Source organism: Mycolicibacter sinensis, assembly GCF_001667375.1.
GTDB lineage: Bacteria > Actinomycetota > Actinomycetes > Mycobacteriales > Mycobacteriaceae > Mycobacterium > Mycobacterium sinense_A.
Map to the genome: position 1 here is coordinate 57,486 of NZ_LZIN01000005.1, position 57,671 is coordinate 115,156.

General features: G+C 68.5%; 49 protein-coding genes, 3 tRNA genes and 1 pseudogene (2 of these 53 cut by a window edge). 24 read left to right on the forward strand and 29 right to left on the reverse strand.

Annotation, left to right across the window (positions count from 1 at the left end; all coding sequences use genetic code 11):
- Positions 1-166, reverse strand: the 5' portion of a protein-coding gene (locus A5771_RS01310; protein WP_064853391.1) for an MFS transporter. Its footprint begins 1,148 nt before the window's first position; 166 of the gene's 1,314 nt are visible here — the first part of the coding sequence; the start codon lies at positions 164-166; the stop codon falls past the left edge of the window.
- 23 nt (positions 167-189) lie between these two features.
- Between A5771_RS01310 and cmrA the strand changes: the two genes are divergently transcribed.
- The gene (gene cmrA / locus A5771_RS01315) at positions 190-996 is read left to right on the forward strand and encodes a mycolate reductase (RefSeq protein WP_064853392.1); all 807 of its coding nucleotides are present in this window, start codon (positions 190-192) and stop codon (positions 994-996) included.
- Here the strand turns inward: cmrA and A5771_RS01320 are convergent, their stop codons facing one another.
- The gene (locus A5771_RS01320; RefSeq protein WP_064853393.1) at positions 997-2,565 is read right to left on the reverse strand and encodes a helicase HerA-like domain-containing protein; all 1,569 of its coding nucleotides are present in this window, start codon (positions 2,563-2,565) and stop codon (positions 997-999) included.
- Between the two features lie 75 nt (positions 2,566-2,640).
- On the opposite strand from A5771_RS01320, the gene orn reads away from it, so the two are divergent.
- From orn to A5771_RS01335, 3 genes are all read left to right on the forward strand, one after another.
- Entirely contained in the window at positions 2,641-3,297 is a 657-nt protein-coding gene (gene orn / locus A5771_RS01325) for an oligoribonuclease (RefSeq protein WP_082946989.1), read from the forward strand.
- Between the two features lie 35 nt (positions 3,298-3,332).
- A tRNA-His gene (locus A5771_RS01330) sits at positions 3,333-3,405 on the forward strand.
- A 361-nt stretch (positions 3,406-3,766) separates the two neighbouring features.
- On the forward strand, positions 3,767-4,456 hold the full coding sequence (locus A5771_RS01335; protein WP_234782889.1) for a hypothetical protein: 690 nt from the start codon (positions 3,767-3,769) through the stop codon (positions 4,454-4,456).
- A 21-nt stretch (positions 4,457-4,477) separates the two neighbouring features.
- Here A5771_RS01335 and A5771_RS01340 read toward each other — a convergent pair whose 3' ends face one another.
- Complete coding sequence (locus A5771_RS01340; protein ID WP_064853396.1) at positions 4,478-5,707, reverse strand: L,D-transpeptidase; 1,230 nt, start codon at positions 5,705-5,707, stop codon at positions 4,478-4,480.
- Between the two features lie 154 nt (positions 5,708-5,861).
- Between A5771_RS01340 and A5771_RS01345 the strand changes: the two genes are divergently transcribed.
- A tRNA-Lys gene (locus A5771_RS01345) sits at positions 5,862-5,934 on the forward strand.
- A gap of 75 nt (positions 5,935-6,009) precedes the next feature.
- Here A5771_RS01345 and A5771_RS01350 read toward each other — a convergent pair.
- The gene (locus A5771_RS01350; protein ID WP_019736299.1) at positions 6,010-6,237 is read right to left on the reverse strand and encodes a DUF3618 domain-containing protein; all 228 of its coding nucleotides are present in this window, start codon (positions 6,235-6,237) and stop codon (positions 6,010-6,012) included.
- A 96-nt stretch (positions 6,238-6,333) separates the two neighbouring features.
- Here A5771_RS01350 and bcp point away from each other — a divergent pair, with 96 nt between their 5' ends.
- Together bcp and A5771_RS01360 are read left to right on the forward strand one after the other, a co-directional pair.
- Positions 6,334-6,807, forward strand: a complete 474-nt coding sequence (gene bcp / locus A5771_RS01355) for a thioredoxin-dependent thiol peroxidase (RefSeq protein WP_064853397.1) — start codon at positions 6,334-6,336, stop codon at positions 6,805-6,807.
- Between the two features lie 23 nt (positions 6,808-6,830).
- The gene (locus A5771_RS01360; RefSeq protein ID WP_064853398.1) at positions 6,831-7,304 is read left to right on the forward strand and encodes a VOC family protein; all 474 of its coding nucleotides are present in this window, start codon (positions 6,831-6,833) and stop codon (positions 7,302-7,304) included.
- A gap of 1 nt (position 7,305) precedes the next feature.
- Here the strand turns inward: A5771_RS01360 and A5771_RS01365 are convergent, their stop codons facing one another.
- The 4 genes from A5771_RS01365 to A5771_RS01380 all read right to left on the reverse strand — a co-directional run bounded on the left by A5771_RS01365 (position 7,306) and on the right by A5771_RS01380 (position 19,485).
- On the reverse strand, positions 7,306-8,646 hold the full coding sequence (locus A5771_RS01365) for a dipeptidase (protein ID WP_064853399.1): 1,341 nt from the start codon (positions 8,644-8,646) through the stop codon (positions 7,306-7,308).
- Between the two features lie 84 nt (positions 8,647-8,730).
- A complete protein-coding gene (gene acpS / locus A5771_RS01370; RefSeq protein WP_064853400.1) occupies positions 8,731-9,120 on the reverse strand; it encodes a holo-ACP synthase AcpS in 390 nt (129 codons plus the stop codon).
- 11 nt (positions 9,121-9,131) lie between these two features.
- Entirely contained in the window at positions 9,132-18,362 is a 9,231-nt protein-coding gene (locus tag A5771_RS01375; RefSeq protein ID WP_064853401.1) for a type I polyketide synthase, read from the reverse strand.
- Between the two features lie 400 nt (positions 18,363-18,762).
- On the reverse strand, positions 18,763-19,485 hold the full coding sequence (locus tag A5771_RS01380; RefSeq protein ID WP_064853402.1) for a DUF1906 domain-containing protein: 723 nt from the start codon (positions 19,483-19,485) through the stop codon (positions 18,763-18,765).
- 96 nt (positions 19,486-19,581) lie between these two features.
- Between A5771_RS01380 and A5771_RS01385 the strand changes: the two genes are divergently transcribed.
- Entirely contained in the window at positions 19,582-20,838 is a 1,257-nt protein-coding gene (locus tag A5771_RS01385; protein ID WP_234782890.1) for an MFS transporter, read from the forward strand.
- 4 nt (positions 20,839-20,842) lie between these two features.
- Here the strand turns inward: A5771_RS01385 and A5771_RS01390 are convergent, their stop codons facing one another.
- Positions 20,843-21,214, reverse strand: coding sequence for a DUF732 domain-containing protein (locus A5771_RS01390; protein WP_064853403.1), 372 nt, complete (start codon positions 21,212-21,214; stop codon positions 20,843-20,845).
- Between the two features lie 363 nt (positions 21,215-21,577).
- Between A5771_RS01390 and A5771_RS01395 the strand changes: the two genes are divergently transcribed.
- On the forward strand, positions 21,578-23,110 hold the full coding sequence (locus A5771_RS01395) for a hypothetical protein (protein ID WP_131808877.1): 1,533 nt from the start codon (positions 21,578-21,580) through the stop codon (positions 23,108-23,110).
- A gap of 34 nt (positions 23,111-23,144) precedes the next feature.
- Here the strand turns inward: A5771_RS01395 and A5771_RS01400 are convergent.
- A tRNA-Leu gene (locus tag A5771_RS01400) sits at positions 23,145-23,228 on the reverse strand.
- A gap of 89 nt (positions 23,229-23,317) precedes the next feature.
- Between A5771_RS01400 and A5771_RS01405 the strand changes: the two genes are divergently transcribed.
- From A5771_RS01405 to A5771_RS01415, 3 genes are read left to right on the forward strand one after another with little or no spacing between them, the layout of a single operon-like run.
- Positions 23,318-24,052, forward strand: a complete 735-nt coding sequence (locus tag A5771_RS01405) for an LAGLIDADG family homing endonuclease (protein ID WP_064853440.1) — start codon at positions 23,318-23,320, stop codon at positions 24,050-24,052.
- Between the two features lie 34 nt (positions 24,053-24,086).
- On the forward strand, positions 24,087-24,461 hold the full coding sequence (locus A5771_RS01410; protein WP_207545369.1) for a hypothetical protein: 375 nt from the start codon (positions 24,087-24,089) through the stop codon (positions 24,459-24,461).
- The gene (locus A5771_RS01415) at positions 24,458-24,799 is read left to right on the forward strand and encodes a DUF3817 domain-containing protein (RefSeq protein WP_064853406.1); all 342 of its coding nucleotides are present in this window, start codon (positions 24,458-24,460) and stop codon (positions 24,797-24,799) included. The genes A5771_RS01410 and A5771_RS01415 overlap by 4 nt, the downstream gene beginning before the upstream one ends.
- 10 nt (positions 24,800-24,809) lie before the next feature.
- On the opposite strand, the gene A5771_RS01420 is transcribed toward A5771_RS01415, so the two are convergent.
- From A5771_RS01420 to clpS, 9 genes are all read right to left on the reverse strand, one after another.
- Positions 24,810-26,057 carry a protein kinase domain-containing protein gene (locus A5771_RS01420; protein WP_064853407.1) on the reverse strand — a complete coding sequence of 416 codons (1,248 nt, stop codon included), beginning with the start codon at positions 26,055-26,057 and terminating at the stop codon, positions 24,810-24,812.
- A 3-nt stretch (positions 26,058-26,060) separates the two neighbouring features.
- On the reverse strand, positions 26,061-26,672 hold the full coding sequence (locus A5771_RS01425) for a non-canonical purine NTP pyrophosphatase (protein WP_064853441.1): 612 nt from the start codon (positions 26,670-26,672) through the stop codon (positions 26,061-26,063).
- Entirely contained in the window at positions 26,665-27,447 is a 783-nt protein-coding gene (gene rph, locus A5771_RS01430; protein WP_064853408.1) for a ribonuclease PH, read from the reverse strand. The genes A5771_RS01425 and rph overlap by 8 nt, the downstream gene beginning before the upstream one ends.
- Before the next feature lie 28 nt (positions 27,448-27,475).
- Entirely contained in the window at positions 27,476-28,252 is a 777-nt protein-coding gene (locus tag A5771_RS01435) for a cyclic nucleotide-degrading phosphodiesterase (RefSeq protein WP_064853409.1), read from the reverse strand.
- An 84-nt stretch (positions 28,253-28,336) separates the two neighbouring features.
- On the reverse strand, positions 28,337-29,137 hold the full coding sequence (gene murI, locus A5771_RS01440; RefSeq protein WP_064853410.1) for a glutamate racemase: 801 nt from the start codon (positions 29,135-29,137) through the stop codon (positions 28,337-28,339).
- The gene (locus A5771_RS01445) at positions 29,134-29,790 is read right to left on the reverse strand and encodes a rhomboid family intramembrane serine protease (RefSeq protein WP_428844373.1); all 657 of its coding nucleotides are present in this window, start codon (positions 29,788-29,790) and stop codon (positions 29,134-29,136) included. Before A5771_RS01445 ends, murI begins: the two co-directional genes overlap by 4 nt.
- Position 29,791: 1 nt before the next feature.
- Entirely contained in the window at positions 29,792-30,853 is a 1,062-nt protein-coding gene (locus tag A5771_RS01450) for a P1 family peptidase (protein ID WP_064853443.1), read from the reverse strand.
- 5 nt (positions 30,854-30,858) lie between these two features.
- The gene (locus A5771_RS01455; protein WP_064853411.1) at positions 30,859-31,458 is read right to left on the reverse strand and encodes a DUF2017 domain-containing protein; all 600 of its coding nucleotides are present in this window, start codon (positions 31,456-31,458) and stop codon (positions 30,859-30,861) included.
- Positions 31,459-31,488: 30 nt separating this feature from the next.
- Complete coding sequence (gene clpS / locus A5771_RS01460; protein WP_064853412.1) at positions 31,489-31,803, reverse strand: ATP-dependent Clp protease adapter ClpS; 315 nt, start codon at positions 31,801-31,803, stop codon at positions 31,489-31,491.
- A gap of 55 nt (positions 31,804-31,858) precedes the next feature.
- On the opposite strand from clpS, the gene A5771_RS01465 reads away from it, so the two are divergent.
- Positions 31,859-33,157, forward strand: coding sequence for a nicotinate phosphoribosyltransferase (locus A5771_RS01465; protein WP_082946990.1), 1,299 nt, complete (start codon positions 31,859-31,861; stop codon positions 33,155-33,157).
- Positions 33,158-33,165: 8 nt separating this feature from the next.
- Here A5771_RS01465 and A5771_RS01470 read toward each other — a convergent pair whose 3' ends face one another.
- Positions 33,166-33,432 carry a YdeI/OmpD-associated family protein gene (locus A5771_RS01470; protein ID WP_064853413.1) on the reverse strand — a complete coding sequence of 89 codons (267 nt, stop codon included), beginning with the start codon at positions 33,430-33,432 and terminating at the stop codon, positions 33,166-33,168.
- A gap of 125 nt (positions 33,433-33,557) precedes the next feature.
- On the opposite strand from A5771_RS01470, the gene A5771_RS01475 reads away from it, so the two are divergent.
- Positions 33,558-35,537 (forward strand): ATP-dependent DNA helicase, encoded by a 1,980-nt coding sequence (locus tag A5771_RS01475; RefSeq protein WP_064853445.1) that lies wholly within the window; start codon positions 33,558-33,560, stop codon positions 35,535-35,537.
- A 20-nt stretch (positions 35,538-35,557) separates the two neighbouring features.
- Positions 35,558-37,005: pseudogene (locus A5771_RS01480) on the forward strand (neutral zinc metallopeptidase).
- A gap of 91 nt (positions 37,006-37,096) precedes the next feature.
- On the opposite strand, the gene glgP reads toward A5771_RS01480, so the two are convergent.
- Positions 37,097-39,676, reverse strand: a complete 2,580-nt coding sequence (glgP, locus tag A5771_RS01485) for an alpha-glucan family phosphorylase (protein WP_064853414.1) — start codon at positions 39,674-39,676, stop codon at positions 37,097-37,099.
- 190 nt (positions 39,677-39,866) lie between these two features.
- Between glgP and A5771_RS01490 the strand changes: the two genes are divergently transcribed.
- Both A5771_RS01490 and glgB read left to right on the forward strand, forming a co-directional pair.
- On the forward strand, positions 39,867-41,912 hold the full coding sequence (locus A5771_RS01490; protein WP_064853415.1) for an alpha-1,4-glucan--maltose-1-phosphate maltosyltransferase: 2,046 nt from the start codon (positions 39,867-39,869) through the stop codon (positions 41,910-41,912).
- Between the two features lie 5 nt (positions 41,913-41,917).
- The gene (gene glgB, locus A5771_RS01495; protein WP_064853446.1) at positions 41,918-44,125 is read left to right on the forward strand and encodes a 1,4-alpha-glucan branching protein GlgB; all 2,208 of its coding nucleotides are present in this window, start codon (positions 41,918-41,920) and stop codon (positions 44,123-44,125) included.
- Here glgB and A5771_RS01500 read toward each other — a convergent pair.
- A complete protein-coding gene (locus A5771_RS01500) occupies positions 44,122-45,021 on the reverse strand; it encodes a thioredoxin family protein (protein ID WP_064853416.1) in 900 nt (299 codons plus the stop codon). The genes glgB and A5771_RS01500 overlap by 4 nt on opposite strands.
- 157 nt (positions 45,022-45,178) lie before the next feature.
- Positions 45,179-46,360 (reverse strand): acetyl-CoA C-acetyltransferase, encoded by a 1,182-nt coding sequence (locus tag A5771_RS01505; protein ID WP_064853417.1) that lies wholly within the window; start codon positions 46,358-46,360, stop codon positions 45,179-45,181.
- A gap of 82 nt (positions 46,361-46,442) precedes the next feature.
- On the opposite strand from A5771_RS01505, the gene mce reads away from it, so the two are divergent.
- Complete coding sequence (gene mce, locus A5771_RS01510; RefSeq protein ID WP_064853418.1) at positions 46,443-46,943, forward strand: methylmalonyl-CoA epimerase; 501 nt, start codon at positions 46,443-46,445, stop codon at positions 46,941-46,943.
- Between the two features lie 4 nt (positions 46,944-46,947).
- Here mce and A5771_RS01515 read toward each other — a convergent pair whose 3' ends face one another.
- Genes A5771_RS01515 through nucS form a run of 3 tightly spaced genes read right to left on the reverse strand, consistent with a single transcriptional unit; the run spans position 46,948 to position 49,115 of the window.
- Complete coding sequence (locus A5771_RS01515; RefSeq protein ID WP_064853419.1) at positions 46,948-47,286, reverse strand: hypothetical protein; 339 nt, start codon at positions 47,284-47,286, stop codon at positions 46,948-46,950.
- Positions 47,287-47,291: 5 nt separating this feature from the next.
- Positions 47,292-48,398 carry an NADH:flavin oxidoreductase gene (locus tag A5771_RS01520; protein ID WP_064853420.1) on the reverse strand — a complete coding sequence of 369 codons (1,107 nt, stop codon included), beginning with the start codon at positions 48,396-48,398 and terminating at the stop codon, positions 47,292-47,294.
- Between the two features lie 45 nt (positions 48,399-48,443).
- The gene (gene nucS, locus A5771_RS01525; RefSeq protein WP_064853421.1) at positions 48,444-49,115 is read right to left on the reverse strand and encodes an endonuclease NucS; all 672 of its coding nucleotides are present in this window, start codon (positions 49,113-49,115) and stop codon (positions 48,444-48,446) included.
- 46 nt (positions 49,116-49,161) lie between these two features.
- Here nucS and A5771_RS01530 point away from each other — a divergent pair, with 46 nt between their 5' ends.
- Positions 49,162-50,766, forward strand: coding sequence for an adenylate/guanylate cyclase domain-containing protein (locus A5771_RS01530; protein WP_064853422.1), 1,605 nt, complete (start codon positions 49,162-49,164; stop codon positions 50,764-50,766).
- 5 nt (positions 50,767-50,771) lie between these two features.
- Here the strand turns inward: A5771_RS01530 and glsA are convergent, their stop codons facing one another.
- Positions 50,772-52,046 (reverse strand): glutaminase A, encoded by a 1,275-nt coding sequence (gene glsA / locus A5771_RS01535; RefSeq protein ID WP_064853447.1) that lies wholly within the window; start codon positions 52,044-52,046, stop codon positions 50,772-50,774.
- A 93-nt stretch (positions 52,047-52,139) separates the two neighbouring features.
- Here glsA and A5771_RS01540 point away from each other — a divergent pair, with 93 nt between their 5' ends.
- A complete protein-coding gene (locus A5771_RS01540; protein WP_064853423.1) occupies positions 52,140-53,645 on the forward strand; it encodes a DNA-3-methyladenine glycosylase 2 family protein in 1,506 nt (501 codons plus the stop codon).
- Positions 53,642-54,133 (forward strand): methylated-DNA--[protein]-cysteine S-methyltransferase, encoded by a 492-nt coding sequence (locus tag A5771_RS01545; RefSeq protein WP_064853424.1) that lies wholly within the window; start codon positions 53,642-53,644, stop codon positions 54,131-54,133. Before A5771_RS01540 ends, A5771_RS01545 begins: the two co-directional genes overlap by 4 nt.
- A 123-nt stretch (positions 54,134-54,256) precedes the next feature.
- Here A5771_RS01545 and A5771_RS23690 read toward each other — a convergent pair whose 3' ends face one another.
- A complete protein-coding gene (locus tag A5771_RS23690) occupies positions 54,257-54,397 on the reverse strand; it encodes a hypothetical protein (protein ID WP_234782891.1) in 141 nt (46 codons plus the stop codon).
- Positions 54,398-54,465: 68 nt separating this feature from the next.
- Between A5771_RS23690 and A5771_RS23695 the strand changes: the two genes are divergently transcribed.
- From A5771_RS23695 to A5771_RS01560, 3 genes are read left to right on the forward strand one after another with little or no spacing between them, the layout of a single operon-like run.
- Positions 54,466-55,656, forward strand: coding sequence for a hypothetical protein (locus A5771_RS23695; protein WP_234782892.1), 1,191 nt, complete (start codon positions 54,466-54,468; stop codon positions 55,654-55,656).
- A gap of 10 nt (positions 55,657-55,666) precedes the next feature.
- Positions 55,667-56,230, forward strand: a complete 564-nt coding sequence (locus tag A5771_RS23700) for a hypothetical protein (protein ID WP_234782893.1) — start codon at positions 55,667-55,669, stop codon at positions 56,228-56,230.
- Positions 56,230-56,952 (forward strand): hypothetical protein, encoded by a 723-nt coding sequence (locus tag A5771_RS01560; RefSeq protein ID WP_064853425.1) that lies wholly within the window; start codon positions 56,230-56,232, stop codon positions 56,950-56,952. Before A5771_RS23700 ends, A5771_RS01560 begins: the two co-directional genes overlap by 1 nt.
- Here A5771_RS01560 and A5771_RS01565 read toward each other — a convergent pair.
- A protein-coding gene (locus A5771_RS01565) for a PE-PPE domain-containing protein (RefSeq protein ID WP_234782894.1) crosses the window boundary here: on the reverse strand, positions 56,949-57,671 show its 3' portion. 447 nt of this gene lie beyond the right edge of the window; the window shows 723 of its 1,170 coding nt (coding positions 448-1,170); its start codon lies beyond the right edge, outside the window; its stop codon occupies positions 56,949-56,951. The genes A5771_RS01560 and A5771_RS01565 overlap by 4 nt on opposite strands.

Here is a 57,671-nt window from a genome sequence, read left to right on the forward strand (position 1 = left end):
TGGCCGGCGACACCGCGCCGGGCAGGTCCGCGCCGACGCTGCTGGTCAGATAGACCGAGAACACGAACGTCACCGCGATCGCGCCCACGGCCGCCGACCCGGTGTCCCACAGCGCCCAGGCCACGATCCGCGATCGCCCGGACTTGACCACCCCCGGGGCATCCATGCCTGGCACTCTACGATTGGCCCATGCCAGTGCCTGCTCCCAGCCCGGATGCCCGCGCCGTCGTCACCGGGGCGTCCCAGGGGATCGGCGAAGCGCTCGCCACCGAGCTGGCCGGTCGCGGCCACGGGCTGATCATCACCGCCCGGCGCGAGGACGTGCTCAACGACGTGGCGGCGCGGCTGCGCGACAAGTACCGGGTGGCCGTCGAGGTGCGGGCGGTCGACCTGGCCGATCCGCCGGCCCGCGACCAGTTCTGCGCGGAGCTGGCCGAGCGGGAGATCTCGGTGTTGTGTGCCAACGCCGGCACCGCGACGTTCGGGCCGATCTCCGGTTTGGACCCGGCGGCGGAGAAGGCGCAGGTGCAGCTGAACGCGATCGCGGTGCACGACCTGGTGTTGGCGGTGCTGCCGGGCATGCTGGCGCGCCGCGCCGGCGGGATCCTGATCTCGGGTTCGGCGGCCGGCAACTCCCCGATCCCCAACAATGCCACCTACGCCGCGACCAAGGCCTTCGCCAACACCTTCAGCGAGTCGCTGCGCGGCGAGCTGCTCAAATCCGGGGTGCACGTGACGCTGCTGGCGCCCGGGCCGGTGCGCGCCGAAATGCCCGACGCCACCGAAGCTTCGCTGGTCGACAAACTGATCCCGGATTTTCTGTGGATCTCCACCCAGCACACCGCCAAGCTGTCGCTGGATGCCTTGGAGCGCAACAAGATGCGCGTCGTACCGGGGATCACCTCGAAGGCCATGTCGATGGCCAGCGGGTACGCCCCGCGCGCCATCGTCACGCCGATCGTCGGCTTCGTCTATAAGAAGCTCGGCGGGGGTTAGCTAGCGCCGGCGGCGGCCGGTACCCATTGCGCCGCGGGTGATCTGACCGACCACCACGGTGGTGACAGCACGTGTCACCTGCTTGCCTTCCCGGGTGGAGAGGAAGTGGGCGAGCCAGCGACCGAACCGCGTCCACCAGTGCACTTTCGGTGGCTCCGGCAGCTCGTCGTACTCGCGGGCGTCGGATGGCGGCGCACTGCCCTCCCCCGCTGCGAGCTTGCGGGACAAGATCTCATAGGCCGACTCGCGATCCACCGTCTCGCTGTAGACGGCGTGCAGGGGACTCGCCGTGGCCGCCGCGGTGATCGCCGCGTCGCCGACGGACGCCATCAGCGATCGCGGTGCCCGCAGCCGCGTCCAAGCGACCGGAGTCGGGGCGCCCCTCTCCGACAAGACGGTGACAATCGCCTCGCCGATCCCCAGCGACGTCAGCGCCGACTCCAGGTCATACACCTTGGTTTTGGGGTAGGTGCGCACCGTCTTGCTCAGCGCCTTCTGGTCATCGGGCGTGAACGCACGCAGCGCATGCTGGATCCGGGCGCCCAGCTGGGACAGCACGTTGTTGGGCACATCGGTGGGTAACTGGGTGCAGAAGAACACCCCGACGCCCTTGGAGCGGATCAGCTTCACGGTCTGTTCGACCTGCTGCAGGAACGCCTTGGAGGCGTCGGTGAACAGCAGGTGCGCCTCGTCGAAGAAGAACACCAACTTGGGCTTGTCAACGTCGCCGACCTCGGGAAGCAGCGTGAACAGGTCGGCGAGCACCCACATCAAGAAGGTGGAGAACAACACCGGGCGGGCAGCCTGATCACCCAGTTCCAGCAGCGAGATGATGCCGCGGCCCTGACTGTCGGTGCGCAGCAAGTCTTCCGGCTTGAGCTCCGGCTCGCCGAAGAAGGTGTCGCCGCCTTCGGCTTCCAGGTTGACCAGCGCACGCAAGATCACCCCCGCGGTCTGAGCCGACACCCCGCCAAGGTTCTTCAGTTGGGGCTTGCCGGCATCACTGGTCAAAAACGTGATCACCGAACGCAAATCCTTCAAATCCAGCAGCAGGTAACCGTTCTGGTCGGCCCAGTGGAAAATCAGCCCCAGCGTCGACTCCTGAGTGGCGTTGAGCCCCAACACCTTCGACAACAGAATCGGCCCGAAGCTGGAAATGGTGGCGCGCACCGGGATTCCGAGGCCGCCGGTGCCCAGCGACAGGAACTCCACCGGGAACGCCGTCGCCGCCCAGTCGTCGCCGGTCTCGGTGGCGCGGGCGGTGAGCTTGTCGCCCGCCTCCCCGGGCCGCAACAGCCCCGACAGGTCACCCTTGACGTCGGCCATCAGCACCGGAACGCCCGCCGCGGACAGCTGTTCGGCGATCACCTGCAGCGTCTTGGTCTTGCCGGTGCCGGTGGCGCCGGCCACCAGCCCGTGGCGGTTGATCGTGGCCAAGGGGATCCGGACCTGCGCCGACGGGTCGGCGGTCCCGTCGATGACCACCGTCCCCAGTTCGAGGGCCTGACCCTCGGCGCTGTAGCCGGCCGCGATCTGCTGTGCGGCGTTCGCCGCCGAATCGGGACTCACAGGCCACGACATTACTTGGCCGGTCAGCACCGCTATGCGACTACGGCGCCGCCGAGCGGCTAACGTGTGCCTACTGTGAGCGCTGCACGAGATGAACTCGTCTGGATCGACTGCGAGATGACCGGGCTGGACCTGGCCTCGGACAAGCTGATCGAGATTGCCGCCCTGGTCACCGACGGTGAGCTGAACATCCTCGGCGACGGTATCGACGTGGTGATCCACGCCGACGACGCGACCCTGGCCGCGATGAGCGACGTCGTGACCGACATGCACACCCGGTCAGGGCTGATCGAGGAGGTCAGAGCGTCGAGCATCGACCTGGCCACCGCCGAGCAGATGGTGCTCGACTACATCCGCAGCCACGTCAAACAGGCCCGCACCGCGCCGCTGGCGGGCAACTCGATCGGCACCGACCGCGCCTTCCTGGCCCGCGACATGGGCACGCTCAACGAATACCTGCACTACCGGATGGTCGACGTCAGCTCGATCAAGGAGTTGTGCCGGCGCTGGTACCCGCGGATCTACTTCGGTCAGCCCGAGAAGGGCCTGGCGCACCGCGCGCTGGCCGACATCCACGAGTCCATCCGGGAGCTCAAGTACTACCGGCGCACCGCGTTCGTGGCCCCTCCCGGGCCGCCTACCAGCGACATCGCTGCGGTAGCCGCAGAGCTGGGACCGCCTTCGGACGCGCACGAGGTGATCGATTCGGTCGCTGAGCGTCCGAGCGGCTAGTATCGACGACGCTGCCTGCTCGGCGGGCAGCGATGGTGGCTGTAGTTCAGTTGGTAGAGCACCAGGTTGTGATCCTGGGTGTCGCGGGTTCGAGTCCCGTCAGCCACCCCGATAGGTCGGAGGGCTTTGGCCCTCCGACCTTTTTTCTTTGGCTGGGTCCCGACCGGAATCGTTGATGCAGCGGCGAGGGCATAGCTCGTCGTCCCTGATTACGTACCGTCTAAACCCGCCCGCCAACGAGATCTGCGCCACACTCCGCATCCGCCTGAGCGCAGACCCGGCGGCGCAGTTGGTCTGCAGCCGCCGAATGGTGTAATTGCCCAGGTCAGAACGACTTTTTGCTGCCGTTGACACCGGCTGGAGCGCGGTGAGTCCAGTCGCCAAAACGTGTCACCGCAGTACGTTTTTGTAACGTAATCAGGGCGCGGCGGTTTGGCCCAAAGATCACGTTTTGGTTACGGTGCCCTGCGTGCTCACGCAAGGACTGATTGATCTGCGCATGAAATCCTCGGTTCTGGCGGCGACGGCTGTGTTGCCGGCCGCCGTTTTTATGACCGGCAACGCCGGTGCCGACCCGGGAAACAACGACGAACCCGCGGCCATCGCCGAAGCCCCGCCCCCTGAGGACGCGCCACCGCCGCCCCCGGAAGACGGGCCACCGCCGCCGCCCGAGGATCTGCCGCCGCCACCGGAAGACGCGCCACCGCCCGAGGTCTTTCCGGTGGGAGCCAATTGGGGCATGCCGGCGCCGCACGCGCTGCCGCCCGGCATTGCCAACGAGCGCGGGATGCAGGTCAAGACGATCCTCGTCTCGCGCAGCATCAGCGAGGTGTTCCCACAGGTCCACGACATGATCGGGGTGCGTCCGGACGGGCAGCGCTGGCACCCCTCAGGCCTGGCGATCGACATCATGATCCCCAACGCGGGCAGCCCCGAGGGCATCGCGCTCGGTGACCAGATCGTGGCGTACGCCCTGCGCAACGCCGGCCGGTTCGCCCTGCAAGACGCGATCTGGCGCGGCACCTACTACACGCCGGCTGGGCCCAGCGGCCGTGGCAACGGCCACTACGACCACGTGCACATCACCACGTTCGGCGGTGGCTATCCCAATGGCGGCGAAGAGTACCTGCACGAGGAGAGCGAGCCGGCCCCCGTCTGAGCCGCGCCCACCCGCCCGGTGCTACCGCGTCGGTCCGACGGCGTTGCCGGCTTCCCACTCCGACCACGGCACGTTCCAGTCGCCGAGGCCTTCGGTGCCGGGCAGCAGCGGCCCGCTGGTGTTGCGGATCTGCACCACGTCGCCCCGCTTGACGTGGTCGTAGAACCACAGCGCGTTGCTGGGGCTGACGTTGATGCAGCCGTGGCTGGCGTTGGAGTACCCCTGCGCGCCCACCGACCACGGCGCCGAGTGCACGAAGATCCCGCTGTAGGAGATCTGGGTGGCCCAGTCCACATCGGTGCGATACCCGTTGGGTGAGTTGACCGGCACCCCGTAGGTCGACGAGTCCATCACGATGTGCGGGAAGCGTTCGCCGACGATGTAGGTGCCGTTGTTCGTCGGTGTGCTGTCCTTGCCCATCGACACCGGCATGGTCTTGGCGATCTCACCGTTGACCCGCACCACCATCGACTTGGTGTTGTCATCGATGGACGCGATGACCTCGTCGCCGATGACGAAGTGACTCGATGCGTCGTCCTGGCCGAACACGCCGTTGCCCAGATCCACGCCGTAGGTGTTGACCGCCACGTCGATCTTGGTGCCGGGCTTCCAGAAAGACTGTGGCCGCCACCGCACTTCGCGATTGTTCAACCAGTAGAACGCACCCGCCACCGGCGGGTCGGTAGTGATCTTGATCGCCTTCTCGGCCGCCGCCCGGTCAGCGATGTTCTCGTCGAACCGGATCGCCACCGGCTGGCCGACGCCGACGACCTCGCCGTCGCGGGGCATCACGTAGGGCATGGTCAGGTTCTGCGGCGAGTGGGTCTGAAACGTCATCTGCCGGCTGGTGACCCCGCCCAGCCCCAGCGACTTGGCGTTCACCGTGTAGCGCTTGTTGTAGCCGAGTGGCTCGGTCGTCGACCAGGTCAGCCCGTCGGGACTGAGTCGACCGTCGACCACCGAACCGTATTCGTTGACCATGGTGACCGAGTCGAGCACGCCGTCTTCGGCGGTCACCGTCACGGGCACGTCCACCGCCACGCCGACAGCTTTGTCGGTGACCGACGCGGTGAGCTTGGGCACCAGCAGGTCGGCGAACGGGGTGCCCTTGTCGGCGATGATCTTCGTCGCCTCCGCGTCGGCATTGCCGCCGCAGGCGCTCAGTCCCAACACCGCTACCGGCACCATCAGCACTGCCGCCAGCCGGGACCTATACCCCCGGCAGCGGCGCGTCGAACCAACCTGCCCCATGCTCTTTTCCCACCTGCCCCAGCTCAAACTGCTCGCACGCAGTCTAGTGGGTAATCGGGGGTACTGCTGATCCTGCGATCGCCGCCCGGCACCAGGGGATTTCGCCTGGCGGTGCCGCGCCTGTTATTGTCTTCCTCGCGGTATTGACCGCCCAGCGCCGTTAGCTCAGTTGGTAGAGCAGCTGACTCTTAATCAGCGGGTCCGGGGTTCGAAACCCTGACGGCGCACAGCTCGGACCGGGTTTATCTACAGGACTGACGGAGCCCCCAGCCTTTCGGCCGGGGGCGCTTCCCGTAGATGCCTTAGCGGTTGCGAATTCGCCGGATCGCCAACACCACGAGCAGGCCGCCGGCCCCAGCCAGCGAAACCATCACCACCGGCTGGGTGACGAAGCCGACAATCCGGGTCTTGGCCCGCTCAGCGAGGTGACGGGGGTTGGCCCGGTCCGCGAGAATGTCCACCGTCGACGCCAACTGCTCGCGTGCCTGGTCGATGTCCTTCTTGATCCGCTCGGGATCGCGTTCCGCCACTGTCGTCCTCCCTGTCCACCCGATGCTGCCCCTGCCGAACTACCCTAGAGCAGCCGGGCCTGGTCTCATGCTCCGGCGAGCAGAAAGGGGTAGTTGGTGACCGACACCGCACGCCTGGCGCCCGGCGATGAAGCCCCGGCGTTCAGCCTTCCCGACGCCGACGGCAACACCGTGTCACTGGCCGACTACCGGGGACGACGGGTGGTCGTCTACTTCTATCCGGCGGCGTCCACGCCCGGTTGCACCAAGCAGGCCTGCGACTTCCGGGACAACCTGGCTGAGTTCAACGGCGCCGGGCTCGACGTCGTCGGCATCTCCCCCGATAAACCGGCCAAGCTGGCCAAGTTCCGCGACGCCGAAGGGCTGACGTTCCCGCTGCTGTCCGACCCGGACCGCAGCGTGCTGGCCGCCTGGGGCGCATTCGGGGAGAAGAAGATGTACGGCAAGACGGTGCAGGGCGTCATCCGTTCGACGTTCGTCGTCGACGAGAACGGCAAGATCGCCGAGGCCCAGTACAACGTGCGCGCCACCGGGCACGTGGCCAAACTGCGGCGGGATTTGTCGGTCTAGCCGCGCACCGTTAAGGAGCAGCCATGCCGGCCATCCGGACAAGCCTGTGGTTCGACACCCTGGCGTTGGACGCAGCCGAGTACTACGTGTCGATCTTTCCCAATTCCAAGATCACCGATGTCTCCTATTGGGGCGCAGAAAATCCCGAGCGCGCCGGCAGCGCGCTGGAGGTGCTGTTCGAGCTGGACGGCCGACAGTTCTCCGCGATCAACGGCGGCCCGAATTTCACCTTCGACGAAGCTGTTTCGCTCCAGATCTACTGCGCCGACCAGGCCGAGGTCGACCACTACTGGAACGCGCTGAGCGAGGGCGGCAAGGAAGTCCGGTGCGGTTGGCTCACCGACCGTTACGGCCTGTCCTGGCAGGTCATTCCGCAACGGATGTCGCAGTTGATGACCGATCCCGATCCCGAGCGAGTGCAACGGGTGAAGCAGGCGATGTACACGATGGTCAAACTCGACATCGCCGCCCTGGAAGCGGCAGCCGACGGGAGCTGAGCTATCCGCTGGCCTGCTCACCGAGTTTCGCCAGTAGCAACGCCTCGGCGGTGGCAGCGCGCTCCAGCACGCCCAGGTGCAGACTCTCGTTGACGCTGTGCGCCTGAGTCGCTGGATCTTCCACTCCGGTGACCAAAATCGCGGCCTGCGGGTAGGCGGCGGCGAATTCCGCGATGAACGGGATCGAACCGCCCATGCCCATATCCACCGGTTCGGCACCCCAGGCCTGGCGGAACGCGGCCCTGGCCGCCTCGTAGACCGGGCCGGTGGCGTCGATGGCGTACGGCTGGCCGACGTCGCCGGGGGTGACGGTCAGCTGCGCTCCCCACGGGACATGCTGTTCCAGATGCGTTTTCAGCGCTTCCAGGTGCTCGGCCGCGTCACCGCCGGGGGCCACCCGCAGGCTGATCTTGGCGCGTGCCCGCGGGATCAGGGTGTTCGAGGACGCCGCAACGCTGGTGGTGTCGATGCCGATGACGGTGATCGCCGGTTTGGCCCACAACCGCTGCGGCACCGAACCGGTGCCGATCTCGGCGACCCCCGCCAGCAGGCCGGTGTCGGCGCGCACCCGCTCCGGTGGGTAATCGACTGGTGCAGAGGTGCTTTCGTGCACGCCGGCGACGGCGACGTTGCCGTCGTTGTCGTGCAGGCTGGCCAGCAACCGCACCAGCACGCTGAGCGCATCAGGTACCACCCCGCCCCACAGCCCGGAGTGCAGGCCGTGGTCGAGGGTGGCGACCTCGACCACACAGTCGGCCAGCCCGCGCAGTGACACCGTCAGTGCGGGGATCTCGGTGCTCCAATTGTCGGAGTCGGCGATGACGATCACGTCGGCGCGCAGCGCTTCGGCGTGCGCGGACAGCAGCGGCCCCAGCGACGGTGAGCCGGATTCTTCCTCGCCTTCGACGAAGACCGTCACCCCGACCGGCGGACGGCCGCCGTGCGCCCGAAATGCCGCCAAATGCGTTGCGATGCCCGCCTTGTCATCGGCGCTGCCCCGGCCGTAAAGTCGCCCGTCGCGTTCGGTCGGCTCGAACGGCGGCGACGCCCACTGGGTCGCGTCGCCCTCGGGCTGCACATCGTGATGAGCGTAGAGCAGCACGGTCGGGGCGCCGTCGGGTGCCGGATAGCGGGCGATGACCGCCGGAGCCCCGCCCTCGGCGACGATCTGCACGTCGGGAAATCCCGCCTGGCTCAGCAGGTCTGCGGTAAGTTGCGCGCTGCGCTGCACCTCGGGGCGCCGTGCCGGGTCGGCCCACACCGATTCGATGCGCACCAGGTCCTCCAGGTCGCGCCGCACCGACGGCAGCACCTCGCGAACCCGTTGGATCAGATCACTCATGCGTCACCCCTTCGACCGCGAGCGTGCGCAAAACCGGCAATCAGCCCGGCGTGGCGGCCGGGGACACGCACGCTCGCGCCAAGGTTAGGCCTCCAGGATGGCGACGGCGGCGGCGGTGTCGGCCTCGTGAGTGAGCGACACGTGGATCGTCACGTCCGCCAGATGCCGGGCGATCTCGCCGGAGAGCCGCACCTTCGGGCGGCCCCACATGTCGGTAACCACCTCGATATCACGATGAATCGCCTCCGGCAGCACAGGTTTCTGGGCGAACCGCGACCCCGACCACGCTTTGATCACCGCCTCCTTGGCCGCCCACCGGGCCGCCAGATGCCGCGCCGCCGACGAACTCTTGTCCGAGGCGTCGCGGCGCTCACCGGGGGTGAACGTCTCGGCGAACACCGTGCCCGGCTGGTCCACCTGCTCGGCGAAGTCGGGGATCGAAACGAGGTCGATCCCGACACCAACGATTCCCACGGCAGCTAACGCTAGCCGATGTAGACGTCGCCGTCGCCGAGCCGGGCCGCCGGGTTGAGCAGCATCGCCGACTCCTGGCGCTTCTCCGGCCGGTCGTGGTCGAACCGTCGGTCCGCGGGCCGCTCGTACATCGGCGTACCGCCGGCGATCGCCGAGGCGAGCCGGCGCTGGCCGGCCAGCACACGGGCGGAGGCCTGCTCCAGGTAGGCCTCGCGCTGGCCCGGGTCCAATGCCGCCAGGAATGCCTGCGGGTGCACCAGCGCGACCAGACCGGACACGTGGCCGAACCCGAGGCTGGTGACCAACCCGGCCTTGAGCGGGAACTTCTCCCCGAGGTGCAGCGGCTCACGCACCCACACGAAGTGCCCGGCGGTGGCCAGCTCGTCGTCGACGCAGTCCAGGCTGCGGTTGGGTGGGATGACCCCGTCGCGCAGCACCTGGCACAGCCCCATCAGCTGGAAGACCGCCGCACCGCCCTTGGCGTGCCCGGTGAGGCTCTTCTGGCTGATCACGAACAGCGGCGCGCCATCCGAGCGGCCCAGCGAGTCGGCCAGCCGCTCGTGCAGCTCGGTCTCGTTGGGGTCGTTGGCCAGCGTCGAGGTGTCGTGCTTGGAGACCACCGCGATGTCGTCGGCACCGACGCCCAGCTTGGCCAGCGAACGGGCCAGCATCGAGTCCTTGCCGCCCCGGCCGGCACCCAGCGCACCCAGGCCGGGGGCCGGGATGGAGGTGTGCACGCCGTCGGCGAAGCTCTGCGCGTAGGCCACCACCGCCTGCACCGGCAGGCCCATCTTGGCCGCCAGGTCGCCGCGGGCCAGCAGGATGGTGCCACCACCCTGGGCCTCGACGAAGCCCAGTCGGCGCCGGTCGTTGGCACGGGAGAACTTCGAGTCGCTGATGCCCTTGGCCCGCATCATCTCGGTGTCGGCGGTGGCCGCCATGTCACCGAAGCCGATGATCGCTTCCAGGGTCAGGTCGTCGTAGCCGCCGGTGACCACCAGCTCGGCCTTGCCCAACCGGATCTTGTCGACACCCTCTTCCACCGACACCGCCGCGGTGGCACACGCGGCCACCGGGTGGATCATCGCGCCGTAGGATCCGACGTAGCTCTGAACCACGTGCGCGGCAACCACATTCGGCAGGACCTCCTGCAGGATGTCGTTCGGCTTGGACCGGCCCAGCAGGTTGCCGTGGTACATGGTCTGCATCGAGGTCATACCGCCCATGCCGGTGCCCTGGGTACTGGCCACCAGCGACGGGTGCACCCAGCGCATCAGCTCGGTCGGGGTGAAGCCCGCCGACAGGAACGCGTCCACGGTCGCGACGATGTTCCACAGCGCCACCCGGTCGATGGAGGTAGCCATGTCCTGGCTGATCCCCCACACCGTCGGGTCGAACCCGGTCGGGATCTGAGCGCCTACCGTGCGTGACAGCTTGCTCTTGCGCGGCACTCGAATCTCGGTGCCCGCCTTGCGGGTCACCTGCCAGTCCGACGAGTCCGGCACCGGGCGCACCACGGTGTGCTCGGGGTCGAACTCGACGAACGCCCGGGCGTCGGCCTCGCTGGACACCACGAACGAGAAGTCCTTGTCCAGGAACACACTGACCAGCAGCGGCGAGGCGTGGTCGGGGTCGATCGCGCCGTCGTCGACGAACTCGCGGACGCCGACCCGCTCCACGACGGCGTCGTGGTAACGCTCGACCAGTTCGGATTCGTCGATGAGCTCACCGGTTTCGGTGTCATACCAGCCTGGGGTCGGGTCGTCTTCCCACTTGACCAGTCCGGTGGTCCAGGCCAGCTCGAGCACCCCGGCGGCCGACAGCTCGCCGGAGACCTCCATCTCGAAGCGGGTGCGCGACGAGCCCAGCGGGCCCAGTTCGGCGCCGCCGACGATGACCACCAGGTCGGCCGGGTCGACGTCGAGGTCGTCCCAGACCGGTGGGGGCGCCGGGGTGTAACCGCGCGGCGGCGACGGGAGTGCGGCGATGGTTCCCTCCGCCGGCTCGTCGTCGTGCGCGGCCTCCGAGGTCATCTCCTCGCGGGCCTTGGCGGCCAGCTCGGCCATGTCCAGGTTCGCCTCGGCCAGGCCACCGGTCAGGTCGGCCTCGATCGGCGCGTTGGCCGCGGCCACCTTGGACTCGATGTCGCACAGGCTCAGCAGCATGGCCGCCATCTGCTCGGTCGAGTAGGTGGTGACGCCGGCCTCCTCGACAGCGTCGACGATGACGTCATTGTGGCCCATCAGGCCCGTGCCGCGGGTCCAGCCGATCAGGGCGTGCGCGAGGCTGACCCGAGACGCCCAGGACGACTCAGCCTTCCAGCGCGACACCAGCGCGTCCAGTGAGGCTTTGGCCTCGCCGTAGGCACCGTCACCGCCGAACATGCCGCGGTTGGGCGAGCCGGGCAGCACCACGTGCAGCCGGGAGGCGATGTCGCGTTCGGCGCCGATCTTCGACAGGCCACCGATCAGGCGCTGCACCGCCCACAGCAGCACCTTCATCTCCATCTCGGCCCGCGCCCCGGCCTCCGACAGGTCACCGGTGACCCGCGGTGCCGCGAAGGGGAACAGCAGCGTCGGCGTCTGCGCGTCCTTGAGGTGAATCGACTGCGGACCAAGGTTTTCGGACTGCTCGCTACCCACCCATTCGACGAGCGCGTCGATGTCGGCGTAGGAGGCCATGTTGGCCGGCACCACCCACAGCGCCGCGCCGAACCGGGCGTGGTCGCGGTAGAGGTTGCGGTAGAAGCCCAGCCGGTCGTCGTCGAGCTTGGAGGTGGTCGCGATGACGGTCGCACCGCCGTCGAGCAGCTGACCGACCACCGACGCGGCGATCGAGCCCTTCGATGCGCCGGTCACCACCGCGACCTCATCGCAGTAGCGGCCCCGGCCCGGGTTCTCCGCGCCGGCGGCGATCCGGGCGAACAGCGATGCATGGATCTGCTGGCCGGCCGCCAGAGCCCGGCCCTGCCACCAGGTCGCCTGGGTGGCGACCACGTGGCCGGCGCCCTCGAAGCGCTCGGCCAGCCGAGGCCAGTCGGCGTCGATGTCGCCTTCGTCGGTCAGCCACAGCTTGACCAGGTCTTCGCGGGCGCTGGCCCAGCGGTCGTCGAACAGCACCGCCTTGCGCCCGTCGAACGCCGGCGCCACCAGGCGCGGCCAGTCCGACCCCAGCTCGGCGGTGACCAGGTCGATGAGCTCGCTGTCAGTGGCGCCGGCCGAAACGGTCGCCGGCTCGTCGAACCCGAGCTGGCCCAGCACCATTCGGGCCGCCGAGGCGAGCACGCCGTCGCGGCCGGTGATCTGCTCGGTGAACTCGCCCAGTGCGGCGGCGTCCACCGTCGCGCCACCGCCCCCACCGGCCGACGGCAGGCTGACGGCCACGCCACGGCGGGCCGCGACGGCCGCGACGGCCGCATCAATCACCTTGTCGACCGCGGCGGCGTCGGCCAGCGCACCCTCATGCAGGCCGCCCAGGGCGCCGCCCCGGACGCTGGTGCCTTCGCGGGTGCCCAGCGCCACCTCGACGGTGACGTGCTTGGCCCAGCCGTCGCCGAGCTCCCAGGTCTTCTTCACCCGTTCGGCGATGGCGGCGGGCCGCTTGCCCGACGGTCCCAGGACGGTGCGCAGCTGATCGTTGATCGCGTCGGTCAGCACCGGGCCGTACGGCTTGTAGGTGCGCGCCAGCTTGGTGACCTGCGCCTTCAGCCCGGATAGGTCGGCTTCGGCGGCGCCGTCGATGGCGCCGAGGTTCAACTCCGAACCCAGGTCGACCAGCAGCTGGTTGCGCCGCGACGACGCGCCGTCGGTGATCGACTCGATGGAGTCCAGCGCCTCGATCTGGTCGATGCGCATCTTGGCGCTCAACGCGATCAGCGCCAGGGTGGCGTCGGCGGCGTCGAACCCGATGTCGTCGGGGCGCGGGCCCCCCGACGGCGCGGCGGGCGCGGCGGCGGGCGCCGGGGCAGCCGCCACAGCAACCTCGGCCGGCGCGCCAGCGTCGGAATCCTCGGCAACCGGCTCATCTTCCGGCTCGGGGTCGGTGTCGGTGGCGAACAGCACTGCCGCGTCCCGCTCGGCATTGAGCACTTCCACTGTGCTGTGGGCGTATTCGGGCAATTTGAGTGTGTTGGTGGCCAGTCCGGCAACCGTCGGAGCGGTCTTCACCCCGATCTCGACGAACCGCTCGACACCCAGGCCACCGGCGGCTTCCTCGATGAACAGCAGATCCTGGGTCTCGATCCAGCGCACCGGGCTGGCGAACTGCCAGGCCAGCAGCTCGATGACGACCTTGCGGCACAGCTCGGACGGCTTCTCGTTACGCCAGGTGTCGTAGTCGGCCAGGACCTCGTCGAGTGCGGTGGCCGGCACCACGTCGCGGATCTCCTGGATGAACTCCCGGTCCAGCGTGAACGGCTTGGGCACCAGGTTGGGGATGTAGCGCCCGACAATCAGAGCCGGGTCCTGGCCGTGCGGCATCACCCGTTCCAACGAACGCCGGAAGTCGTCGACGCCGATGCGCAGCACACTCGAGTGGAACGGCACGTCGATCCCGGGAACCAGAATGAACGACCGCTTACCGCCGGAGATCTCCCGGCGCCGCTCGACCTCGGCCTCCAGAGCCTCCAGGCCGGCTACCGTGCCGGCGATCGCGTACTGCGAACCGCGCAGGTTGAAGTTCACGATCTCCAGGAACTCCCCGGTGCGCTCGGAGATCTCGGCGACGAACGCGGTGACGTCGGCGTCGTCGAGGTCGATCTGCGACGGCCGGATGGCGGCCAGCCGGTAGTTGGACCGCCCCATGGCGTCCCGCGGCACGATGTCGTGCATGTTCGATCCGCGCTGGAATACGGCCTCCAGCAACGCTTCCAGTTCGAAGACACCGCTGACGCACGCCAGTGCGGTGTACTCACCGACCGAGTGCCCGCAGGTGATGGCGCCCTCCACGAAGGCACCTTGCTCGCGCATCTCGGCGACCTGTGCGGCCGCCGTTGTCGCCATGGCGACCTGGGTGAACTGCGTCAGGTACAGCACACCCTCGGGGTGGTGGTAATGCACGCCGGCGGCGATCAGCGAAGTCGGGTTGTCACGCACCACGTGTAGTACCGAGAAGCCCAGGGTGTCGCGGGTAAATTTGTCCGCGGAGTCCCAGACCTTGCGCGCCGCCTTGGAGCGGGCGCGGACGTCCATGCCCATGCCCTTGTGCTGGATGCCCTGACCCGGGAACGCGTAGACGGTCTTCGGCGCGGTCAGGCGGGCGGTCGCCGACATCACCAGGTCCGACCCGATGCGTGCGGACACCTCCAAAACCTCTGCGCCGAGGTCGATTCCGACCCGGTCCACCCGGAAGTCGACGTCGTCGCCGGGCTTGACCATGCCCAGGAAGCGAGCGGTCCAGCCGAGCAGCCGCGCGGGCGGGCGGGCTTGGCCGTCGGTGGCGGTCACCACGTGCTGCGCCGCAGCCGAGAGCCACATGCCGTGCACGATGGGCGATTCCAGGCCGGCCAGCAGTGCGGCGGCCCGGTCGGTGTGGATGGGGTTGTGGTCTCCGGAGACCACCGCGAACGGCCGCATATCGACCGGTGCGGTGATGGTGACGTCGCGCCGGCGGCGGCGCGGGGTGTCGGTGGCGTTGTCGGAGACGGCGCCGCCCGCCCGGACCGGGTCGGTCAGCTCCGCCGCGCCGGTGCGCCCGCGGATCGCGAAGCGCTCCTCCAAGGTGGCCAGCACGGTTCCATCGGCCGCGGAGACCGTGACCGAGACCGGAACGACGCGTCCGACTTCGGTGTCAGTAGCCGCCGAAGCCGTTGCGGTGACGGTCAATTCGGCCGGGTCCGCCGGTAGCGCGGCATGCAGGCGCGCCGCGTGGTCCAGGTGCACCAGCGACAGCAGGCCTTCGACAACCGGGAATCCGGCGTCGGTGGTGGCCGAGCCGATGGCGGCGAATACCGCGGGCCAGCAACGACCGACCAGCGCGTCGGGCACCGTTGAGAGTCCCGGCGCCAGTGGCGCGCCGAACGTGGCGGTCACCCCGGTGTGGTCGGCGACCTGCTCGGGGTTCCACGCCACCGTCACGGTGGCCGCGCCGTCGCGCACCGGCGGAAGTGCCTCGGGGCCGTCGACGCCGGCGGCGATGGCCAGCACCGAACGCATCGCTGCGGCGGCGTCCTCGGTGGAGACCAGCGGGGTGGCGCCATCGACGACGGATGCCGGCACGGTGAAGCGAATGTCGATCCAGACGCCGGACAGCGGCACGCTGAGCACGACGGCCGACTCCGAGACGACCTCCAGTCGCGCCCCCGTCGTCGGGTGGGTGGCGGTGCGGTTCTCGTGCACCTGCCACTGGTCGGCACCGGCGATCCGGTGCACCGGGTTGGTGGCGGTGCGACCGGCCCACAACACATCGGGGGCGTCGAGCAGCACAGCCAGCGGGCCGGTCACGTCGGTGCGGCCCTGGCGGCGCGCTGTCACCGGCGTGGGCTGCGCACCCTTGGCCAGCACCTGGTCGATCGCCGCCTGCTCGAAGCGGTCCAGCAGCTCGCCGACCGGCTCGTCGACCCGGGTGATACCGGCGACGGCGGTGATGCCGGGAATGATGCAGACCTGGTCGGCGGCGTAGCGGGCGTCGTGCGCCTGCCACAGCGAGTCACTGCGCCACCAGCGACGCACGTCCTTGTCGATCACCGGCACGAAGTTGACCGGCTTGCCCGGCGTCTTGCACAGCTGGGTGAAGAACGGTGCGTCGGCCGGGTGCAGCACGACGGTCTCGGCGTCGGGGTAACGCGCCACCAGCGCCGCGATGGCGGCGGCCGGGCGCTCCAGAATCGCCTGTCCCTCTTCGGTATCGGCGAACAGTGTCTCGATGGGGCCGGACTCGACCTCGTTGAGCCGGGCTTCGGCGCGCTGCAGCATCGAGCCGAACCGCTCCCGCCAGGTGTCGGCCAGCCAGGGGCTGTCCGGTGATGCGGTGTCGGCGGTCGAGTCGCCGTCACCGATGGCCAATTCCACGTAGCGGCGCAGCCACTGGGCGTAGGTCATCTCGGTGACGTCGCCGAAGTACGGCTTGGCGGTGTCGGCCAGTGCGGCGATGATCTCGTCGCGGCGGGCCGCGACCGCATCGCCGTCGCCGGCGACCTCGTCGAGCAACCGGCCGCACCGCGACGCGGTGTTGTCGATCTCGTGGATGTCGGCACCGAGCTGGCTGCGCGAAGAAGCCATGCCGCCCTGGGCTTTTCCGGCGCCGATCCAGTGGTCGGTGCCCTTGGTGTCGACCAGCATCTGCTTCACCGCCGGCGACGTGGTGGCCTCCTTGGTGGCCATCGCCGCGGTGCCGACGAGGATGCCGTCGACGGGCATCAGCGGGAAGCCGTGCTCCTGCGACCACTGCCCGGACAGGTATTCGGCGGCCCGCTCGGGGGTGCCGATGCCGCCGCCGACACACAGTGTGATGTTGGGCTGCGAGCGCAGCTCCGAGTAGGTCGCCAGCAGCAGGTCGTCCAGGTCTTCCCAGGAGTGGTGACCGCCGGCGCGGCCGCCCTCGACGTGCGCGATCACCGGGGTGGTGGGCACCTCGGCGGCAATGCGGATCACCGACCGGATCTGCTCGACGGTGCCCGGCTTGAACACCACGTGGCTGATGCCGGCCTCGTTGAGCTCGGCGATCAGCTCGACGGCTTCCTCGAGGTCGGGGATGCCGGCGCTGATCACCAGTCCGTCGAACGGGGCACCGGACTGACGGGCCTTCTGCACCAAGCGCTTTCCACCCACCTGCAACTTCCACAGGTAGGGGTCCAGGAACAACGAGTTGAACTGGACGGTGCGACCCGGCTCCAGCAGGGTGGTCAGCTCGGCTATCCGGTCGTTGAAGATCTCCTCGGTGACCTGCCCGCCGCCGGCCAGCTCGGACCAGTGTCCGGCGTTGGCGGCCGCGGCGACGATCTTGGCGTCGACGGTGGTCGGCGTCATGCCGGCCAGCAGGATCGGCGACCGGCCGGTCAGGCGGGTGAACTTGGTGTCGAGCTTGATCCGGCCGTCGGGCAGCTGCACCACCGACGGGGCGTAGCTCGTCCACGGCCGGGCCACCTCCGGCACGGCGCCGATGGTGAACAGGTTGCGCTGTCCGCCGCGGGTGGCCACCGGCACGATCCCGATGCCCAGGCCGCGGATCACCGGTGCGGTCAGCCGGGTCAGGATGTCTCCGGGACCCAGGTCCAGAATCCAGCGGGCGCCCGCGTCATGCAAAGCGGTGATCTCGTCGACCCAGTCCACCTGGCTCACCAGGATCGCCTCGGCCATCGCGCGGGCCAGCTCCACGTCAAGGCCCGCCTGGGCCGCCCACTGGCCGACGATCTCGATGCCATCGGACAGCCGCGGCGAGTGGAATCCGACCTCGACCTGCACCGGCTCGAAGACCGGGGCGAAGACCGCACCGCCGCGCAGCTTGTTCTTGCGCTCGGCGGCCTCCTTGTCGGCGATCTGCTCGCAGTAGAGCTCGAAGCGGGACAGCTGCTCGGGGGTGCCGGTGATGACGACCGCACGCCGGCCGTTGCGGATGGACAGCACCGGCGGCAGCACGGTGCGCACGTCGGTGGCGAACTCCTCCAGCAGTTGCTGGATCCGCTCCGGGTCGGCGCCTGCGACGGACACCATCGGCGGGCGGTCGCCCAGGATCGAGATGCCGCGGCGGCGGGCCACCAGGGTTCCGGCGGCGCCGACCAGCTGGGCGATCGCCAGCAGCTGCACGTCGGTGGCACCACCGGCTTTCAGCGACTCGACGGCCAGGACGCCCTGCGAGTGCCCCGCGACGGCGACCGGCGGGGTGGCCGACAGGTCCAGGCCCTGACGGTGCAGCGCCCGTACCGCTGCGATCTGCGTCAACAGGACGCCCGGGACCGACACTGCGGCCGAGGTCAGCTGCTTGGCCGACGGGATCGGGTCCTCGGCCGCCAGAGCGCGCACCCATTGCAGCGGCTCGAAGCCGATGGGCCGGACCACGACGAGTTCCTTGGCGACCGGCTCCAACAGCAGCTCGGACTCTCCGGCCAGCGTGGCCAGCTCGGTCTCGATCCCGGCCGAGGACACCAGCTCCTCGAGCGATTCCAGCCAGGCGCTGCCCTGACCGCCGAAGGCGACTGCGTACGGCTCGCCGGCCGTCAGACGATCCACCAGAGCGGACGAGGCGTTGGCGAACGGCCCCGAGCCGGCGCCGTCGGCGGACACCCGGTCATGTTCGTGGATCGTCACGTTAAATTTTCTCCCCTGCTCTGGCATATCGCGTCTTGATTCGTCGTCGGCCGGCATCACCGGCTGGTCCCCTGGGTGGGAGGCGGGCACTCGCGTCGTCGCGGCCGCGCTACAGCAGTAAGAGTGTCATAAGAACCTGTGCCGTTTCTGCAGCTAATGGGTTACTCACGAGTTCTACGCTTGGGTAACCCACCTGCGAATATCACGCGCTCCGACGGCGCCTCGGATCATCGGGACCAAACGTCCTGCGTGCGTGGGGTTACGGTCGAGTAGCTACAACAGCGCTGATCAAGGCCACATTGTTATCTAATCGTTATGTTCGCGTCCGGCGAAACAATGTCGCCGTGGACAGCCGATGTCGCAGTGTCCACCGTGCGCGGTGATCCCCGCCACTCGCGGGTCAGGCCCACTGGCCGAACTGGGGTGTGCGGACCTCGTTGACATCCACCCCGACGTTGCCGACCTTGCGCTTGTCGATCTCGACCTGATGCAGGTTGGCTGCCGGGTGCGCGATACCGCCGGGCGAGCCCCAGTTGTGTTGCCAGAACCACGAACCCAGGCCGTCTTGCACCGCCCACTCGATCGTCCTGGAGTTGGCGTACACACCCGTGCGTTCATGCCCGATCACCGACTCCCAGCCGCGCAGGTAAGGGGCCACCTGCGCCTGGTACTGCTCGTAGGAGGGGTTGTCGTCGATCGAGGCGTAGATCGGAGCGCTGTCCGGGCCGCCCGCCGCGGCATGCAGCTGCAATCCCCGCCGGGCGTGCTCGACGCCGGCCGCCTGGCCGCCTAGCCAGTCGGCGGTCGCCTGTTTGCCGTACTGGTAGCAGGAGACGATCTTGAGGCCGTTCTGGTTCAGGTCGTGCGCTTCGGCCGGCTGCATCGGCTTGCCGAGCATCCAGTCGGCGCCGGGCCGGCGGTCGGAGACGTAGCGGATGGCGCCGATCGCACCGGCCGCCCGGATCTCCTCGGCGGACAGCACCCCGGCCGCGTAGTCCAGCAGGATGCCCAGCGGAGCCGCCTCGGCGGTCGCGGCCGCCAGCGCCGACGCCGCAGCGCCGAGACCGACCGCAGCCGGGGCGGTTGCGGCAAATTTGAGCACGTCGCGCCGGGAAATCAACACGCGCCAAAGGATACGGGAGATACCGCCGCGCACGGGCGGCTGAGCACCGCAGGGCAGGATGGGCGGGTGGCACAGGCGCGGAGGTCGGGTCGCTGGATGCGTCCCTGGATCGTGTGGGGCACCGGCCTGTTGTCCTATGTGGTCGCGGTGCTGGACCGCACCACCTTCGGGGTGTCCGGGTTGGACGCTGCCGACCGGTTCAGCACCGGGCCGGGCGCGCTGTCGTCGTTCGTGATCCTGCAGCTCATCGTTTACGCCGCCATGCAGATTCCGGCCGGAGTGCTGCTGGACCGCTTCGGCCCCAAGGCGATGATCGCCAGCGGCGTCGCGGTGCTCTCCGCCGCACAGTTGACGCTGTCGCTGACCCATTCGCTGCCCGTCGCGGTCGGCGCATACGGCGTCGTCGGCCTGGGCGATGCGTTCGTGTTCATCTCGGTCATCCGGTTGCTGCCCAATTGGTTTGCACCCGAGCGCGTTCCGTTGCTGACCCAACTGACCGGGATCTGCGGCCAGTTCGGGCAGCTGCTTTCGGCGGTGCCGTTCCTGGCGATTCTGCTGCACGGCGGCTGGACGGCGGCTTACCTCTCGGCAGCCGCCCTGGGTGTGCTGGCCGTCGCACTGACCCTCGCCCTGTGCCGGGACGCCCCGGCCGGGACGCCGGTTGCCGTACAGCCGAGAACGTTTCGTGCGGTATTCGGTGACGTCAAGACCGTCTGGTCCCGGCCCGGCACCAAATTGGGGTTCTTCACCCACCTGGGCACGCCGTTCTCGGCGAACGTCTTCGCGCTGATGTGGGGCGTGCCCTACCTGACCACCGCCCAGGGGCTTTCGCGCGGCGTGGCCGGTGCGTTGCTGACGCTGTCGGTGGCAACCTTCGTCGTGGTCGGGCTGCTGACCGGAACCTTGTCGGCGCGCCGGCCTCAACACCGGACAGGCCTCGTGCTGGCGATGATCGCGCTGACCGCCGCGATCTGGGGGGTGCTGCTGACGTTGCCCTCCCCCGCGCCGCGCTGGCTGCTGGTGGTGCTGATCGTGGTGATCTCGGCGGGCCAGCCGGTGTCGATTTTGGCCTTCGACTTTGCCCGCACCTACAACCCGCCCGCCGCGTTGGGCACCGCGCAGGGCATGGTTAACACCGGCGGTTTCATCGCCACGCTGCTGATCATGCAGGCGATGGGGATCGTCATCGCGATGGCCGGCGGTTATTCGTTCTCGGCCTTCCGGCTGGCCTGGACCGTCCAATACGTGATCTGGGCGGTCGCCGCCGTGGGCGTGGTGGTCAACTCGCGCAAAACACAGCACTCCGAGACGCTGGGTGAGGCGCCCACCCCGGTGGTCGCTGCCGAGCGCTGACCGCTCAGACGGTCGATCGATACGGGTCCGGCGACTGCGGACAATAGGCCTGTCGAGCCGCATTGATGATGGCGTGCGCTTTATCAGGCGACACTTCCAGATTCGCGATCACCGAAATCGGCACCAGCCTGGGGGAACTGCCCAGCGCCGAACAGACCGCATGACCCTCCTGGACCAGCAGATCCCGCAGCGAGGAGCACTTGATGGAGCCGCAGACCTGCTTGTCGTAGTCAGGGTGCAGCCCCTCTTGCTCCAGGTCGTTGAAGAACACCTGGTCGTCATTGCTGAGTGGGTCGCCGAATGCCGCGGGAGCAGGTGCTAGGGCAAAGCCGGCCAGTACCGCGCCGAGCGCCGTTGCGAAGAGTTGTTTTTTCATCACACCGCGCCAATCCGAGAAGGACTAATACACCCCATTCTGGCACCAGCGGCCGTCCGGGGCGGGGGAAAGTCGAGCAGTCGGCCGCCGGTTATCGTCGCCCGATCCGGCGGGCAGCGGCGTGTTAGCTGGCGAAGCGTTGGAAGTGCGTGCTCGCGCGCCGCCGGCGACTGCACAAAACTGCTGGTCGGACGCAGTCCTGAAACTTGACGCGGAAGTAAATATCAAGCCTCCGCATTTATTAGCTAGCTGGCATGGCACTATCAGCAACCCCGGCTATCGTCCGTTTCGCGCTTTTCAGCTCGGTGGGTCCCTCGACGATGCGGCCACGCCACCGGGTGTGGTGTGCCAATGGGGGAAGACATGGCAGTTGCTGTACACCGTCGCCGGTATCCGCAGGCCGGCTTGATAGTCGTTGCGACCAGCGCCGTGGTCGTCGCTCAGGCCGCAGCGGTCCAGCCGTGGCCAGCGGGAACGTCGATTCTCGACCGAGCCGTGCGCCTGGTAGCCGGCGACTCCATCCTCAACGTGCCTTTCAACTTGTTCCAAGACCTCTTCAACATTCCGGCGAACGAGGTCGCCGCCACCAATGTGCTGGCGGATTCCTTCTTCTCGACCGGCACCTGGTGGACGCCGAGCGCCACGAACCTGTGGGGCGAGGACCCCGGCGACCCGGGGCACTTCATGGCCATCTTCGACTTCCTGTTTCCGTTCGCCCCGCAGGTCTCCGGCCTGGACCAGCCCGAGATCGATCCGGCCTTGCTGGCGAACGGGACCGCGGGTCTGGGGCAGCAGTTCGCCATGCTGGCGGCGGCCGAACTTCCGGTCAGCGCATCGTGCGACGCGGTGCAATGCGCGCCGCTGGTGCCGACGGACCCGATCACCGGTCTTACCGCGCTCGACAGGCTGATCGACTTCGAGAAGGTGTTCACGAACTTTCCCAACGCCGACAACCAATTAGGACTCTTCAGCCACTGGTTGAAGGTGCCGTTGCAGCAGCTGCTCACCGGATACCAGTTTCCGTCCACCCCCGCCGACACCGCCAACCCGACAGCGGCCGGAATCGCGGACCCCTCGGCTGGCGTCGGCCCGGGCGGTTCGGTTCCGGGCGCCCCACTGGATGCGGTACCCGGCAGCGAGGCTCAGCCCGGCTTCGGTTTCCCGGGCACCACCACCGGGCCCGACGGTGCGAACTTGATGCCCTGGGCAGGAACCGACGTCCAGCTCAATCCGCTCGGGCCGTTCGAGCAGTGGTTCCAGAGCCTGGAGGCACCGGTCAACCTGAACGGCTTCCAGCTCGTCGGCCCGGACGACGTGGGCCAGGCGCTGAAGGCGCTGGCCGCCGGGATGGTGGTGGACTTCAACCCGTTCACCCCGGGCAGTCCGCTGTGCCCGGAGCTCTGCGACCAGCCCCCGTTCGCCCCGCCCTTCGGGCTGACCACAGCGGACCTGGTTCAGTCGATCCAAAACGTCGGGCCGCCCAATCCGCTCATCAGCGAGTGGCTGAGCCTCAACAGCTCAGGACTGGCGAACGCGCCGACACCGGAGCAGATCGACGCCACCGTGGCCGGTCTGCAGACCGGCTGGTTCACCTTGAACCCGGACACCGAAAATCAGATCGTTGATTACCTCGACGACATCAACCCCAACTTGGCAAAGCTCCTGGTCAACTCGGGACTGATGACCGACCCGGCTTACCTGGGGCCGTGGGCCGGGACCGGAGGCCCGGATAGCGGCGTCGACGTTCCCGCGGTGCCGAGCGAGCTGGGCGGGCTGGACCAGACGCAGATCTGGCCCGACCTGCTCGGCGTCGTCGACCCCACGGGGAGTCTGTCTAATGACCTCTCCGATTTCTGGGCTTCGCTGTCGAGCATCTGGGACGGGTTCGGTCTCTAAGCGGCTAGCCCACGCCAGTCGGTTCACATTTTTGTGCGGGCGGAGGGACTCGAACCCTCACGCTCTTTCGAGCAATGGCACCTAAAGCCATCATGTCTGCCAATTCCATCACGCCCGCGGACGTACGAATCCTACCGGGCTAGCCGATCGAAAAATCTGTCGGTGTTCCGAACTACGTTGGGGTACAACGCGCGGAAAGGCAGTGTCATGCGATCCAGCGAGGAGTTCGAGGCCGTACAGCTACTTATCGCGGCGGGCCTCAACGACTGCGCTATCGCACGACAGACCTCCATTCCTCGACGCACCGTGCGGGACTGGAGATGCCGGCCACAGGTTTTGTCCCGACAATCCTCAACTTCCCCGCATTGCGTCCACGACTTCGCCAGCCTGGCGCCGAACGATTACAGCTACCTGCTCGGTCTTTACCTGGGTGACGGCTGCATCTCCCGGTACCGCCGAGTATGGCGTCTCAGGGTCACGCTCGATGCCAAGTACCCGGACATCATCGAGCGGTGCATGAAAACGATCGACATAATTATGCCAGGGCAGCGGGCGGCAACGTTTTACCGTTCCGATAATTGCGCCGAGGTTTACTTGTACTCCAAACACTGGCCCTGCCTCTTCCCGCAGCACGCTTTCGGCAAGAAGCACGATCGGCCGATCCGGCTCAAGCCCTGGCAGCAAGAACTCGTAAAGCAGGCAACCGAGGAATTCATCCGCGGCCTGATCGACAGCGATGGCTGCCGGGTGGTGGCGAACGACGGCGGTGTGCGCAGTGTGCGCTACCACTTCTCCAACCGCTCCGCGGACATTCGCGGTCTGTTCTGCACGGCACTGGATCGCCTCGGAATCCCATGGACGCAGAACAGCGAGTATCAGATCGCCGTCTACCGGAAAGCCGCCACGGCACGGCTCGACGAGTTCGTCGGCCCGAAGACCTGACAGGGCGCCCGCGACGGCGCGGTACCGTCAAGGGGTGTCCACTACACGGCGTCGGAGACCGGCACTGATCGTGCTAGTAATCGTCGCTGCCTGCGCGTGCTTGGCGCTGGGCTGGTGGCAGTGGACCCGATTCCAGGAGGTCAACGGCACCTTTCAGAACCTCGGCTACGCCCTGCAGTGGCCGCTGTTCGCCTGGTTCTGCCTCTACGCCTACCGCAAATTCGTCCGCTATGAAGAAGCACCGCCCGAACCACACCCGGCCGACGCGGTGACTGAGATACCGGCCGAGCTGCTGCCCGAGCGGCCCGCGCCCGCCGCCGCGCCCACCGACGACCCCGCACTCCGGGAGTACAACGCCTACCTGGCCGAGCTCACCGAGAACGAACGAAAGAACAGGAACCCCGCATGACCGAGACACCCGCCCAGGCCGCTCCCGCGGAGAAGATCCGCAGCGCACTGCTGCCCTACCGGGTCATGGCGTGGGCGACCGGTGTCTGGCTGATCGCGCTGTGCTACGAGGTGTTCGTGCGCTACGTGGTCAAGGTGGACAACCCGCCCACCTGGATCGGCGTGGTGCACGGCTGGGTGTACTTCGTCTACCTGCTGGCCACGTTCAATTTGGCGGTCAAGGTGCGCTGGCCGCTGCCCAAGACCATCGGGATCCTGCTGGCCGGCACCATTCCCCTGCTGGGCATCATCGTCGAGCACTTCCAGAGCCGAAACATCAAGACGCAGTTCAACCTATAAAGCCGCGGACTCACGTCGGCGGCGGGTTCACCCAACGCTGCACCCCGCCGTGGTTGGAGCAGGCACCGCGGCGCTGCTTACTGAACGAGTAGCTGCCGTCGCGGCAGATCGCGCTGACGCCGGCCGGCGGCGAGGCCGGCTCGATCGATGTCACCGGTGGCGGCACGAACGTCTGGGTCGGCGCCGGCACGGGCGGGGACATCAGCGGCGCCGGCGGCTCTGCCGACTCCGTCACCGTGACGGTCACCCGATGCGTCGCAGGCACCTTGCTGGTCGGTGCGGCCGGCACGACGTCGTCGCGCACGTCGCCGCGATCGGCCACCCCCGGCGCACCGGCCACCGCCGCCAGCAGCGCGGCGACACCTACCAACCACGGCCAGCGGCGCCGGGCGGTACCGGCCGTGACCACCGTCGGCTCCGAGACGGCGGCCCCGCCCAGCGCCTGGGCGAAGGCACGGCAGCTGCCGAACCGCTCGGCGGGCTCTTTGGCCAGGCCGGTGGCCAGCACCTCGTCGAGATGAGCCAATTCCGGTCGCCGCTCGCTCAGCCGCGGCGGTGCGGCGGTCAGGTGCCGGCTGATGACCGTCACCGGGTTGTCATCGCGGAATGGCGGAACCCCGGCGAGCAGATGAAATGCCGTGGCGGCCAGCGCGTATTGGTCGGCCCGGCTATCGAGGTCATCGCCGCGCAGCTGTTCTGGTGCGGCATAGCACAAGGTGCCGACAGTGAAGTTGGTGGCGGTCAATCCGTTCGTGGCACCCAGTTGCCGACCGATTCCGAAGTCGGCCAACAGAATCCGCTGGGATTCGCCTTCGGGATCGGCGATCAGTATGTTTGCCGGCTTGACGTCGCGGTGCAGCAGTCCGCGCTGATGCGCGTGGTCCAGCGCCTCGGCGATCGCGCCGACGATCCGCAGAGCGTCTGCCTCGGGCATGCCGTCCGGATACTGCTCGGCGAGGAAACGTGCCGCGTCGGTGCCCGGCACGTAGTCCATGGCGATCCACAGCTGCCCCTCGAACTCGCCGCGGTCATGGACGCCGACGATGTTGGGATGGAACAGCGTCGCCGCCAGGTCGGCCTCCAGCTGGAACCGTTGGCGGAACTCGCTGTCGGTGGTCAGGTTGGCGGGCAGGACTTTGAGCGCGTCGCGACGCGGCAGCCGCGGGTGCGCGGCCAGATACACCTCGCCCATCGCGCCCGAGCCGAGCAGGCATTCGATGCGGTAACCGGCGAACTCGGCGCCGAACGCTAGCGGCACGGTTCAGCTCACAAGCTGCCGCAACGCCGGTAGCAGCAGCGCCAAAGCACGGCCGCGGTGCGACGCGGCGTCTTTCTCCGCCGGACTCAGTTGCGCCGCGGTGCGAACGCCACCGGCGGGCACGAACACCGGGTCGTAGCCGAATCCCCCGTCGCCGCGGGGCTCTCCGGCGATGCTGCCGGGCCACTCGCCGCGCACCACCACCTCGTGGTCCGGGCCGCTACCCCAAACCAGCGCACAGGCCGATACGAACGCCGCACCGCGCCGCTCGCCGGGAACGTCCCGCAATTGGGCCAGCAGCAAGGCGGTGTTGGCGCCGTCGTCGCCATGCCGGCCAGACCAGCGTGCCGACAGCACCCCCGGCATGCCGTTGAGCGCATCGACCGTCAAGCCGGAATCGTCTGCGATACAAGGCAATCCGGTCGCCTTATAGCCGTCGCGCGCCTTGGCCAGGGCGTTGTCCTCAAAGGTTGCCGCGGTTTCGGGCGCTTCGGGGTAGGGTGCCACGTCGTCCAGCGAGACCGGGTGCAGGCCCGAGATACCGGCGTGCTCGAGCACCCGGCTCAGTTCAGCCAGCTTCTTGCGGTTGCGGCTGGCGACCAAAATGTCAGTCAGCGCCGAAAGCCTTCTTCTTCGCCGGGCCCTCCGGCAGCACCCCCGGGTACGGCAGCGCCAACGCTTCGCGCTGCACCACGAACAGCTTCTCGCAGGCGGCCAGTGCCGCATCCAGCATCTTGTCCAAGGTCGAACGCGGGAACGTCGCTCCCTCGCCGGTGCCCTGGATCTCCACCAGAGTTCCGGTGTCGGTGGCGACGACGTTCATGTCGACCTCGGCGCGGGCGTCCTCTTCATACGGGAGATCGACGCGGACCCGGCCATCGACGACCCCGACGCTGACCGCCGAGATGGCGCACGAGAGCGGGCGCGGATCCGACAGCTTGCCGGCGGCCGACAGGTAGGTGACCGCGTCAGCGAGCGCCACATAGGCCCCGGTGATCGCGGCGGTGCGGGTGCCGCCGTCGGCCTGCAGCACATCGCAGTCGATCGCGATGGTGTTCTCCCCCAGCGCCGCCAGGTCGATACAGGCGCGCAGCGAGCGGCCGACCAGCCGGCTGATCTCCTGGGTGCGCCCACCAACGCGGCCCTTGACCGATTCGCGGTCGGAGCGGGTATGCGTGGCGGCGGGCAGCATGGCGTATTCGGCGGTGAGCCAACCCCGCCCGGAGCCTTTCCGCCAGCGCGGCACGCCTTCGGTCGCACTGGCCGTGCACATGACCCGGGTATTGCCGAATTCGACCAGCACCGACCCGGCCGGGTTCGAGGTGAACCCGCGGGTGATGACGACCGGGCGCAGCTCGTCGTCGAGGCGACCGTCTTCTCGTTTGGACACGCGATAACCCTAGTGGTGATCGCGCGGGTCAACCCCGCTGGATGTCGAAACTCTCGTCGCACACCACCGCGTGCACCGGCCCGTCGAACTCGGCTTTGGCCTCGCCGATCACGTCCTCGCGGGAGGTCCAGGGCGGGATATGGGTGAGCAGCAGCTGGCCGACGCCGGCGGAGGCGGCAATGCGTCCGGCATCGGTGCCGGACAGATGCAGGTTCGGCGGGCGGTTGGCCTCATGGGTCCAGGACGCCTCACACAAGAACACATCGGCTCCACGGGCCAGCTCGATCACCGCGTCGCAGTAGCCGGTGTCGCCGCTGTAGACGAGGGTCGCGCCAGAAGCGTCGCTGATCCGCATGCCGAACGACTCGGTCGGGTGATACAACAGCTTCGGCTTCACCGTGACCGTTCCCAACTCGACCGGCTCGTCGTCGGCCCAGGTGTGGACATCGAAGATGTCGGTGATGTCGTCGATCTCGCCGCCGTACGGCGAGGACGCCGCCCCCAGCCGCGACCAGGTGTCGCTGGGGCCGTAGATGAAGCCCTTGGCGAACGGTTGGGTCGCCACCGCCGGGTGGTAGCGGCGCCAGACGAACAGTCCCGGCAGGTCCAGGCAGTGATCGGCGTGCAGATGCGACAACAGCACGGACACCGCACCGGGATCGACATGCCGCTGCAGCGCGCCGAGCACCCCGCCACCGAAGTCGATGACCAGCGGCGGCGTGTCCGGTGCCTGCAACAGATAACCCGATGCCGGCGAGTCCGGACCCACCACGCTGCCGGAGCAGCCGAGCACGGTGAGTCGCACGTTCCCTACTGTGCCATGTTCGCCGCGACGATGGCCAAGACACGAGCGCTTTGCCCGCTATTCGTCATCGAAATCACGGTCTGGCTAACTCAGCGGAGCGTGACGGCGGACGGCGCCGACGCCGGTGATCGCCGGGCCCAGAAATCGGGTGGCCAGTGCGGCGAACGCCTCCGGGTCACCGGTCGCCTCGAACACCCTGGTGGCCGGGGCCTCCCCGTGCGGGCGCAGCAGATCGAGTTCGGTGAGTACCCGCAGCAGTTCCTTGGCGGTCTCCTCGGCGCTGGACACCAACGTCACCTGGTCACCCATCGCCAGCTGGATCAGCCCCGACAGCAGCGGGTAGTGGGTGCAGCCCAGCACCAGGGTGTCGACCCCGGCGCGCTGCAGCGGCTCCAGGTATCCCTCGGCCAGCCCCAGCACCTGCCGGCCGCTGGTGATGCCGCGCTCGACGAAGTCGACGAAGCGCGGGCAGGCCACCGCGGTGATCTCGGTGTCGCGCGCGGCGGCGAATGCGTCCTGGTAGGCGTGGCTGGCGATGGTCGCGCTGGTACCGATCACGCCGATCCGGCCGTTGCGGGTGGTGGCCACCGCCCGGCGCACCGCCGGCAGGATCACCTCCACGACCGGCACGTCGTATCGTTCCCGGGCATCGCGCAGGCACGCCGCCGAGGCGGTGTTGCAGGCGATCACCAATGCCTTCACCCCGCGCTCTACCAGATCGTCGCCGATGGCCAGGGCGTGCGCGCGCACTTCAGGGATGGTCAACGGGCCGTAGGGTCCGTTGCCGGTGTCGCCGACGTAGACGATGTCCTCGTCGGGCAGTTGGTCGATGATCGAGCGGGCGACGGTCAGGCCGCCGACCCCGGAGTCGAAGACCCCGATCACGCTGAAACCGCCCGCCGGCGTTCACGGGCTTTGCGCTCGGGGCCCGAGAGCAGATATGCCGCCACCACCCCGGCGATCGCCCCGCACAGGTGCCCCTGCCAGGACACGCCGCCGCAGACATTCAGCACCGGCACCGCCCCCCACAGAATCCCGCCGTAGAGCACCAGCACCACCAGCCCGACCAGAATCTGCCAGATTCTGCGGGTGAACAGCCCGAACACCACCAAAAAGGCCAACCAGCCGAAGATCAGGCCGGAGGCGCCGATGTGGTCGGTGGGCCCGCACGACGACCCGACGTTGCCGATCAGCCAGGTGCCCAGCCCGCCGAACACCCACACGATGGCGGTGGCGAGCAGGAACCGGGATTGCCCGGCCAACGTCACCAGGAAGCCCAGTACCAACGCCGGACCGGTGTTGGCCAGCAGATGGCCCCAGTTGGCGTGCAGCAACGGCGCGAACAGCACCCCCCACAGGCCGTCGGTCTCCAGGGGCCGGATGCCGTTGCGGTCCAGCCGGTGGCCGCCGAACTGATCAACGGCCTCGATGAGGTAGAGCAGCGCGACGAATCCCACGACGGTGGCCCCGCCGGTGCGCCAAGCGGACTTCTTGTCGGGCCGCGGCGCAGGCGACGCGCCGCCTCGCGAGGTCACCACGTCACAACCTTCCGGTGGGCTTGTCGGCGAATGCCCCCGGCAACGTGCCCCGGTACGTCGGTATTCCGGCCACCGGATCGGCGGCCAGCAACCCGACCAGCACCGCCCGAGCCAGGCAGTCGGCGGCGGCGGCGCCGACCGCCGTGACCAGCCCGGTCTCCGGCGACATCGCGGCCGGCGTTCCCGGCAACGGCGGAACCTCGACGGCCCCGGTCGCCAACGCGAACACGGTGTCGCCGTCCACCGGAGTGTGGGAGGGCCGGATGGTGCGAGCCAGCCCGTCCTGGGCGGCGATCGCCACCCGCCGGCAGCCGGCCGGGCTGAGCGCGGCGTCGGTGGCCACCACCGCGATAGTGGTGTTGAGCGCGAGGGATTTGGGCTCCAGCCCGGCGAGCACCGCCAGCTGTTCGGACGGCGGGGCGGTCAGACCGAATTCCTCGACGAGGGGCGCCGACCAGGGCAACCCGGTGGTGGCGTCGATGAGCTCGCCGGTGGGGTTCGCCACGACCAGCGCGCCGACCGTGACGGTGTGGTCCTCGAGTTCCAGCGTCGCCGAGGCGGTGCCCACCCCGCCTTTGAACACCCCGGCCCGTGCCCCGACTCCCGCGCCCACACTGCCGACGGCTGGGTTGTCGCCGTCGGGACCGGCTGCTGCCGCCGCGGCGGCATAGCCGAACTCCGCGGTGGGCCGCCGGTCCCAGCCGCCGACCGGCAGGTCGAAGATGACGGCGGCCGGCACGATCGGCACCACGCCTCCCTCCAGCGCCACCCCGCGGCCCTGCTCCTCCAGCCAAGTCATCACGCCGTCCGCGGTCGCCAGCCCGTAGGCACTCCCCCCGGCGAGCACGACCGCGTCCACCCAGCGCACGCTGTTCGCCGGGTCCAGCAGATCGGTCTCCCGGCTTCCCGGCGCCCCACCGCGGCAGTCGACGGCACCGACCGTCCCGGGCGGCGCCAGCACGACGGTGACCCCAGTGGCCCAGCCGGACCCGAGCGTCGCGTCCGGGTCGAGGCGCTGGTGGTGGCCCACCCGGATGCCCGGAACATCGGTGAGCGAACCCAAGACCGTCATCGCCCGGACCGTCCCATCAATGCGACCACCAGGTATTCCTGCAGCACCGTGAGCCATTGATAGACGCTGAGCTGACCCGCCATCGGATCACCCGGTGACAGCCGCTCCGGGGGGCCGTCGGGGCCGATCTGCAGCATGGTGCCCAGCGCCAGCCGGACGTCGTTGACCGCCGCGATCCAGGCGTTCGCCTGCTCCTCGGTCAGCTCGAATCGCCCGGACTTCTCCGGGAGAGAGTCCAGGAGCTGTTGTGCGGCATCACGTTTCGCGTCGATGATCTCCGGTTCGTGCAGGCTGCGCAACGCCGCGTTCAGGCCGTCGGCATCCAGCGTCGAGTCGTGCGCTAGGGCGTCGTCACCGTCGCGGCGGTAGAAGTCCGGCAGCAGCCGTCGGGTGGTGGCATCCGCGGGCGGCTTGGCGTTGCCCGTTCTCATCCCGGTGATCTGTTCGAGTTCGTCGGGCGGAGAGCCGGATTCACGCTCCTCGAGCATGCTGACGATCGAACCGACCAGGTTCCGCAGCAGCGCAGCCTCATGCAACGCCAGCGCGGACCGGAAGCGGGGGCCGTCGTCGGTGTCAACCCGCTTCCACTTCTGCACGGTGCGGCCCGTTTCCCTTCGGTTGACGTCTCAGCGGTCCTGCTGCATGGTCGCCCATAATCCGGCGGCATGCAGTTTAGACACGTCGATCTCCATCGACTCGCGGCTTCCCGCCGACACCACGGCCTTGCCCTCGTGGTGCACCTGCAGCATCAGCTTGGTCGCGTGCGGCTCGCTGTAACCGAACAGCTTCTGAAAAATGTAGGTCACATAGGTCATCAGGTTGACCGGGTCGTCCCAGACGATGGTCACCCAGGGCGAGGCGGTCTCCTCCACCGGGTCAGCGTGTCGCTGGCCGGTGCCCTGCGGTTTCACCGGGGTGGACGTCGCTGCTGACGTGACCATAGCGCTCAGGATACCGAGCCGAGGGGCGATCGAGTACAGCCGATACGGTTGGCGGGTGGACTCCTCGGCCCGACGCGGCGGGCTGCTCACCGACAAGTACGAGCTGACCATGCTGGCGGCGGCACTGCGCGACGGCACGGCCGGGCGGCGGACCAGCTTCGAGTTGTTCGCCCGCCGGCTCCCCGAGGGCCGCCGCTACGGGGTGGTAGCCGGCACCGACCGGTTCCTGGAGGCGCTGACCGCATTCGGCTTCGACGACGCCGCGCTGCACCTGCTCTCGGCGTTCCTGGACCCGGAGACCCTGAGCTACTTGGCCGATTTCCGCTTCCGCGGCGACGTCGACGGCTACCCCGAAGGCGAGTTGTACTTCGCCGGGTCGCCGGTGCTCAGCGTGCACGGCAGCTTCGCCGAGTGCATCGTGCTGGAGACGCTGCTGCTGTCGATTTTCAACCATGACACCGCGATCGCCTCGGCGGCCGCCCGAATGGTCAGCGCGGCCGATGACCGGCCGCTGATCGAGATGGGCTCACGGCGCACGCACGAGCACGCCGCCGTCGCCGCGGCGCGGGCCGCCTACCTGGCGGGGTTCGCCGGCACGTCGAATCTGGAGGCGCACCGCCGCTTCGGTGTGCCGGTGCTGGGCACCAGCGCGCACGCGTTCACCCTGCTGCACTCCGGTGCTGAGGGCGAGTTGGCGGCGTTCCGCTCCCAGGTCGCCGCCCAGGGGGTCGACACCACGCTGTTGGTGGACACCTACGACGTCAGCACCGGGGTGACCAATGCCGTGCAGGCGGCCGGCCCGCGGCTCGGTGCGGTCCGGATCGACTCCGGTGAGCTGGCGGTGCTGGCTCATCAGGTCCGCGACCAGCTGGACCGGTTGGGCGCCACCGCCACCAAGATCGTGGTCTCCGGTGATCTCGACGAGTACGCCATCGCGGCGTTGCGGGCCGCTCCGGTGGACAGTTACGGCGTCGGCACCGCGCTGGTGACCGGATCGGGGGCGCCGGCGGCGGGATTCGTCTACAAGCTGGTCGAGGTGGAGGGCCGCCCGGTGCAGAAGCGCAGCGCCGACAAGACCTCGGCGGGTGGGCGCAAGCAGGCCCTGCGGGTGTCCCGCCCCAGCGGCACCCTGGTCGAGGAGGTGGTGCACCCGGCCGGCCGCCCCCCGCAAGATTCTGGCCGGGTGCTGACCGTCCCGCTGGTCCGCGGCGGCGACGTGGTGGCCGATACCGGAGCGACGGCCCTGGCCGCGGCGCGCGACCGGGTGGCTTCGGGGTTGCGCAGCCTCCCGTGGGAGGGACTGAAGCTCGCGCACGGCGAGCCGGCGATCCCGACCCGGCTGATTCTCCGGTGAGTTTTCGGCTACTTGCCGTTGCGTTCGCGGTGCTTGCACCCGGGCCAGCAACAGGGACGCCGCATGCCCTCCTCCAGCTCCTCGCGGGTCCGGCGGATCCGGCGCTCGCGGGTTTTGGCCTGCTTGGCGTCCTCGACCCAGCAGATGAACTCGTTGCGCGCCAAGGGCGTGATGTCCTGCCAGGCCGCCAGCGCGGTCGGACTGACGAGCAGCCCCTCGCGCAGGTCTGCCGGCAATTCATGGACCGCTCCGCCTGGCAACCGCTGGCTGGTCATCGCCTCAGGGTAGTGCGAACCGGACGGAAAATGGGTGGGGCTGCACGTGGTCGTGTCGCTAGCCACGACGCGTATTTCGTCACCGCGCCGGGCGAGGTGGCCTGACGGGCTACCGTGTGCACACCATGGCTGACCGCTCCGTACCCGAGCTGCTCACCGCCGCGGTAGCCGCGCTGGGCGGCAGCGAACGCGACGGCCAGGTACGCATGGCCGAGGCGGTCGCCCGGGCCTTCGACAGCGGCGAACACCTGGCGGTGCAGGCCGGCACCGGCACCGGCAAGTCGCTAGCCTATCTGGTTCCGGCGATCGCCCGGGCCGTGACCGACGACCACCCGGTGGTGGTGTCGACCGCGACGATCGCGTTGCAGCGCCAGCTCGTCGACCGCGACCTGCCCCGCCTGGCCGACGCCCTGGAACCCGTGCTCCCCCGCCGACCGACCTTCGCTCTGCTGAAGGGACGACGGAATTACCTGTGCCTGAACAAGATCCACAGCGGGTCGGCCGATGATTCCGACGAGGCGCCGCAGGAGGAACTGTTCGAACCGTTCGCGGCCGGCGCGTTGGGCCGCGACGTACAGCGCCTCACCGCCTGGGCGCAGACCACCGACTCCGGCGACCGCGACGACCTCAAACCCGGTGTGCCCGAGCGGTCCTGGTCTCAGGTCAGCGTGTCGGCGCGGGAGTGCGTCGGCGCTGCTCGCTGCCAGTTCGGCGTCGACTGCTTCGCCGAGCGGGCCCGCGCCGTCGCCGCCGAGGCCGACGTCGTCGTCACCAATCACGCCCTGCTGGCGATCGACGCGATCTCGGAGACCAACGTGCTGCCCGAGCACGACCTGCTGGTGGTCGACGAAGCACACGAACTGGTGGACCGGGTGACATCGGTCGCCACCGGTGAGCTGACCGCGGCCACGCTCAGTGTCGCGGTGCGCCGAATCACCCGGCTGGTCTCCCCGGAACTGGTGCAGCGCCTTGATGCCGCAGCCCTGACGTTCGGCTCGGCGATTCACGACGGCACGCCGGGGCGGATGGATCACCTTGACGACGAGCTCGCGACCTATCTGGCCGCGCTGCGCGATGCCGCCGGCGCGGTACGCTCGGCGATCGATACCGCCCCGTCGGATCCCAAAGCGGCGTCTGCTCGCAAGGAGGCGGTCGCCGCGCTGTCTGAGATCGCCGACACCGCGGCACGGATTCTGATTTCCTTCGAACCGGCCATCGCCGAGCGCACCGACGTGGTGTGGCTCAGCCACGAAGACAACCGGGGATCGGTGCGTCCGGTGCTGCGCGTGGCGCCGCTGTCGGTGGCCGGGCTGTTGCGCGATCGGCTGTTCGCCCGGGCGACGACGGTACTGACCTCGGCGACGTTGACCGTCGGCGGCACCTTTGATGCGATGGCCGGCGCCTGGGGTCTGACCCTCGGCTCAGGGCCCGAGATCCGCTGGCGGGGGCTGGATGTCGGCTCGCCGTTTGCGCACGCCAAGGCCGGCATCCTCTACGTGGCCGCGCACCTGCCGCCGCCAGGGCGCGACGGCACCGGCACCGAGGCGCAGCTCGACGAGGTCGCCGAGCTGATCGCCGCGGCCGGTGGGCGCACCCTGGGGCTGTTCTCCTCGATGCGGGCGGCGCGCGCCGCCGCTGAGGCGATGCGCGGGCGGCTGGACACCCCGGTGCTGTGCCAGGGCGACGACACCACCGGCGCGCTGGTCGAGCAGTTCGCCGCCGACGCCGAGACGTCGCTGTTCGGCACGTTGTCGCTATGGCAAGGCGTCGACGTACCCGGACCGTCACTGTCTCTGGTGCTCATCGACCGCATCCCGTTCCCGCGGCCCGATGACCCGCTGCTGACCGCCCGGCAGCGGGCGATCAGTGCCCGCGGCGGCAACGGTTTCATGGCAGTCGCCGCCAACCACGCCGCGCTGTTGCTGGCCCAGGGTGCCGGCCGGTTGCTGCGCAGCGTCGATGACCGGGGCGTGGTGGCGGTGCTGGACTCGCGGATGGCGACGGCGCGCTACGCCGGTTACCTGCGGGCCTCGCTGCCCCCGTTCTGGACGACGACCGACACCGGCAAGGTCCGGCTGGCGCTGCAGCGCCTTCGCGACGGTTGAGCGCACTATCGTGTTAGCGCATGCGACCCGCCCGCCAATGGCACCGTGCTCTCGCCACCGCCTGCACGCTGATGCTGCTGGTGAGCGGCTGCGCCCATCTGGTGGACGGCAAGCCGGTGTCGATCTTCGCCGACCCGTTCCGGGTGGGCGGCCTGCAGGCGGTCGACGGGCCCACCGGGCTGCGGCCCGATGCCCCGCCACCGAGCCGCGAGGTCGCGGGCACCGACGGCGGCCGCATCGACCAGCTCGCCACCCAGTCGGTCAGCGATCTCGAGGCGTTCTGGGCGATCAGCTATCCCAACACTTTCGACGGCGACTTCGAACCGGTGAAGTCCCTGCTCTCCTGGGATCCCGGGCGGCTCCGCGGAACATTTTGCAAGAGTAGGACTTTCCTGCTGGTCAATGCCGCCTACTGCTATCTGGACGACACCATCGGGTGGGACCGCCGGCTGCTGTTGCCCGCGCTGCGCAGCGCCTACGGCGACAGGCGATCACCATGGTGCTGGCCCACGAGTATGGTCACGCGATCGCCCGGGCGGCCGGAATCACCAAGCGGCGCCAGACCCCGACGCTGGTGGCAGAGCAGCAGGCCGACTGTCTGGCGGGGGTCTACCTGCGCTGGGTGGCCCAAGGCGACTCGCCCCGCTTCACGCTCAGCACCGGGGACGGGCTGAACGGTGTGCTGGCCGCGATGCTGGCGCTGCGTGACCCGCTGCTGAACCCCGGCGAGACCGTCGGCAGCAACGAGCACGGCTCGGCTTTCGAACGGATCTCGGCGTTCCAGTTCGGGTTCACCGATGGCGCCGGGTCGTGCAAGGCCATCGACGAAAAGGAGATCGAGCAACGCCGCGGCGACCTGCCCATCCAGCTGCAGCAGAACGAGACCGGTGAAGTGCCGGTCAGCGAAAATTCGGTGCGGCTCATCGTCGATGCGATGAACATCGCGTTTACCCCGGCCAAGCCGCCGCAACTCACGTTCGGGGCCGCCACCGCGTCGTCGTGCGCCGACGCCCGCCCCAGTCGGCCAGCGTCGTACTGCCCGGCGACCAACACCATCGCCGTGGACTTGCCGGCCCTGCAGGCCATGGGCACCCCCAACAAAGACCAGAAATTGGCGACGCTGTCCGGCGACAACACCGCCTATTCGGTGCTGATGTCGCGGTATCTGCAGGCGGTTCAGGTCGAGCACGGCGGCCTGGTACTCGACAACGCCGCCGCCGCGCTTCGCACCGCATGCCTGACCGGGGTGGCCACCACCAGGCTTTCGCAGGGGATCACCACCTCCAACGGCGCCATCATCGCACTGACCGCGGGCGATCTCGACGAAGCCGTCGCGGGCCTGCTCACCAACGGTCTGGCCGCGGGCGACGTCAACGGTGAATCGGTGCCCGCCGGATTCTCTCGGATCGACGCCTACCGCACCGGGGTGCTCGGCGACTTCGACCGCTGCCTGCAGCGCTTCCCGTAAACCCGTTTTCCTCGCGCGAGCGTGCATGTACCCGGGCCGACACGCCGGGCAAAATCCCGGGATTAGGCACCCTCGTCGAGGAGCCACGGTACTAGCCGGCCAGCGTGACCAGGCCGAGCTCGGCGTCGCCGGACAGCAACGGATGGCTCGGCAGCACCCGCACGGTGTAGCCCACCGCGCCGGCAACTGGTAGCGGCGTGGTCGTCGAAAAAACTTCGGTGCCATCGCCGCCGCTGCGCTCGTGCGCCATGACCACGGTGGCCGGTTCGAGCAGGCTGTCACCGGAATCCAACCGGCCCAGCACCGCCTGCACCGTCACCTCGTCGGGTGCCAGCCCGGCCAACCGAACCGTGGCGGTCAGCGTCAGCTCCGAACCCAACAGCGGGGTGTCGGGCAGCCCGGTGCTGTCGACGTCGGTGATCGCGATCCGCGGCCAGGCGCGCTCCACGCGTCTGCGATAGTCGGCCAGCCGTCGAGCCGCGCCGTAGGGCACGCCGTCGATCGGTTCGCAGGTACGCCGCATCGACCTGGCCGCCGGGGCGTAGCACTGCTCGACGTAATCGCGCACCATCCGCGAGGCCAGTACCTTCGGCCCGAGTGTCTGCAGCGTGTGGTGCACCATCTCGATCCAGCGCGGCGGAACGCCACGTTCGTCGCGGTCGTAGAACCTCGGCACCACCGACTGCGCCAGCAGGTCATAGAGCGCCGCGGCCTCCAAATCGTCGCGGCGGTTCTCATCGGCCACCCCGTCGGCGGTCGGTATCGCCCAGCCGTTCTCCCCGTCGAACCACTCGTCCCACCAGCCGTCACGAATGGACAGGTTCAGCCCGCCATTGAGCGCACTCTTCATCCCCGATGTGCCGCAGGCCTCCAGCGGCCGCAGCGGATTGTTCAGCCACACATCGCATCCGGCGTAGAGCCGTCGCGCCATCGACATGTCGTAGTCGGGCAGGAATGCGACGCGATGGCGTACTTCGTGGCGGTCGGCGAAGCGCACCACCTGCTGAATCAGCGCCTTGCCCTCATCGTCGGCCGGATGGGACTTGCCGGCGACGATCAGCTGGACCGGCCGCTGCTCGTCGAGCAGTAGCCGCTCCAATCGGTCGGGGTCGCGCAGCATCAACGTCAACCGCTTGTAGGTCGGCACCCGGCGGGCGAATCCGATGGTCAATACCGCCGGGTCGAACGCCGTTGCAATCCAGCCTAATTCGGCCTCCGAGGCGCCACGTTCCAGGCCGGACCGCAGCAACCGCAACCTGACCTCGTCGACGAGCAACGACCGCAGCTGGGAGCGAATCGACCACAGCTCAACCGGATCGACTTCTTGAAGACGCTGCCAGGCCGCCGGCTCGCTGAACGAATCCGCCGCGGCCAGGCCGCGGCTGAGCTGCAACCACGGCGGAGCCGCCCAACTGGGCGCGTGCACGCCGTTGGTGATCGAGCCGATCGGCACCTCGCCGGCGTCGAAACCGGGCCACAGCCCATTGAACATCGCCCGGCTGACCCGGCCGTGCAGACGCGAGACACCGTTGGCCCGCTGGGCCAGCCGCAGACCCATGTGGGCCATGTTGAACGTGCCGGAATCGTCTTCAGCGCCCAGTTCGATGATCCGCTCGACCGGCACCCCGGCCGCCAGCGCGTCGCCGTCGAAGTAGCGCCGGACCATGTCGACTGGAAACCGGTCGATCCCGGCCGGCACCGGGGTGTGGGTGGTGAACACCGTCGACGAACGCACCACTGCCAGCGCGGTGTCGAAATCGAGGCGTTGTCCGGCGATCAGCTCACGGATGCGTTCGATCCCGAGGAATCCGGCGTGGCCCTCGTTCATGTGGAACACCTCGGGTTCGGGCATGCCGTTGAGGGCGGTGAACGCCCGGATCGCCCGCATCCCGCCGATACCGGCCAGGATCTCCTGATGGATTCGATGCTCCTGGTCGCCGCCGTACAACCGGTCGGTGACCCCGCGCAGCTGATGCTCGTTTTCGCCGATGTCGGAGTCCAGCAGCAACAGCGGTACCCGGCCGACCTGTGCGACCCAGATACGCGCACGCAACCGGCCCACCCCGGGCAGCGCGACCTCGATCAGCGCCGCGTTGCCCGCTGCATCTGCCAGCAGCCGCAACGGCAGCCCCTGCGGGTCCAGCGACGGATAGGTCTCGCGTTGCCAGCCGTCGGCGGTCAGTGATTGGCGGAAATATCCCGAGCGGTAGTAGAGCCCGACCGCAATCAACGGCACGCCCAGATCAGACGCCGATTTCAGGTGGTCGCCAGCCAGGATCCCCAGGCCTCCGGAGTAGTTGGGCAGAGCTTCGGCGACGCCGAACTCCATCGAGAAGTACGCGATGGCGACAGGTAACGCCATGCCGCTGTCCTGCTGGTGCTGATACCACCGGGGCTGCGTCAGGTACTCGACGAGGTCGGCCGACAGGGCGTCGAGCCGGCCGGTGAACGCCTCGTCGGCGGCCAGTTCGTCAAGCCGATTGGGACTCACCGCGCCCAGCAGCGCCACTGGATCCCTGCCGCATCCGGCCCACAGTTCCGGGTCGATGGCGGCGAACAACTCCTGCGTCGACTGATCCCACGACCAGCGCAGGTTCATCGACAGTTTTCCGAGTGCTCGCAGTCGGTCGGGAAGATGCGCACGAACGGTGAACCGGCGGAGTGCTTTCACACGTCACCACCTTACGGCGGTTCAGCGAGGCTCGCCGGAGTTGGCCCGAAGGGTCGGCGGAGGCGAGGCGAAGCTGGGACCGCCGCAGAGGACCTGACGATCCGGTTGCGAACCGGCCGCTTCGTGCCGGTCGGCGAAGGCAGCCCACTACCGTGGGCACAGACAAGCCCCCACGACGGACGGAGTGTGAGTGCCTGGTCGTGTCGTGGTCGACGACGTCGAACCGGTCGTCTCGTGCGGCCGCTACCCGGCCAAGGCCGTGGTCGGCGAGACAGTGCCGGTGAAGGCCACCGTGTGGCGGGAAGGTCACGATGCGGTCGCCGCGACCTTGGTGGTGCGCCACCTCGGACAGCGCTACCCGCAGCCCGGGGAACCGCCGGTGAGTTCGCCCGTGTGCGGCGCCGCGCCGCTGCACCTCCCGATGGCGACCGGGTTGGACGCCTACGTGTTCCACGGCAGTTTCGCCCCCGACGCCGTCGGGTTGTGGACCTTCCGCGTCGAGGGCTGGGGCGACCCGGTGCAGAGCTGGCGAAGCGCTGTGACTGCCAAGCTCGACGCCGGCCAGAACGAAGCGGAGCTCTCCAACGACCTGCTGGTCGGCGCCGAGTTGTTCGAGCGCGCCGCGACCGGCATACCGCCCGACCAGCGCCGGCCGGTGCAAGCGGCCGCCGCCGCACTGCGCACCCCCGGTGATCCGATGCACCGGGCGGCCCCCGCTCTTTCGACCGAGGTCGAGGATTTGCTGGCCCGCCACCCCTTGCGGGAGCTGGTGACCCGCGGCAGGGACCACCAGATGTGGGTGGATCGTCCGCTGGCCCGCCGCGGCGCCTGGTACGAGATGTTTCCGCGCTCGACCGGCGGATGGGATCCCGACGGCCGCCCGGTGCACGGAACACTCGCCACCGCGGCGGCGGCGCTGCCGCGGATCGCCGAGATGGGCTTCGACGTGGTGTATTTGCCGCCGATCCATCCGATCGGCCAGGTGCACCGTAAGGGCCGCAACAACTCCGCCACCGCAGAGCCCGGCGATGTCGGTTCGCCGTGGGCCATCGGCAGCGCCGAGGGCGGCCATGACGCGGTGCACCCCGATCTGGGCACCATCGACGACTTCGATGCTTTCGTCGCCGCCGCCCGCCAACTGGACCTCGAAGTCGCTCTGGACCTGGCGCTGCAGTGCGCGCCGGATCACCCGTGGGCCAGCCGGCACCGGGAATGGTTCACCGAGTTGCCCGACGGGAGCATCGCCTATGCCGAAAACCCGCCGAAGAAGTATCAGGACATCTACCCGCTGAACTTCGACAACGATCCGGCCGGGTTGTACGCCGAAGTACTGCGGGTGGTGCGGTTCTGGATGGACCACGGCGTCAAGGTCTTTCGGGTCGACAATCCGCACACCAAGCCGCCGGACTTCTGGGTCTGGCTGATCGGCGCCGTCAAAAACATCGACCCGGATGTGCTGTTCCTGTCCGAAGCATTCACCCCGCCGGCGCGTCAGTACGGACTGGCCAAACTGGGTTTCACCCAGTCCTACACGTACTTCACCTGGCGGACAACGAAACACGATCTGACCGAGTTCGGACAGCAGATCGCCGAACTCGCCGACTACCGTCGGCCGAATCTGTTCGTCAACACCCCCGACATCTTGCACGCCAGCCTGCAGACGGGCGGCCCCGGAATGTTCGCCATCCGTGCGGCGCTGGCGGCCACCCTGAGCCCAACGTGGGGGGTCTACTCCGGCTTCGAATTGTTCGAAGACCGCGCGCTGCACGACGGCAGCGAAGAGTACCTGGACTCGGAGAAGTACGAACTGCGCCCTCGCGACTTCGCCGTCGCGCTCGCCCAGGGCAGGTCACTGGAACCGTTCATCGCTCGGCTCAATGAGATCCGCCGGCTCCATCCGGCGTTGAGTCAACTGCGCACCATGCACTTTCACCACGTCGGCAACGACGCCCTGCTGGCCTACAGCAAGTTCGATCCGGCCAGCGGTGACACCGTGCTGGTGGTGGTCACCCTCAACCCGTTCGCCCCCGAGCACGCGACGCTACGCCTGGACATGTGGGCGCTGGGAATGGAGGACTACCAACGCTTCTGGGTCCGCGACCAGATCACCGGTGAGGACTACCACTGGGGACAGCAGAACTGGGTGCGCCTCGACCCAGCGCGGGCGGTCGCCCACATCGTCACGATGCCGCCGATCAACGCGCCGGCCCGCACCGAACTGTTGCGTCGCCGGTGAGCACGATGACCCGACACCTGGCGCCCGACCGCGCCGACCTGGCCCGGCTGCTGGCCGGCGAGCACCACGACCCGCACGCGATACTGGGCGCCCACGAGTACGGCGATGTCACCGTCATTCGGGCGCTGCGGCCGCGCGCACACCGCATCGCGGTGCTCGCCGGTGCCGACCGGTTCCCGATGCGCCACCTCGCCTCCGGCCTGTTCGCCGCAGCCGTGCCGCGGACCGGCCTGGCCGACTACCGCCTCGAGGTGCACTACCCCGACACCGCGCAATTCGCCGAGCCCACCGGAATCCACACGGTCGCCGACGGTTACCGCTTCGCGCCGACGCTGGGCGAGATCGACCTGCACCTGTTCGCCGAGGGCCGCCACGAACGACTCTGGGAGGTGATGGGCGCCCACCAGCGCAGTTTGGCCACGCCCGATGGTGAGGTGTCCGGCGTGTCGTTCGCGGTATGGGCGCCCAACGCCACCGCCGTCGGCCTGATCGGTGACTTCAACGGCTGGGACGGCAACGACGCCCCGCTGCGGGCGCTGGGTTCCTCCGGGGTCTGGGAACTGTTCTGGCCGGACTTCCCCGCCGGCGGGCTGTACAAGTTCCGCATCCACGGCGCCGATGGCACCGTCAGCGACCGGGCTGATCCGTTCGCCTTCGCCACCGAGGTACCGCCGAGAACCGCGTCGCGGGTGACGACGAGCGCCTACCGCTGGGATGACGCCGAGTGGATGGCGCAGCGCGCCCGGCGCAACCCGGTCGCGGAGCCGATGAGCACCTACGAGGTGCACCTGGGGTCGTGGCGGCCCGGCCTCGACTATCGTCAGCTGGCGTCGGAACTTACGGAATACGTTGTGCAACATGGCTTCACCCATGTCGAGCTACTACCGGTCGCCGAGCACCCGTTCGGCGGTTCGTGGGGCTACCAGGTGACGTCGTACTACGCTCCGACGGCACGCTTCGGCACGCCCGACGATTTCCGGGCGTTGGTCGATGCGCTGCACCGGGCCGGTGTCGGCGTGATCGTGGACTGGGTTCCGGCACATTTCCCCAAGGATGAGTGGGCACTCGGCCGCTTTGACGGCACCCCGCTCTACGAGCATGCTGATCCGCGACGTGGTGAGCAACTCGACTGGGGCACCTACGTCTTCGACTTCGGCCGCCCGGAGGTGCGCAACTTCCTGGTGGCCAATGCGCTGTATTGGCTGACGGAGTTCCACATCGACGGGCTGCGGGTCGACGCGGTGGCCTCGATGCTCTACCTGGATTATTCGCGGCCGGAGGGTGGCTGGACCCCCAACATCCACGGCGGCCGGGAGAACCTCGAGGCGGTCCAGTTCCTGCAGGAACTGAACGCGACCACGCACCGGGTCGCGCCGGGCATCGTGACCATCGCCGAGGAGTCCACCTCCTGGCCGGGCGTCACCCGCGACACCAGCCTTGGCGGCCTTGGCTTTTCGATGAAGTGGAACATGGGTTGGATGCACGACACGCTGGGCTATCTCGGTCATGATCCGGTGCACCGCAGCTATCACCACCACAACATGACGTTCTCCATGCTGTACGCCTACAGCGAGAATTACGTGCTGCCGATCAGCCACGACGAAGTGGTGCACGGCAAGGGCACGTTGTGGTCGCGGATGCCCGGTGACGACCACCGCAAGGCGGCGGGTCTGCGCACCCTGCTGGCCTACCAGTGGGCGCATCCCGGTAAGCCGCTGCTGTTCATGGGGCAGGAATTCGGCCAACGCAGCGAGTGGTGCAACGAGCGCGGTGTCGACTGGTTCCAGCTCGACCCGCAACTCGAGGCCGAGGGCTACTCCCCCGGGATCTTGCGCCTGGTCGGCGACATCAACGCCCACTACCGTGCGCTGCCGGCCTTGTGGAGCCAGGACACCGACCCGCGCGGCTATTCCTGGATCGACGCCAACGACTCGGCCAACAACGTGCTGAGCTTTCTGCGTTACGGCGCCGACGGTTCCGTGCTGGCCTGCGTGTTCAACTTCGCCGGCGTCGAACACGCCGACTACCACCTGGGCCTGCCGTCTGCCGGCCGCTGGTGCGAGGTGCTGAATACCGATGCGGTCGCCTACCGCGGTTCGGGGGCAGGCAACTTCGGCGGGGTCGAAGCCACCGACGATCCGTGGCACGGCCGGCCCGCCTCGGCAGTCCTGGTGTTGCCGGCCCTGTCCGCGGTGTGGCTGGCGCCGGCCTAATACAGCGCGTTGGCCAGGTTGCGCCGGCCGGCGACCACTTCCGGGTCCGCCGGGTCGAACAGCTCGAACAGCTCGACCAGCCGGGTCCGCACCGAGCTGCGCTCGTCGCCGGAGGTCCGTCGCACCAACCCGATCAGCCGATCGAAGGCCGCGGTGACGTCCTGGTTGAGGATCTGCACATCGGCCGCGGCGAACGCGGCCTCGATGTCATCCGGGGTGGCGTCGGCCTGCGCCGGAGCATCGGGAGCGCGACCCGTCGCCCGCTCCAGGAAGGTGAGCTGGCGTAATGCCGCCTTGGCTTCGACATGGTTGGGGTCGGCGTCCAACATGGCCTGGTAGGCGTCGCGGGCCGCACCGAAGTCACCGGCGTCGAGCAGGTCACGGGCGTGTGCCAGCGCCGGGTCGACCTGGGCCGGCTGCTCGGATTCACCGCCTCCGGAGAGCTTGCCCGCGGTGGCCGACACCAGTGAATCCACCCAGCGGCGCAGCTGCTCGGGCGGCTGCGCGCCCTGAAAGCTGGTGATCGGTTGGCCGGCGGCCAAGGCCACCACGGTCGGCACCGCGTCCACGCCGAACACTTGGGCCACCCGGGGGGCGACATCGACGTTGACGGTGGCCAGCGACCAGGTACCGCCGTCAGTGGTGGCCAACGCGGCCAGGGTGTCGGCCAGCTGGATGCACGCTTCGCTGCGTGGCGACCACAGCAGCACCACCACCGGCACCTGATTGGACCGGACCAGCACCTCGTCTTCGAAATTGGCCTCGGTGATCTCGGTGGCGCCCGGCGGAGCCGAACTTTCACCGCCGGCGCCGCTGGGCGGCGCCGATTGCTTGAGACCGGACAAATCCACTGCTCCGGCCAACGCCGGGCCGATCGGGGGTCGAGGACGAGTCACGCCGTCAAGTCTGTCACGCCCGCGCGGCGCCCGGTGCCGATGCCCGATCCCGGGCCCGCGAACCCCGCTTCGCCGCCGGCTATGACGAAAATCACAGTCCGGATTCGACGCCCCAACTCGGTCCGCTCCAGCAACCTACGCACCCGTAGGGAGGCGGTTAGTTGGCCCGCAGGATCAGCGCGTCGCCCTGGCCGCCGGCACCGCACAACGCGGCCACCGCGTAGCCCGAACCGCGCCGCTTGAGCTCAAGGGCGGCGTGCAGCGTGATACGCGCGCCGGACATCCCGATCGGGTGTCCGACGGCGATCGCCCCGCCGTGCGCGTTGACGAGGTCGGGGTTCACCCCCAGCTCGCGGGTCGAGGCCAGCGACACCGCCGCGAACGCCTCGTTGATCTCCACCACGTCGAGTTGGTCGACCGAGATGCCCTCGCGGGCGATGGCCTTCTTGATGGCGTTGGCCGGCTGGGACTGCAAGGTCGAGTCCGGCCCGGCCACCATGCCGTGGGCGCCGACCTCGCACAACCAGTCCAGACCCAGCTCTTGTGCCTTGGCCTTGCTCATCACGACCACTGCGGCGGCGCCATCGGAGATCTGCGACGACGAACCGGCGGTGATGGTGCCGTCCTTGCGGAACGCCGGCTTGAGCCCGGCCAGCGAATCGGCGGTGGTGTTGGGCCGGATTCCCTCGTCCTCGGTGAACTCCAGCGGATCCCCCTTGCGCTGCGGAATCTTCACCGGCACCACCTCGTCGGCGAAGACGCCGTCCTTCCAGGCCGCAGCGGCCTTGCGGTGCGACTGCGCCGCGAGTTCGTCCTGCTCGGCGCGGGTGAACTGGTCGGCCTCGTTGCGCTGCTCGGTGAGCGCACCCATCGGCTGGTCGGTGAACACGTCGTGCAGGCCGTCGTAGGCGAGGTGGTCGCGTACCGTCACGTCGCCGTACTTGTAGCCCGACCGGCTGTCCAGCAGCAGGTGCGGGGCCTTGCTCATCGACTCCTGGCCGCCGGCCACCACCACGTCGAATTCGCCGGCGCGGATCAGTTGGTCAGCCATGGCGATGGCGTTGATTCCCGACAGACACATCTTGTTGATGGTCAGCGTCGGCACGTCCCAGCCGATGCCCGCGCCCACCGCCGCCTGCCGAGCCGGCATCTGGCCCGCACCCGCGGTCAGCACCTGGCCCATGATCACGTACTGCACCAGCGACGCCGGTACCTGCGCCTTCTCCAGCGCTCCCGCGATGGCGACAGCGCCCAGGTCGCTACCCGAGAAATCCTTCAGCGAGCCCATCAGCTTGCCGATCGGGGTCCGTGCCCCAGCAACGATCACCGATGTCGTCATGACTACCTCCCGGGCGGGTCTGGGTGGCCGATCTAGGTGGATCGGCGCAGCGCGATGTTTCCGGTCAGGTTACCGTTGCGTTATGACGACCGAATCCATCGCCGACTCTTTCGAGGTGCGTAGCGCCCTGGCTTCTGCCCTCGTGACGGCGATCGACCACGTCGGCATTGCCGTGCCGGACCTGGAAGCGGCCAAGAAGTGGTACCACGACCAGCTCGGCATGATCGTGCTGCACGAAGAGGTCAACGAGGAGCAGGGCATCGTCGAGGCGATGCTGGCGGTGCGTGGCGCCCCGATCGGCAGTGCCCAGATTCAGCTGATGGCCCCGATCGACGAGTCCTCGACGATTGCGAAGTTCCTGGACAAGCGCGGGCCGGGCCTGCAACAGCTCGCCTATCGGACCAGTGACATCGACGCGCTCTCCGAGCGGCTGTGCGAGCAGGGTGTGCGGTTGCTTTACGACGCTCCCCGGCGCGGCACGTCGGACTCCCGGATCAACTTCATCCACCCCAAAGACACCGGCGGGGTGCTGATCGAGTTGGTCGAGCCGGCCACGAACGCCGAGGCCACCGGGGCGCACTGACCGCTCACGACCACTTCCGGGTGGGAGCCCGGGTGGCGCGATTCGCCCAGCACGGCGTGTGCCAATGCCGCCGGTCATCACCCTCGCCTTCATGCGGCGGTCCCAGCTTCGCCTCTCCTCCGTCGAACCTCGCTGAACCGCCGGATTCGGCACGCCACACCACCACATGCGCGATACCGGGGCGGATCTCGTGATCGCATCCGGGGCACCGGTAGACCTTCACGGCGCGCGAGCCGGCAATCGCCGCCACGACGTACTCATACCCGTCGGGCCCGGTCTCGACCCGCTGGGTAAGCGGCAACGGGCGTCGCGGCCGATGTGACGGGTTGCGGCGACGAGCCATGCCGGTCAGGCCAGCCCGGCCAGCGCGGCAGCCGCGTCGTAACCGCCGAACCCGTCCAGCTCGTCCCGGCGAAGACGGTTGACCCAGGTCGGGTCGGCCAGCAGTGCGCGCCCGACCGCCACCACATCGAACTCCCCGGCTTCGAACTGCTCGACCAGCCGGTCGACGGGGGCGGGCGCGATCACCTCACCGCGCTTTTCGCTGCGGAACTGTGTTTCCAGCCCGACCGATCCGACCGCGATCACCGGCACCCCGGTGACCTTTTTGGTCCACCCGGCCAGGCTCAGATCCGCGTCGTAGTCGGGGAACGCCGGCACATAGTGCCGGCGTGTCGACGGATGGAGCACGTCGACCCCCGCCTCGACCAACGGGTTCAGCAGTTCCTGCAACTGGGTCGGGTCGTCGGCGATCGAGGCGGTGTAGTCGGTGCCCTTCCACTGCGAAAAGCGGAAGATGACCGGATAGTCCGGCCCCACCGCGGCCCGTACCGCAGCGACCACCTCGGCCGGGAAGCGGGTCCGCGCGGCCAGCGACCCGCCGTAGGCGTCGGTGCGTTGATTCGTTCGCTCCCAGAGGAATTCGTCCAGCAGGTAGCCGTGCGCGCCGTGGATCTCAACCGCGTCGAAGCCGATGTCTCGCGCCGCGGCGGCGCTGTGCGCATACAGTCCCGCGATCCCGTGGAGTTCCTCGGTTCGCAGCGCCCGGCCGCGCGGCTGGCCACGTCCGTCGACTCCGGACGGGCCGACCGGCACCACCCCGTCGGCGTCGTCGCGCTGCACGCCCTGATGCCAGAGCTGGGCGGCGATCGTCGCGCCCTCGGAATGCACCGCATCGACAACCCGGGTCCACCCCGCGAGCACCTCATCGCCCGCGATTGTCGGCACGCTGAACGGGTAACCCGCGGCCGGGTCGGGCAGCCGGATACCTTCGGTGATGATCAGGCCCACACCTCCGGCGGCGCGCCGGCGGTAGTACTCGGCGACATCGCGGCCCGGGATTCCACCGGGCGATGCCTGCCGGGTCATCGGCGCCATCGCGAAGCGATTCGGCATGGTCAGCGAGCGCACCGTCAGGGGCTGAAAGAGCTGCTGTAAGAGATCCTTGTCTGCCATGGAGTGCTCCAACGCCCAGGTGTTACCGACTATTCCGGACGGCAATCAGAACAAGCGGTATTCGTCGCTGTTCATGCCGCGCATCGCATCGTAATCCAATGTCAGACAACGGATGCCGCGATCGGTCGCCAGCGTGCGGGCCTGCGGCTTGATCTGCTGGGCGGCGAACACACCGCTCACCGGCGCGAGCAGAGTGTCGCGGTTGAGCAGTTCCAGGTAGCGGGTGAGCTGCTCGACGCCGTCGATCTCGCCTCGGCGTTTGATCTCCACGGCAACCGAGCGCCCGTGCGCATCACGGCAGAGCAGGTCCACCGGGCCGATCGCGGTCATGTACTCCCGGCGCACCAGGGAGTAGCCCTCGCCGAGCAGTTCGACATGCTCGGCCAGCAGCGCCTGCAGTTGTGCCTCCACCCCGTCTTTCACCAGACCCGGGTCGACGCCGAGTTCGTGGCTGGAGTCGTGTTCGATCTCTTCGAGGGTGATCCGCAACTGGTCACCGGACTTGTTCGCCACCACCCACACCGGGAACTCGCCGCCGGACTCCTCGGTGAGCCGGCACGGCGGGCTCATCCAGTTCAGCGGCTTATAGGCACGGTCGTCGGCGTGCACGCTGACCGATCCGTCGGCTTTGAGCAGCAGCAGCCGGCGGGCCGACGGAAGGTGCGCGGTGAGCCGGCCGACGTAGTCGACGGTGCAACGGGCGATCACGAGTCGCATCCGAACCACCTTAGGGGCAGCGCCGAGCAATTATCCTTACGCCACGATGAAGCCGCCAAAGACGACCGCGCAACGCCTGGGCCGGATCCTGGAGCTGCTGACCCGCCAGAGCGGCCGACTGCCCGAAACGCCCGAATACGGCTCCTGGCTGCTGGGCAGGGTCTCGGAAAGCCAGTACCTGCGCCGGATTCGCATCCAGTTCATCATGACGGTCGTCATGGTGGGGACGAACCTGATCGGTGTCGGCGTCGCCACCGTGCTCGTGACCGTGGCGTTCCCGGTGCCCAGTGTGTTCAGTGACGCCCCGGCGTGGCTGACATACGGAGCGGTGCCCGCATACGTGGCGATCGCACTCGCCGGCGGCTCGTATGGGATCACCCGGCGCACCATCAGGAAGTTGCGCTGGGCGATCACCGAACGCGAGCCGACTCGGGTGGACGAGCGCAACGCCTTCCAAACGCCCTGGCGGGTCGCGCAGGTCGTGCTCGCTCTGTGGGGCGTCGCCACCGTGCTGTTCACAGTGCTCTACGGGTTGGCCGACGTAGTCTTCGTCCCGATCATCGGCTTCACGTTGAGCATCTGCGGCACCCTGGTGGCCACCGCCTGCTACCTGTTCACCGAGTTCGCATTGCGGCCGGTTGCCGCTCAGGCACTGGCCGCGGGCCCACCGCCGCGGCGGTTCCTGTCGGGCATCATGGGCCGCACCATGATGGTGTGGCTGCTCAGCTCGGGCGTTCCGGTGCTGGGCATCGCGCTGACGGCGCTGTTCGCCCTGGTGTTGAAAAACCTGACCATGACGCAGTTCGGTATCGCGGTGCTGATGGTGTCGGTGGCGACGCTGGTCTTCGGCTTCCTGCTGATGTGGATTCTGTCGTGGCTCACCGCAACTCCGGTGCGGGTGGTGCGCGCGGCGCTCAAGCGTGTCGAGCAGGGCAACCTGCAAGGCGACCTGGTGGTGTTCGACGGCACCGAACTCGGCGAGCTGCAGAGCGGTTTCAACGCGATGGTGCACGGGTTGCGGGAGCGCGAACGGGTTCGCGACCTGTTCGGTCGCCACGTCGGGCGCGAGGTCGCGCTCGCCGCCGAACGCGACCGGATCCAACTCGGCGGCGAAGAGCGCCATGTCGCAGTACTTTTCGTCGATATCGTCGGCTCGACGCAGATCGTGACCGCTCAGCCCGCCACCGAAGTTGTCGCCTTGCTCAACCGGTTCTTCGCAGTGGTCGTCGACGAGGTCGATCGTCACCGTGGCCTGATCAACAAATTCGAGGGTGATGCCACACTGGCGATCTTCGGCGCCCCGAACCACCTCGACCAGCCCGAAGACGAAGCGCTGGGCGCCGCTCGCGGGATTCTGTACCGGCTGGCCGAAGAGGTACCGGAGATCCGGGCCGGCATCGGCGTAGCGGCCGGTCAGGTCGTCGCCGGCAATGTCGGCGCCAAGGAACGTTTCGAGTACACCGTGATCGGCGAACCGGTCAACGAGGCGGCCCGGTTGTGCGAGCTGGCCAAAGCCCGCCAGCTGCCGCTGTTGACCACCGCGCAGACGCTGCACGCCGCCAGCGTCAGCGAGCAGGCCCATTGGGTGCTGGGCGAGTCGGTGGTGCTGCGCGGCTACGACCAGCCCACCGTGCTGGCCGGCCCGCTGTAGCGGCGTTACCCAGCCTGCTTCTCCAGCGCGGCGAGGGCGGCCTCAACCGTGTCGAACACCAGCGCGTCGTAGGCCGCCGGGTCGGGCGTCACCGCGCCGCCGGGATCGACGAGCAGCCCCTGCTTGCCTCGGCTTTGCAGATCGTCGGCCAGTCCGGCGAGCAGGGCGCGCGCCGGATCGCTGATCGCGTGCAGCCGCGACACATCCAGGATCGCGATGTCGAAATCACCGCACTCGCGGGTGGCCGTGCGGGCCACCTGTTCGGCGCCGGCGAAGAGCAGATCGCCGTGGACCTCGTAGACCCGAACACCGGGGCGCGGGGTGTACGCCCCGCGAATGGCCGCGTGGGCTTCGCTGCTCACGGTCAGGAAGTGCAGGCCGAGCTGTTGGGAAAGGCTGCGGCACACCAGGACCCCGCGCACGCTGTTGCCCTTGGCGTCGATCCGCGGCGAATAGACGCCGATGCCGAGCTGACCGGGCAGCACCGCCACGATGCCTCCGGCGACACCGCTTTTGGCCGGCATGCCGATCGCACTGACCCACTCACCGGCGGCGTCGTACATACCGCAGGTGACCATGACCGACAGCGTGCGCCGCACCACCGCCGCGTCGGTCACCTGCCGGCCGGTCAGCGGGTTGTATCCGCCGCGCGCAAGTGTGGCGGCCATCCGGGCCAGGTCGGTGCTGGTGACTTTCAGCGAGCATGAGCGGATGTAGACGTCGAGGGCGTCGTCGGGATCAGCACCGAGGGCGCCGAAACTCTCGAGCAGATAGGCGATTCCGCGGTTGCGGCTCCCGCTGGCCTTCTCGGATCGGTAGACGTCCTCGTCGAAGTCCAGGCCGCGGCCGGCGCAGGCGCTGTAGAACTCGCGGATGAGGCCGAATCGGTCGTCGGCCGTTTTACCCGGGATCAAGGAGCACGCCACGATCGCACCGGCGTTGATCATCGGATTCTTCGGGACGTTGGTGAGCTGATCGACGCTGATCTTGTTGAACCCCTCACCGGAGGGCTCCACACCGATCCGCGCGTCGACGTCTGCATGGCCCAGCTGATCGAGCGCCAGGGCGTAGGTGAACGGTTTGGAGATCGACTGCATCGTGAATTCCACACCGGCATCGCCGGATTCGTAGACATGACCATCTGAGGAGGACAGCGAGAGGCCAAAGCCGGTCGGATCGACCCGGGACAGCTCCGGAATGTAGCTCGCCAGTGCGCCGACGCTCACGTCGGCGTGCTCGGCGAGGATCCCGTCCAGGTACCGCTGCACCAGTGCTGTCACGCCCAGATGGTAGCCCCGCCACCCGTACCGCTCCGGCACTATCGTGTCGCATTTCCGCTAGTGTCATCGGCCGGCGCGTGCCATGGTTAGAACGTGCACGACGACTTCGACCGCTGCTATCGTGCCGTGCAGTCCAGCGACGCCCGCTTCGACGGCTGGTTTTTCACGGCCGTACTGAGCACCCGGATCTATTGCCGGCCCAGTTGCCCGGCGCGCCCGCCCCTGGCGCGCAACGTGCGGTTCTACCCCAGCGCTGCCGCCGCGCAGCGGGCCGGCTTCCGGGCCTGCAAACGTTGCCGACCGGACGCCGCACCGGGCTCTCCGGAATGGAACATCCGCGGCGACGTGGTGGGCCGGGCGATGCGCTTGATCGCCGACGGCACCGTCGACCGGGAGGGCGTGACCGGGCTTGCCGGCCACCTCGGCTACTCCGCCCGCCAGTTGCAGCGCCTGCTACAGGACGAGGTCGGTGCCGGCCCGCTGGCGCTGGCCCGCGCCCAGCGAGCGCAGACGGCCAGGATCTTGATCGAGACCACCGATCTGCCGTTGGGCGACGTCGCGTTCGCGGCCGGGTTCGCCAGCATCCGGCAGTTCAACGACACGATCCGTGCCGTGTGCGCCACCACCCCGACGGCGTTGCGGCAGCAGGCGCTCACCCGGTCGACGATCCAGTCCGACCGGAATGCTCCGGGCCCGGGTGCGCTGTCGCTGCGCCTGCCGGTGCGCACTCCGTTCGCGTTCGAGGGTGTCTTCGGACATCTGGCGGCGTGCGCGGTTCCCGGTTGCGAGGAGGTACGCGAGGGCGCCTACCGCCGCACCCTGCGCCTGCCGCACGGCAACGGCATAGTCGGCTTGTCTCCGGCCGCCGATCACGTCCGATGCAAGCTGGTGCTCGAGGACTTCCGAGACCTCACGGCCGCCATCACCCGCTGCCGGCGGTTGCTGGACCTCGACGCCGATCCCGAAGCGGTCGTCGAAACCCTCACCGCGGACCCGGAATTGGCGCCGGTCGTGGCCAAGGCGCCGGGCCAGCGAATTCCGCGGACGGTCGATGAAGCCGAACTGGCGGTGCGGGTGGTGCTCAGTCAGCAGGTGTCGGTCAAGGCGGCCCGCACCCATGCGCGCCGACTGCTGCTTGCCCACGGTAAGCAGATCGCCGATCCTGCCGGCGGGCTGACCCACGCGTTTCCCTCGGTGCAGCGCCTCGCCGGCATCGATCCCGATCAGCTCGCCCTGCCGCGGGCACGTCGGCGCACCTTGCTCGCCCTGGTCGCGGAGCTGGCCGAGGGCACCGTGGTACTGGGCGCGGGCTGCGATTGGGACCGGGCCCGGCACGCGCTGCTGCAGATCCCCGGCGTCGGTGCTTGGACGGCGGAGGTGATCGCGATGCGCGGCCTGGGCGACCCCGATGCCTTCCCGGTAACCGATCTGGGGGTGCAGGTGGCCGCCCGGCAGTTGGGCCTGCCGGAGCAGCCGCGGGCGCTGAACCAACGCGCTGCCCGCTGGCGCCCCTGGCGGTCCTACGCCACCCAGCACCTGTGGACCGCACTCGACCACGCCGTCAACGACTGGCCCCCGACTTCCCAGGAGATCGCATGACCTGCCAACGCACCATCGACAGCCCGATCGGCCCGCTCACCCTGGCCGGCGAGGACGGCAAGCTCAGCCATCTGCTGATGCTCGACCATTCCCACGCCCCCGACCGCACCGGTTGGCGACACGACGAGGCCGCATTCCCCGAGGTGGTTGAGCAACTCGCGGCGTATTTCGCCGGCGATCTCACCGAATTCGACCTGGCCTACCAGATGGCCGGTACGGAGTTTCAGCGTCGGGTGTGGACCGCGTTGCTGACGATCCCGTACGGCCAGACCCGCTCGTATGGCCAGTTGGCCATGCAGATCGGGGCGCCGACGGCATCTCGCGCCGTCGGGTTGGCCAACGGGCGCAACCCGATCTCGATCATCGTTCCGTGCCACCGGGTCATCGGCAGCAACGGCAGTCTGACCGGCTATGGCGGCGGAGTCGACCGGAAGCGGGCGCTGCTGGATCTGGAGCGCCAGCACAGCCACGCCACGCTGTTCGACTGAGCCCTCCTGCTGAATTGGCCATCGCCGCCGATGCCGATGACCTTCCGTGGTGACCACACCGGGGCTTCGGGTTGTGCCGGAGGGGTTGCGCACGCTGGCACAGCGCTGTGATGCCCTCGCTGGTCAGGTCAGGGCGTCGTTGGCGACGATGACCGCACCCGCCTGGCAGTCCAGCGGGGCGGCGGCGACGGCGGTCAGTGCGGGTGCGAACCGGGTCGGCGCGGTCCTCGCCAGCCGGATGCAGGCGTCAGCGACCAAGCTCACCGAGGCGGCCCGCGACTACGTGGCGATGGACGACGGTGGCGCAGCGGCATTGGCTGCAGTGGACTCGGGTGCCCCAGGCGGCTACCCGCGCGGGGACGGCGGCGCTGTCGCTGTCCGAAGTGAGAGCGGCGGGCTGGGAGTACCTCAAGATCTCCGGCGAGGACTGGTCCCGGCTTGCTGACACGTGGGAGAGCGCCTTCGCCGAGGTCCGCAACGCGTCGGTGCGCCCCGGCGGGACGGTGTGGGAGGGCAGCGCTGCCCATGGCATGCAGGAGCGAACTGCTGCCGATGCCGTCAAGGTGCGGGCGCCGGCTGATCAGCTCCGAGTCGCTGCCGAGATCGCCCGACGATGCTGCGGCCAGCAGGAGACGAACAAGCAGTCGATGCTCAATGCGGTAAATGCCGCTGTCCGTGGCGGTTTCAACGTCGATGACGACTACACCCTCATTGACACGCTGCCCTACTACGGTTCCACCGCGGAACGCGGTGCGCGAGAGCAGGCCGCCGACGGCCATGCCAGCGCGATCCGCACCCGCCTCAACAACCTGGTCGATTCCGAGGCCGACATCGCCCGCGATCTGGCCACCGCCACCGCCGGGCTGGATCACCTCAGCTTCCCCGGAGAAGGCGCTGACGGCGGTGCGGGTGCAGCAGGCGTGCACCACACGACGCTGCCGAATGCCCATCAAGAGCCTGCATCAGGCCCGGAGTCGCAAAGTAGCGTTGCGGACGATACGCCCGGGTTCGTTCCGCCACTGAGAGATGTGCTGATCGCGGGTGAGGGCGCGATCGCCGGCGGCACTGCCGACGGTGTGCGGCAAACAGTGCTCGACGTGGTCGCAAAGGGACCCATCACCGGCCCAGATGCGCCTGACCCCGGCTTGTTGAAATGGTTTGAAGACCCGAAGGTCGGCGGCGTCGAGCTAAAGGGTTTCTCCCGAGTTGCTCGGGTGACTGGAGCCGCGAGCGCGGTTCCCGCGGTGATGTCGGACATTCATGACGGAAACTCGGTTGCCGAAGCCGTTACACGTGAAGGTGTGGGAGTCGCAGCGGGCCTCTGGGCGGGTGCTGCAACCGGTGCGGGAATCGGTTCGGTATTTCCCGGTGCCGGAACCGCTGGGGGTGTGGTGGTCGGCGCCGGCGTAGGCGCGCTGGCCGCTATGGGGGCATCGAAGTCCGTCGAAGCGATGTGGCATCCGGTCACTGATGCGGTGGGCAGCGCCGCACACAATGTCAAGTCGCTCTTCGGTTTCGGATAGGGCCTGACTAGTGCGATTCGAGGAGTTCGTTGCGCGGAACGGCATTGCGGTGGCCCCGGTCGACCGGTTCGACGGTTTTTCCGTGGATGTGGGCATCCCACCGGACTGGGAACCCTTCGATTCCGCCGTCGGCATCGGCGTATGGGTCGGTCACAGCGATCCGCGCCTCGACCGGTTCTGCGCCAACGCAGTTTTGACGCTGCATCATGTCGAGGCATCGCTCGACGTCGGTGAGGTATTCGCCATGTTGTCCGAGCAGCAGCTGCAGTCGGCACCCGGGGCTCACGAACTGCGCCGGGAACTCGTAGCCGCCGCCGAGGGCCCAGGGTTCGCGGGGGAACTCGCAATGCGAATCGCCCACGAGCTCGGCACCCTCGACAGTATGTCCCGTTCCCGGATCATCGCGACCGAGCAGGAGACGCTGATTGCGCAACTGACGGTGACCGCGCTAACGGACTCGCCAGCGACAGTGGCGAACATCTGGTTGTCCGTCCGACTGGGGCCGACGGTAAGTCACTTAACCACCGGCGATTCCGGCTGCAGGCCGGTGAGCAGAATACGAGATACCTACTGATGGCAGGTAGCGGGACGAAAAATCGCTGGGGGCCGGCGCTGCGGTACGCGTTCGCCGCAGCGCTGTGCCTGTTGTTGCCGGTGGGCGCGTGGGCTGGCCTGCAGTGGTATTGGTCAGTCGTCAACCTCTGTACGGCGCTAATTGTCATCCTTGGGCAGCGCCGGATCTTCCGGCCGGGCGTCGCCCGCACAGCTGATGCGATTATCTGCCGCTACACCCCCTGGTTCGAGGGAAACGCCTACATGGTCATCATCGTGATCCCGCTTACGGGAGTAGCCGGCACTGCGGCTGGGCGCGAACCAAGCAATCCGGCGTGGCTTCAGTTCATCGGCATACTCCTGATGGGTATCATGCCGTTGGCATTGTTCAGTGTCCTACGCATGTGGCGCCGATGCCCGCTCTGCATCTCCCCCACTGCATTGACGCTGCGAGCAGCCACGCCGGGCTCTAAGTTGACGAAAATCCCTCGCGAGCAGGTCGAGTCGATCACCCCCAAGATGGTCCGGAACCCGGTCAATGGCCAGTCGCTGCAAACCGAGATCGCCTACCACCCAGCAGATTCCCGCAGCACTGACATCGACACGGTTCTGCTCGGCTTGCACCTGACCGTCCAGCCGATCAACCTCGCCAACGCACTCGTCGCCTGGAAGGACGCGACCGACGAAGACCCGAGCGAGTTGCTGGATCGGATCGAAGGAATTCTCCGGGGAATGCCCGCTTAGCCCAGCAGGTCTATCGGGTCAGGCATGTCGTACGGGGTGGTATCGGTGAACGCCGTCAAAAAATTGAACAGACCCGTCATCGCTTCCTCGAGCGACGGATGCGGCGAGTCGAGGTAGCCGGCGAGGTATCCCTCGTTGACGATCCCGGCCAGCGACGGGTGCTCCTGCAACGAGTAAATCGTGTAGGTGTCGGGGTCGAACAAGCTCGCGATCGAGTTGTTAACCCCGTCGACGACGCCCTTGCCCAACGCGGTGAGTAGCTCACCGAAATCGATGTCGGTCGGGAATAGCCCGGATCCCGCCGCCACATCGACGTCTCCCGGCGGCCAACCATGATCGATGCTGCCGTAGCCAAGATTCACCAGGATCCGGGTGACGGGCTCCAGAAGCTCATAAAGCGGCATTCCGAAAATCGGGACCAACTGCAGCGGCGCCAATAGCGGCAAGATCTCGGAGGGCAGCATGTGGAAGGTGGTCAGCGCGTCGGGATCCGAGGTCGGCAGCTCGATCGCGTTCGCGATCTGCTCGGCCGTCGCACTCAGGTACACCGAGTGTCCATAGATGAAGCCCAGCGCGGAGTTGAGGTCCGCCAGTGGGTTGAAGTAGGTCGGCTTGAACGCGACCGGGTCGTACTCGTAGTTGTAGACGTCGGTGTGATACAGGTCAGTGGGGATGGAGCTGGTGGCCGGGGAGCCGATCATCACGAACCGGACGAGGTC

Bases quoted from the DNA above. Each gene is read 5' to 3' on its own strand.
- nucS (WP_064853421.1), bottom strand. From the start codon at position 49,115: ATGCGACTCGTGATCGCCCGTTGCACCGTCGACTACGTCGGCCGGCTC.
- cmrA (WP_064853392.1), top strand. From the start codon at position 190: ATGCCAGTGCCTGCTCCCAGCCCGGATGCCCGCGCCGTCGTCACCGGG.
- A5771_RS01475 (WP_064853445.1), top strand. From the start codon at position 33,558: ATGGCTGACCGCTCCGTACCCGAGCTGCTCACCGCCGCGGTAGCCGCG.
- A5771_RS01360 (WP_064853398.1), top strand. From the start codon at position 6,831: ATGCCGGCCATCCGGACAAGCCTGTGGTTCGACACCCTGGCGTTGGAC.
- A5771_RS01560 (WP_064853425.1), top strand. From the start codon at position 56,230: ATGGCAGGTAGCGGGACGAAAAATCGCTGGGGGCCGGCGCTGCGGTAC.
- clpS (WP_064853412.1), bottom strand. From the start codon at position 31,803: ATGGTCACGTCAGCAGCGACGTCCACCCCGGTGAAACCGCAGGGCACC.
- A5771_RS01505 (WP_064853417.1), bottom strand. From the start codon at position 46,360: ATGACGACATCGGTGATCGTTGCTGGGGCACGGACCCCGATCGGCAAG.
- A5771_RS01340 (WP_064853396.1), bottom strand. From the start codon at position 5,707: ATGGGGCAGGTTGGTTCGACGCGCCGCTGCCGGGGGTATAGGTCCCGG.
- mce (WP_064853418.1), top strand. From the start codon at position 46,443: ATGACGACCGAATCCATCGCCGACTCTTTCGAGGTGCGTAGCGCCCTG.
- glgB (WP_064853446.1), top strand. From the start codon at position 41,918: ATGACCCGACACCTGGCGCCCGACCGCGCCGACCTGGCCCGGCTGCTG.
- A5771_RS01405 (WP_064853440.1), top strand. From the start codon at position 23,318: ATGCGATCCAGCGAGGAGTTCGAGGCCGTACAGCTACTTATCGCGGCG.
- A5771_RS01530 (WP_064853422.1), top strand. From the start codon at position 49,162: ATGAAGCCGCCAAAGACGACCGCGCAACGCCTGGGCCGGATCCTGGAG.
- A5771_RS01470 (WP_064853413.1), bottom strand. From the start codon at position 33,432: ATGACCAGCCAGCGGTTGCCAGGCGGAGCGGTCCATGAATTGCCGGCA.
- A5771_RS01415 (WP_064853406.1), top strand. From the start codon at position 24,458: ATGACCGAGACACCCGCCCAGGCCGCTCCCGCGGAGAAGATCCGCAGC.
- A5771_RS01395 (WP_131808877.1), top strand. From the start codon at position 21,578: ATGGCAGTTGCTGTACACCGTCGCCGGTATCCGCAGGCCGGCTTGATA.
- A5771_RS01520 (WP_064853420.1), bottom strand. From the start codon at position 48,398: ATGGCAGACAAGGATCTCTTACAGCAGCTCTTTCAGCCCCTGACGGTG.
- A5771_RS01390 (WP_064853403.1), bottom strand. From the start codon at position 21,214: ATGAAAAAACAACTCTTCGCAACGGCGCTCGGCGCGGTACTGGCCGGC.
- A5771_RS01515 (WP_064853419.1), bottom strand. From the start codon at position 47,286: ATGGCTCGTCGCCGCAACCCGTCACATCGGCCGCGACGCCCGTTGCCG.
- A5771_RS01545 (WP_064853424.1), top strand. From the start codon at position 53,642: ATGACCTGCCAACGCACCATCGACAGCCCGATCGGCCCGCTCACCCTG.
- A5771_RS01365 (WP_064853399.1), bottom strand. From the start codon at position 8,646: ATGAGTGATCTGATCCAACGGGTTCGCGAGGTGCTGCCGTCGGTGCGG.
- A5771_RS01385 (WP_234782890.1), top strand. From the start codon at position 19,582: ATGCGTCCCTGGATCGTGTGGGGCACCGGCCTGTTGTCCTATGTGGTC.